The sequence below is a fragment of the Winslowiella sp. 2C04 genome (genome assembly GCF_050037805.1).
Lineage (GTDB): Bacteria > Pseudomonadota > Gammaproteobacteria > Enterobacterales > Enterobacteriaceae > Erwinia > Erwinia toletana_A.
Window position 1 is genome coordinate 57,672 of the sequence record NZ_CP188301.1, and the last position, 53,796, is coordinate 111,467.

Annotated in this window: 63 protein-coding genes, 9 pseudogenes and 1 riboswitch (2 of these 73 running past the window's edge); of the genes and pseudogenes, 18 read left to right on the top strand and 54 right to left on the bottom strand. The window is 55.3% G+C overall.

Going from position 1 to position 53,796, the window contains the following annotated elements; all coding sequences use genetic code 11:
• The 19 genes and pseudogenes from traN to traM all read right to left on the bottom strand — a co-directional run.
• Positions 1-949, bottom strand: the 5' portion of a protein-coding gene (gene traN / locus ACP3TC_RS22780; protein ID WP_426818387.1) for a type-F conjugative transfer system mating-pair stabilization protein TraN. Its footprint begins 896 nt before the window's first position; 949 of the gene's 1,845 nt are visible here — the first part of the coding sequence; it begins with the start codon at positions 947-949; its stop codon lies off the left edge, out of view.
• A complete protein-coding gene (gene trbC / locus ACP3TC_RS22785; protein WP_165723319.1) occupies positions 946-1,575 on the bottom strand; it encodes a type-F conjugative transfer system pilin assembly protein TrbC in 630 nt (209 codons plus the stop codon). Before trbC ends, traN begins: the two co-directional genes overlap by 4 nt.
• Before the next feature lie 16 nt (positions 1,576-1,591).
• Complete coding sequence (gene traU / locus ACP3TC_RS22790) at positions 1,592-2,578, bottom strand: conjugal transfer pilus assembly protein TraU (RefSeq protein WP_426818393.1); 987 nt, start codon at positions 2,576-2,578, stop codon at positions 1,592-1,594.
• Between the two features lie 2 nt (positions 2,579-2,580).
• Complete coding sequence (traW, locus tag ACP3TC_RS22795) at positions 2,581-3,228, bottom strand: type-F conjugative transfer system protein TraW (RefSeq protein WP_008324132.1); 648 nt, start codon at positions 3,226-3,228, stop codon at positions 2,581-2,583.
• A complete protein-coding gene (gene trbI, locus ACP3TC_RS22800; protein ID WP_011201813.1) occupies positions 3,228-3,575 on the bottom strand; it encodes a type-F conjugative transfer system protein TrbI in 348 nt (115 codons plus the stop codon). Before trbI ends, traW begins: the two co-directional genes overlap by 1 nt.
• Entirely contained in the window at positions 3,572-6,202 is a 2,631-nt protein-coding gene (gene traC, locus ACP3TC_RS22805; protein WP_426818388.1) for a type IV secretion system protein TraC, read from the bottom strand. The genes trbI and traC overlap by 4 nt, the downstream gene beginning before the upstream one ends.
• Positions 6,195-6,761, bottom strand: coding sequence for a conjugal transfer pilus-stabilizing protein TraP (gene traP, locus ACP3TC_RS22810; RefSeq protein ID WP_426818318.1), 567 nt, complete (start codon positions 6,759-6,761; stop codon positions 6,195-6,197). The genes traC and traP overlap by 8 nt, the downstream gene beginning before the upstream one ends.
• Positions 6,751-6,921: a Clp protease gene (locus tag ACP3TC_RS22815; protein WP_426818319.1), complete on the bottom strand. Its 171-nt coding sequence runs from the start codon at positions 6,919-6,921 to the stop codon at positions 6,751-6,753. Before ACP3TC_RS22815 ends, traP begins: the two co-directional genes overlap by 11 nt.
• Before the next feature lie 217 nt (positions 6,922-7,138).
• Positions 7,139-7,324 carry a hypothetical protein gene (locus ACP3TC_RS22820; RefSeq protein ID WP_426818320.1) on the bottom strand — a complete coding sequence of 62 codons (186 nt, stop codon included), beginning with the start codon at positions 7,322-7,324 and terminating at the stop codon, positions 7,139-7,141.
• Positions 7,325-7,327: 3 nt separating this feature from the next.
• Complete coding sequence (locus tag ACP3TC_RS22825; protein WP_426818321.1) at positions 7,328-7,552, bottom strand: TraR/DksA C4-type zinc finger protein; 225 nt, start codon at positions 7,550-7,552, stop codon at positions 7,328-7,330.
• Between the two features lie 119 nt (positions 7,553-7,671).
• On the bottom strand, positions 7,672-8,211 hold the full coding sequence (traV, locus tag ACP3TC_RS22830) for a type IV conjugative transfer system lipoprotein TraV (protein WP_011201809.1): 540 nt from the start codon (positions 8,209-8,211) through the stop codon (positions 7,672-7,674).
• A gap of 21 nt (positions 8,212-8,232) precedes the next feature.
• On the bottom strand, positions 8,233-9,627 hold the full coding sequence (gene traB / locus ACP3TC_RS22835; protein WP_426818322.1) for an F-type conjugal transfer pilus assembly protein TraB: 1,395 nt from the start codon (positions 9,625-9,627) through the stop codon (positions 8,233-8,235).
• Positions 9,614-10,357: pseudogene (gene traK, locus ACP3TC_RS22840) on the bottom strand (type-F conjugative transfer system secretin TraK). The gene traB and the pseudogene traK overlap by 14 nt, the downstream one beginning before the upstream one ends.
• Complete coding sequence (gene traE / locus ACP3TC_RS22845; RefSeq protein ID WP_025759824.1) at positions 10,344-10,910, bottom strand: type IV conjugative transfer system protein TraE; 567 nt, start codon at positions 10,908-10,910, stop codon at positions 10,344-10,346. Before traE ends, traK begins: the two are co-directional and overlap by 14 nt.
• A gap of 14 nt (positions 10,911-10,924) precedes the next feature.
• Positions 10,925-11,230 carry a type IV conjugative transfer system protein TraL gene (gene traL, locus ACP3TC_RS22850; RefSeq protein WP_008324160.1) on the bottom strand — a complete coding sequence of 102 codons (306 nt, stop codon included), beginning with the start codon at positions 11,228-11,230 and terminating at the stop codon, positions 10,925-10,927.
• Between the two features lie 150 nt (positions 11,231-11,380).
• A complete protein-coding gene (traA, locus tag ACP3TC_RS22855) occupies positions 11,381-11,731 on the bottom strand; it encodes a type IV conjugative transfer system pilin TraA (protein WP_426818323.1) in 351 nt (116 codons plus the stop codon).
• 57 nt (positions 11,732-11,788) lie between these two features.
• A complete protein-coding gene (locus ACP3TC_RS22860; protein WP_008324165.1) occupies positions 11,789-12,013 on the bottom strand; it encodes a TraY domain-containing protein in 225 nt (74 codons plus the stop codon).
• Positions 12,014-12,089: 76 nt separating this feature from the next.
• Positions 12,090-12,788 (bottom strand): PAS fold family protein, encoded by a 699-nt coding sequence (locus tag ACP3TC_RS22865; protein WP_426818324.1) that lies wholly within the window; start codon positions 12,786-12,788, stop codon positions 12,090-12,092.
• A 192-nt stretch (positions 12,789-12,980) separates the two neighbouring features.
• A complete protein-coding gene (traM, locus tag ACP3TC_RS22870; RefSeq protein ID WP_426818325.1) occupies positions 12,981-13,370 on the bottom strand; it encodes a conjugal transfer relaxosome DNA-binding protein TraM in 390 nt (129 codons plus the stop codon).
• Between the two features lie 431 nt (positions 13,371-13,801).
• Here traM and ACP3TC_RS22875 point away from each other — a divergent pair, with 431 nt between their 5' ends.
• The gene (locus ACP3TC_RS22875; protein WP_426818326.1) at positions 13,802-14,278 is read left to right on the top strand and encodes a transglycosylase SLT domain-containing protein; all 477 of its coding nucleotides are present in this window, start codon (positions 13,802-13,804) and stop codon (positions 14,276-14,278) included.
• 46 nt (positions 14,279-14,324) lie between these two features.
• On the opposite strand, the gene ACP3TC_RS22880 is transcribed toward ACP3TC_RS22875, so the two are convergent.
• From ACP3TC_RS22880 to ACP3TC_RS22905, 6 genes and pseudogenes are all read right to left on the bottom strand, one after another.
• Positions 14,325-14,855, bottom strand: coding sequence for an antirestriction protein (locus tag ACP3TC_RS22880; protein ID WP_426818327.1), 531 nt, complete (start codon positions 14,853-14,855; stop codon positions 14,325-14,327).
• Positions 14,856-15,481: 626 nt separating this feature from the next.
• Positions 15,482-16,312, bottom strand: coding sequence for an N-6 DNA methylase (locus ACP3TC_RS22885; RefSeq protein WP_426818328.1), 831 nt, complete (start codon positions 16,310-16,312; stop codon positions 15,482-15,484).
• 42 nt (positions 16,313-16,354) lie between these two features.
• Positions 16,355-16,618, bottom strand: a complete 264-nt coding sequence (locus tag ACP3TC_RS22890) for a hypothetical protein (RefSeq protein ID WP_008324174.1) — start codon at positions 16,616-16,618, stop codon at positions 16,355-16,357.
• 85 nt (positions 16,619-16,703) lie between these two features.
• On the bottom strand, positions 16,704-17,048 hold the full coding sequence (locus ACP3TC_RS22895; RefSeq protein ID WP_426818329.1) for a hypothetical protein: 345 nt from the start codon (positions 17,046-17,048) through the stop codon (positions 16,704-16,706).
• 46 nt (positions 17,049-17,094) lie between these two features.
• Positions 17,095-17,382 (bottom strand): hypothetical protein, encoded by a 288-nt coding sequence (locus ACP3TC_RS22900; RefSeq protein ID WP_426818330.1) that lies wholly within the window; start codon positions 17,380-17,382, stop codon positions 17,095-17,097.
• Positions 17,383-17,435: 53 nt separating this feature from the next.
• Positions 17,436-17,809: pseudogene (locus ACP3TC_RS22905) on the bottom strand (hypothetical protein).
• Between ACP3TC_RS22905 and ACP3TC_RS22910 the strand changes: the two are divergent.
• Positions 17,705-17,971, top strand: coding sequence for a hypothetical protein (locus tag ACP3TC_RS22910; RefSeq protein WP_426818399.1), 267 nt, complete (start codon positions 17,705-17,707; stop codon positions 17,969-17,971). The pseudogene ACP3TC_RS22905 and the gene ACP3TC_RS22910 sit on opposite strands and share 105 nt — an antisense overlap.
• 260 nt (positions 17,972-18,231) lie before the next feature.
• Here ACP3TC_RS22910 and psiB (ACP3TC_RS22915) read toward each other — a convergent pair whose 3' ends face one another.
• From psiB (ACP3TC_RS22915) to ACP3TC_RS22940, 6 genes are all read right to left on the bottom strand, one after another.
• A complete protein-coding gene (psiB, locus tag ACP3TC_RS22915) occupies positions 18,232-18,714 on the bottom strand; it encodes a conjugation system SOS inhibitor PsiB (RefSeq protein WP_426818331.1) in 483 nt (160 codons plus the stop codon).
• Positions 18,715-18,768: 54 nt separating this feature from the next.
• Positions 18,769-19,092 carry a theronine dehydrogenase gene (locus ACP3TC_RS22920; protein ID WP_072271145.1) on the bottom strand — a complete coding sequence of 108 codons (324 nt, stop codon included), beginning with the start codon at positions 19,090-19,092 and terminating at the stop codon, positions 18,769-18,771.
• Complete coding sequence (locus ACP3TC_RS22925) at positions 19,089-19,817, bottom strand: plasmid SOS inhibition protein A (RefSeq protein WP_426818332.1); 729 nt, start codon at positions 19,815-19,817, stop codon at positions 19,089-19,091. The genes ACP3TC_RS22920 and ACP3TC_RS22925 overlap by 4 nt, the downstream gene beginning before the upstream one ends.
• The gene (gene psiB / locus ACP3TC_RS22930) at positions 19,814-20,245 is read right to left on the bottom strand and encodes a conjugation system SOS inhibitor PsiB (protein ID WP_426818333.1); all 432 of its coding nucleotides are present in this window, start codon (positions 20,243-20,245) and stop codon (positions 19,814-19,816) included. The genes ACP3TC_RS22925 and psiB (ACP3TC_RS22930) overlap by 4 nt, the downstream gene beginning before the upstream one ends.
• A 42-nt stretch (positions 20,246-20,287) precedes the next feature.
• Positions 20,288-22,297: a ParB/RepB/Spo0J family partition protein gene (locus tag ACP3TC_RS22935; RefSeq protein ID WP_426818334.1), complete on the bottom strand. Its 2,010-nt coding sequence runs from the start codon at positions 22,295-22,297 to the stop codon at positions 20,288-20,290.
• A 67-nt stretch (positions 22,298-22,364) separates the two neighbouring features.
• Complete coding sequence (locus ACP3TC_RS22940) at positions 22,365-22,595, bottom strand: DUF905 domain-containing protein (protein ID WP_103142341.1); 231 nt, start codon at positions 22,593-22,595, stop codon at positions 22,365-22,367.
• A 433-nt stretch (positions 22,596-23,028) separates the two neighbouring features.
• Between ACP3TC_RS22940 and ACP3TC_RS22945 the strand changes: the two genes are divergently transcribed.
• Entirely contained in the window at positions 23,029-23,439 is a 411-nt protein-coding gene (locus ACP3TC_RS22945) for a hypothetical protein (protein ID WP_426818335.1), read from the top strand.
• Here the strand turns inward: ACP3TC_RS22945 and ACP3TC_RS22950 are convergent.
• The 5 genes and pseudogenes from ACP3TC_RS22950 to ACP3TC_RS22970 form a co-directional block, all read right to left on the bottom strand.
• Positions 23,429-23,935, bottom strand: a complete 507-nt coding sequence (locus ACP3TC_RS22950) for an antirestriction protein ArdA (RefSeq protein WP_426818336.1) — start codon at positions 23,933-23,935, stop codon at positions 23,429-23,431. The genes ACP3TC_RS22945 and ACP3TC_RS22950 overlap by 11 nt on opposite strands.
• A 405-nt stretch (positions 23,936-24,340) precedes the next feature.
• On the bottom strand, positions 24,341-25,120 hold the full coding sequence (locus ACP3TC_RS22955) for a hypothetical protein (RefSeq protein ID WP_426818337.1): 780 nt from the start codon (positions 25,118-25,120) through the stop codon (positions 24,341-24,343).
• Positions 25,121-25,172: 52 nt separating this feature from the next.
• Positions 25,173-25,592: pseudogene (locus ACP3TC_RS22960) on the bottom strand (DUF1380 family protein).
• Positions 25,593-25,602: 10 nt separating this feature from the next.
• Entirely contained in the window at positions 25,603-25,824 is a 222-nt protein-coding gene (locus ACP3TC_RS22965; protein WP_058610037.1) for a hypothetical protein, read from the bottom strand.
• The gene (locus ACP3TC_RS22970; protein WP_426818338.1) at positions 25,824-26,501 is read right to left on the bottom strand and encodes a DNA methylase; all 678 of its coding nucleotides are present in this window, start codon (positions 26,499-26,501) and stop codon (positions 25,824-25,826) included. Before ACP3TC_RS22970 ends, ACP3TC_RS22965 begins: the two co-directional genes overlap by 1 nt.
• A 359-nt stretch (positions 26,502-26,860) precedes the next feature.
• Between ACP3TC_RS22970 and ACP3TC_RS22975 the strand changes: the two genes are divergently transcribed.
• From ACP3TC_RS22975 to arsC, 10 genes and pseudogenes are all read left to right on the top strand, one after another.
• On the top strand, positions 26,861-27,532 hold the full coding sequence (locus ACP3TC_RS22975; RefSeq protein ID WP_426818339.1) for an SOS response-associated peptidase family protein: 672 nt from the start codon (positions 26,861-26,863) through the stop codon (positions 27,530-27,532).
• Positions 27,533-27,711: 179 nt separating this feature from the next.
• Positions 27,712-28,134, top strand: coding sequence for a translesion error-prone DNA polymerase V autoproteolytic subunit (umuD, locus tag ACP3TC_RS22980; RefSeq protein WP_426818340.1), 423 nt, complete (start codon positions 27,712-27,714; stop codon positions 28,132-28,134).
• Positions 28,134-28,361: pseudogene (locus tag ACP3TC_RS22985) on the top strand (DNA polymerase V subunit UmuC); the annotation flags it as partial. The gene umuD and the pseudogene ACP3TC_RS22985, both read left to right, overlap by 1 nt.
• Before the next feature lie 73 nt (positions 28,362-28,434).
• On the top strand, positions 28,435-29,448 hold the full coding sequence (locus tag ACP3TC_RS22990) for a tyrosine-type recombinase/integrase (protein WP_426818341.1): 1,014 nt from the start codon (positions 28,435-28,437) through the stop codon (positions 29,446-29,448).
• A pseudogene (locus ACP3TC_RS22995) lies at positions 29,423-31,530 on the top strand (tyrosine-type recombinase/integrase). Before ACP3TC_RS22990 ends, ACP3TC_RS22995 begins: the two are co-directional and overlap by 26 nt.
• Positions 31,531-31,785: 255 nt before the next feature.
• Positions 31,786-32,151 carry an ArsR/SmtB family transcription factor gene (locus ACP3TC_RS23000; RefSeq protein WP_426818342.1) on the top strand — a complete coding sequence of 122 codons (366 nt, stop codon included), beginning with the start codon at positions 31,786-31,788 and terminating at the stop codon, positions 32,149-32,151.
• A 46-nt stretch (positions 32,152-32,197) separates the two neighbouring features.
• Positions 32,198-33,178 (top strand): arsenic resistance protein, encoded by a 981-nt coding sequence (locus ACP3TC_RS23005; protein ID WP_426818343.1) that lies wholly within the window; start codon positions 32,198-32,200, stop codon positions 33,176-33,178.
• 253 nt (positions 33,179-33,431) lie between these two features.
• The gene (locus ACP3TC_RS23010) at positions 33,432-33,785 is read left to right on the top strand and encodes a metalloregulator ArsR/SmtB family transcription factor (RefSeq protein ID WP_426818394.1); all 354 of its coding nucleotides are present in this window, start codon (positions 33,432-33,434) and stop codon (positions 33,783-33,785) included.
• 96 nt (positions 33,786-33,881) lie between these two features.
• Positions 33,882-35,165 carry an arsenic transporter gene (locus ACP3TC_RS23015; RefSeq protein WP_426818344.1) on the top strand — a complete coding sequence of 428 codons (1,284 nt, stop codon included), beginning with the start codon at positions 33,882-33,884 and terminating at the stop codon, positions 35,163-35,165.
• Between the two features lie 49 nt (positions 35,166-35,214).
• A complete protein-coding gene (gene arsC / locus ACP3TC_RS23020; RefSeq protein ID WP_426818345.1) occupies positions 35,215-35,643 on the top strand; it encodes a glutaredoxin-dependent arsenate reductase in 429 nt (142 codons plus the stop codon).
• A gap of 60 nt (positions 35,644-35,703) precedes the next feature.
• Here arsC and arsH read toward each other — a convergent pair whose 3' ends face one another.
• Together arsH and ACP3TC_RS23030 are read right to left on the bottom strand one after the other, a co-directional pair.
• Positions 35,704-36,426 (bottom strand): arsenical resistance protein ArsH, encoded by a 723-nt coding sequence (arsH, locus tag ACP3TC_RS23025; protein WP_426818346.1) that lies wholly within the window; start codon positions 36,424-36,426, stop codon positions 35,704-35,706.
• Entirely contained in the window at positions 36,423-36,758 is a 336-nt protein-coding gene (locus tag ACP3TC_RS23030) for an ArsR/SmtB family transcription factor (protein WP_426818347.1), read from the bottom strand. Before ACP3TC_RS23030 ends, arsH begins: the two co-directional genes overlap by 4 nt.
• 385 nt (positions 36,759-37,143) lie before the next feature.
• On the opposite strand from ACP3TC_RS23030, the pseudogene ACP3TC_RS23035 reads away from it, so the two are divergent.
• Positions 37,144-37,341, top strand: a pseudogene (locus ACP3TC_RS23035) (site-specific recombinase); the annotation flags it as partial.
• 125 nt (positions 37,342-37,466) lie between these two features.
• On the top strand, positions 37,467-37,868 hold the full coding sequence (locus ACP3TC_RS23040; RefSeq protein WP_426818348.1) for a VOC family protein: 402 nt from the start codon (positions 37,467-37,469) through the stop codon (positions 37,866-37,868).
• Positions 37,869-38,001: 133 nt separating this feature from the next.
• Here ACP3TC_RS23040 and crcB read toward each other — a convergent pair whose 3' ends face one another.
• The 8 genes from crcB to ACP3TC_RS23080 form a co-directional block, all read right to left on the bottom strand.
• Positions 38,002-38,376 carry a fluoride efflux transporter CrcB gene (crcB, locus tag ACP3TC_RS23045; protein WP_010260804.1) on the bottom strand — a complete coding sequence of 125 codons (375 nt, stop codon included), beginning with the start codon at positions 38,374-38,376 and terminating at the stop codon, positions 38,002-38,004.
• 11 nt (positions 38,377-38,387) lie between these two features.
• Positions 38,388-39,089, bottom strand: a complete 702-nt coding sequence (locus ACP3TC_RS23050; protein WP_426818349.1) for a 2,3-bisphosphoglycerate-dependent phosphoglycerate mutase — start codon at positions 39,087-39,089, stop codon at positions 38,388-38,390.
• Between the two features lie 43 nt (positions 39,090-39,132).
• On the bottom strand, positions 39,133-40,422 hold the full coding sequence (eno, locus tag ACP3TC_RS23055; protein ID WP_426818350.1) for a phosphopyruvate hydratase: 1,290 nt from the start codon (positions 40,420-40,422) through the stop codon (positions 39,133-39,135).
• Between the two features lie 15 nt (positions 40,423-40,437).
• A complete protein-coding gene (locus ACP3TC_RS23060; RefSeq protein ID WP_426818351.1) occupies positions 40,438-40,863 on the bottom strand; it encodes a universal stress protein in 426 nt (141 codons plus the stop codon).
• On the bottom strand, positions 40,860-41,768 hold the full coding sequence (locus ACP3TC_RS23065) for a DHHA2 domain-containing protein (protein ID WP_426818352.1): 909 nt from the start codon (positions 41,766-41,768) through the stop codon (positions 40,860-40,862). The genes ACP3TC_RS23060 and ACP3TC_RS23065 overlap by 4 nt, the downstream gene beginning before the upstream one ends.
• Before the next feature lie 78 nt (positions 41,769-41,846).
• A riboswitch (Fluoride riboswitch) is annotated at positions 41,847-41,916 on the bottom strand.
• Between the two features lie 49 nt (positions 41,917-41,965).
• Complete coding sequence (locus ACP3TC_RS23070) at positions 41,966-42,565, bottom strand: uracil-DNA glycosylase family protein (RefSeq protein WP_143991604.1); 600 nt, start codon at positions 42,563-42,565, stop codon at positions 41,966-41,968.
• The gene (locus tag ACP3TC_RS23075) at positions 42,562-43,722 is read right to left on the bottom strand and encodes a TDT family transporter (RefSeq protein ID WP_426818353.1); all 1,161 of its coding nucleotides are present in this window, start codon (positions 43,720-43,722) and stop codon (positions 42,562-42,564) included. The genes ACP3TC_RS23070 and ACP3TC_RS23075 overlap by 4 nt, the downstream gene beginning before the upstream one ends.
• Positions 43,723-43,872: 150 nt before the next feature.
• Positions 43,873-44,874, bottom strand: a complete 1,002-nt coding sequence (locus tag ACP3TC_RS23080; protein ID WP_426818395.1) for a YncE family protein — start codon at positions 44,872-44,874, stop codon at positions 43,873-43,875.
• A 240-nt stretch (positions 44,875-45,114) separates the two neighbouring features.
• Between ACP3TC_RS23080 and umuC the strand changes: the two are divergent.
• A pseudogene (gene umuC, locus ACP3TC_RS23085) lies at positions 45,115-46,158 on the top strand (translesion error-prone DNA polymerase V subunit UmuC); the annotation flags it as partial.
• A 48-nt stretch (positions 46,159-46,206) separates the two neighbouring features.
• On the opposite strand, the gene ACP3TC_RS23090 reads toward umuC, so the two are convergent.
• The 6 genes from ACP3TC_RS23090 to ACP3TC_RS23115 are packed head-to-tail and all read right to left on the bottom strand — an operon-like array spanning position 46,207 to position 50,283.
• A complete protein-coding gene (locus ACP3TC_RS23090; RefSeq protein ID WP_426818354.1) occupies positions 46,207-46,941 on the bottom strand; it encodes an RES family NAD+ phosphorylase in 735 nt (244 codons plus the stop codon).
• Between the two features lie 14 nt (positions 46,942-46,955).
• On the bottom strand, positions 46,956-47,579 hold the full coding sequence (locus ACP3TC_RS23095) for a hypothetical protein (protein ID WP_426818355.1): 624 nt from the start codon (positions 47,577-47,579) through the stop codon (positions 46,956-46,958).
• A 49-nt stretch (positions 47,580-47,628) separates the two neighbouring features.
• Positions 47,629-47,952, bottom strand: coding sequence for a hypothetical protein (locus ACP3TC_RS23100; protein ID WP_180344367.1), 324 nt, complete (start codon positions 47,950-47,952; stop codon positions 47,629-47,631).
• Positions 47,949-48,386: a hypothetical protein gene (locus ACP3TC_RS23105; RefSeq protein ID WP_426818396.1), complete on the bottom strand. Its 438-nt coding sequence runs from the start codon at positions 48,384-48,386 to the stop codon at positions 47,949-47,951. The genes ACP3TC_RS23100 and ACP3TC_RS23105 overlap by 4 nt, the downstream gene beginning before the upstream one ends.
• Entirely contained in the window at positions 48,386-49,417 is a 1,032-nt protein-coding gene (locus tag ACP3TC_RS23110) for a ParB/RepB/Spo0J family partition protein (RefSeq protein ID WP_426818356.1), read from the bottom strand. The genes ACP3TC_RS23105 and ACP3TC_RS23110 overlap by 1 nt, the downstream gene beginning before the upstream one ends.
• Positions 49,417-50,283 carry a ParA family protein gene (locus ACP3TC_RS23115; RefSeq protein ID WP_040118447.1) on the bottom strand — a complete coding sequence of 289 codons (867 nt, stop codon included), beginning with the start codon at positions 50,281-50,283 and terminating at the stop codon, positions 49,417-49,419. The genes ACP3TC_RS23110 and ACP3TC_RS23115 overlap by 1 nt, the downstream gene beginning before the upstream one ends.
• Positions 50,284-50,967: 684 nt before the next feature.
• Here ACP3TC_RS23115 and ACP3TC_RS23120 point away from each other — a divergent pair.
• On the top strand, positions 50,968-51,897 hold the full coding sequence (locus ACP3TC_RS23120; protein ID WP_426818357.1) for an Rpn family recombination-promoting nuclease/putative transposase: 930 nt from the start codon (positions 50,968-50,970) through the stop codon (positions 51,895-51,897).
• Here the strand turns inward: ACP3TC_RS23120 and ACP3TC_RS23125 are convergent.
• Positions 51,894-52,036: pseudogene (locus tag ACP3TC_RS23125) on the bottom strand (DUF2913 family protein); the annotation flags it as partial. The gene ACP3TC_RS23120 and the pseudogene ACP3TC_RS23125 overlap by 4 nt on opposite strands.
• A gap of 302 nt (positions 52,037-52,338) precedes the next feature.
• Between ACP3TC_RS23125 and ACP3TC_RS23130 the strand changes: the two are divergent.
• Positions 52,339-53,034: pseudogene (locus tag ACP3TC_RS23130) on the top strand (replication initiation protein).
• Between the two features lie 83 nt (positions 53,035-53,117).
• Here the strand turns inward: ACP3TC_RS23130 and ACP3TC_RS23135 are convergent.
• A protein-coding gene (locus ACP3TC_RS23135) for a site-specific integrase (protein WP_426818358.1) crosses the window boundary here: on the bottom strand, positions 53,118-53,796 show its 3' portion. The gene runs 107 nt beyond the window's last position; only the last 679 of its 786 coding nucleotides appear in the window; its start codon lies off the right edge, out of view — the gene reads right to left on this strand; its stop codon occupies positions 53,118-53,120.

Below are 53,796 nucleotides of genomic sequence, written 5' to 3' on the forward strand. Positions count from 1 at the left end.
CTTCGCTTTTGCTAAACGGACAGGATTCACCCCATTCCACTCTGGGTATCCAGACCCGGCTTTTAACCTGCATGATTAGAGTCAGTGTAAAACGCGTTTTTCCGCTGGCCATATCGTTATAAATAATATTGTCGACTGTCCCCGTACAACTGCCGTTTCCGCTGCAGCTACTACCCTGTACGGTTTGACCTTTAGTCAGAGTCAATCCCGTTGCTCCTGTGAGGCCAATAGTGGCATTCCAGCCAAGATTGAATATGGTATTCATAAAATTAGCGCGGGAATTCCAGAGATAATTTTGTGTGGTGACATTCAGGCTGGCACTGTTCACCATACCCGCCTCAGGAGAGGTAAAACTGAAGACGATTTGCTTGCCGGATCGACTAAAATTAAATGAAGTGATGGTGTAGGTTTTAGTCTCAGTGGTTTCCTTCCAGTCACCTGTGATACTGGCTGTCCTGGTACAGGCCTGCTCAACCAGCAGGTCGCGCTCGCAGGTATAGTTGGTGAACTCGCTGCGGCTGATGTTCTGCGCTTCGCACTGCGTCTGCCCCGTTTTGCCGATGATGGTATCGGCGCGGGACTGGACATCCTGGCTGGCCTTAATAAACGGCGCGTCGGATGAAATGGGCTCCTTCGGGTTGTTAACAAACGAGTCGGTGACGGCCTTTGTGGCCTCATTAGTAGTCCAGCCCGTGGTACCGTCCGCTTTCAGCGCACCATCACCGGTCGCCGTCACGCCGCCATAGTACTTCTTCTCACCGGGTGAGGCGGTATAGTTGGGGATAGACGCTGAGGGGTTAAAGTTTTTCAGGCTGCTCTCCCCCTGCCCCTGTACCTGACGGGCAAAATCAGCCCCCGCCCTGTACTGCGCGTCAGCATCGGCAAATGCATTCACGCCCGCCATCGTGGTGGCAATGGCCAGCACCGGCATCAGTATTGCTCTTTTCATCGGGCCTCTCCTTTATTAAGCAGCTCTTGCGCCTCATCCCTGCACTCGCCCTTCTCCACCACCTTTTCCAGCGCTTGCTTCAGATGAAGATTGCCGCGAATCACATCGTGGCCCGCCTCGCAGTACACCACCAGGGACGGCACGCTGGTGATCCCGTACTCACGAAAGCGGGTCGGGTCGATGGCGACGCCGCTGGCTGAGCCGTCCTGAACAAGCGCCATCACGGCGGTTGCCGTTGTTTTCATGTCGTTGTTGACCATGCCCCGCAGGGTGGCGGGAATGTCGTAGCGGCGCGCCTCGGTCAGCATGCGCTTAAGCCCCGCCTGCGGGATGGCAAAGGAGACGAAATACAGGGCGCCGTGCGTCGGTTTATCCTGATGGTCCTCGCGCTGGCGCTGTTTCAGCTCCCCGATAAAATGGGCGTCGTCTGCTGAAAGAGGGTTCTGGCGCACCTGCTGCTCCAGCATCTGGCGCAACGGCGCGTTATCCTGCCCCCTCAGCTGCTGGCTGAAAGACTCCTGCTGACGAATAAACTCGCGGTTCGCCTCATCAGCTCCTGACGCCAGCGCAGTGCAACAGTATGCTGACAGCAGCAGCGCCGCCGTCAGACCGGACAGAGTTTTCATGGAAGTTTCCTTTTTCTCAGAGGAAGACGCAGTTGCGCTTGCGCCAGAGCAGATAGCCGTAGTTTTTCTTCGTGTTCGGCGGGTTACGCCCCGTTTCCCAACGCATGACGGTGCGGCCGAAAGGATGGCACTGCGCCGCATCCGGGAACATGTTCACCATCTGATAGCGCCAGCGCTCTTTCGGGATAATGGGAGACGGGTATTCGAAGCAGACCGCGCGGTCCACCCCCACGCTCTCCAGTATCTGACCCTGTCGGTGCAGCTTGAACGCCATACGCTCGCTGACCAGAACGGAAGACTGCAGGGGGCTGGACTCATTGCTCACCCAGCCGTTGAAAGGGTACATCGAGCCCTGCGAGCCAGCGCACCAGAACAGCGGGTCGAGAGGCTTATTTACCGCACTGGCTATCGCGTCGGCCGCACATGCGCCCTGCGCGATGGGGTTGGCAAAAATGACCGCCTCCGGATTCAGAATTGAGGTCAGGGCGCTGTCCCCCCATGTTGGGTCAATTTCAGACAGGTATCCGATATCCAGATCGCCGCCCTGCAAACACCCGAGAGAGGTGATGATGTTGAGCCAGTACGTCAGCGGATATTTGTACCAGTGCACGTGGTAGAACGCGCCATTGACCTGTTTGTCATCTTTTTTGGCAGTGCCCATCCCCATTTTCCCGAGATTAACAGTGAATCCGCCGAGGTTCACCATGCAGCCCGGAGAACGTGCCACATCGGTCATGGCCATCGGCTCCCAGTACCCTATTGCCAGGCCAACGCGCTGAAATACCGGCGGTGGCATTGGACAAAACTGTATCGGGCTACCGGGATTGGACGTGTCCGGTAAATCCCCGCCCGTGACTTTTGTGCTGCCGAGCGACAGGGGGAACATGCAGCGCCAGCAGATATCGGTGATCGGATTGACGAAGCGCCCTTCGCAGGCGGCGTCCGCCGCTGCCATGTGGCTGTTACCCCACAGAAGCAGCCCGAACAGAGAGACGGTCAGCATTTTCACCGGACACCTCCTGCATCATGCTGCGCCATATCGGGCGGAATGATTTCCACCTGCAGGCGCTTTCCGCTGGGTGCCGCCGTTACCCGCGCCGGCACCTGGCTTATGCCGAACCGGGCGGTCAGCACCCCGTTCTGGTCGAAGAAAATGCGGCTGTCGAGCTTCTCCGACGTCTGCGGAATGTTGCCCTGAACCAGAATGATGCGGGTGATCAGGGTGTCAGGCTTCTGTCGCTGTACCCACGCGAGCTGCTCCGCATCGTCGCCGTTGATAAACAGCAGGGTCTCGTTAAACGGCACCACATCAAGCGGATTAAAGACCTGCCCCGCCTGAGCAAACACGTTGCCCCTGTCGTCGGCAAGCGCCTTGTCCACCCGCACGCTCGGATCAAACCAGCGCCGCTCGTAGCGCACCGCGCGGGTTATTCCCTCAACGGCAGGCGGGCGCTGGCTGTTGCGCACCACGCGCGCCTTAAACTCCGCCATCTTTTTGTCCATCTCGCCGGACTGCGCCAGCGTCTGCAGCCGGCTTTCGATAACGGTCAGCATATCCGGCTCCGCCACCGGCCAGAGATCGCCCCACGTCCCGAGGTCAGCGGCCGTCACGCTGCCGGTCAGCAGCGTCAGGCCCAGGGCAAGGGCGCGCATCACGCCCCCTCCTTCATCCGGCGGGCCACGTCAGTCTGGATTTCACGCGTGATATCAGGCGCCCCCTGCACCACGGCAGGTGCGACAAGGATGAGGGCACGATGGCGGATCTGCCAGTCCCGGAGGCTGGCCTCCAGTGACGCGTTAAAGCGGTCTGAGAGTGCTTTTGTCTGCGCCTCGTCCAGCGAACGGCGACCGGCGCTGTCAAAGAAGGCATCCACCGTGGATTTCATGTTGAAGGCCACAACCACAGGACGGTTAAGCTGGCAGACCAGCCAGCTGACGCCTGCGCTCGCTGCCAGCGTGCCGGCAATCAGCGCGGCGTTAATGAGTACGTGTTTTTTCATGGGATGGTCTTCCCTTCATGCTCGTGAAGCCAGCGCTCCAGCGCGGCCATTTCCGGCCCGGATTTTTTCCACGCCAGCTCCCAGACGGCTTCGTGAATACTCAGCCCCTCCCGGCGTCGCTGCTGCAGAAACTCAAAGTCCGGACCGTCCGAGGAGTACATTGCCCGGCTGAGCGGATCGACGAACAGGCGATGCCAGGACGTCAGGTGCTCAACCGACAGCATAAAGCTGCTGAACCAGTTGTCCTTCGCGCTGCCAAAACCCTTAATCATGTCGCGCTGCAGCTGCGAATACTGGTCCGGGTACAGCTGGTTGTACCTGGCGAACTCTTTGGCGGACTGCTTGAGGATAATTTTGTAGGACGAGTTACCCCATGCCGCGCGGGCGGCGCTGGAAGCCGTTTCCGAGTCAAAGTCGACGATGTTCTGCGTAATGGTGATGTACGAACCGGTATGGCGACGGGCGGTACGGTAGCCCTTCTCGATAAACGCCCCGACCTTGTTATTTTTGAAGTCCAGCAGGCGCCAGCCTTCGTCTATCACGTTGAGCTTCTTCAGGCTGCGCGGCGTGCGGTACATGCGGTTCTCAATGTAGAGAATGAGCGAGAACATCACCGCCACCAGGAGGGACGGCCTGTCCTCCAGTCCGCCAAGCTCAAGGACCACCATCCGGGCTTCGTCCTTCAGGGACGGTTCGTCGGAGTTGAAGTAGCTGCCGTACACCCCGTCGCGGGTGTACTGGGTCAGCAACACCACCATCTCATCGAGGCGGCTGCGGATGGTCGGGGAGCCTGCATACTCCTCGCTGTCGCGGGCCATCATCAGGTAGTCCACCACGTCATCAATGCGCGCCTGATTTTTCTTCGTAAGCCAGGTGGCCTTCACCGCCTTGAGCAGCAGACCTTCGTGCACCTCGTCCAGGTTGCCGTTGGGGCTGGCCATCACGGACAGCTGGTCCCGCAGGCGCTCGGCCATCTCATCGATGGTATCGTCGGTGACGTTAGCGAACGGGTTAAACTTCAGCGTCTCGCCGTCGAGGTAGACACCGCCCATGTTCTCGCACAGGGACTTGTAGCCGTCGCCCATGTCGAACACCACGGCGAAGCCGCCAGAGTCGATGACGCTGCGTATCAGGGGCTGGATAAGCCCGGTTTTCCCCGCGCCGGAGGTGCCACACACCGCCATATTGAAGTTGGTGTTGCCCATGCCGCGGCTGAACAGGTCGATAAACGCCAGCTGGTTGCGGTAGGTCGGCGCAAGCAGGCCGGAAGTGGCCAGCGGGCTGTCCGCCACCACCGGCATCAGATTGGCGACGTTAAAGCTCTCGGCGCGCTGCAGCACGCCGGACTCGCGCAGCTGCTTAAAGAGGCCGCCGCCCGCCATAAACGGCAGATTCACGAGAAAATTGCGCATATGGTTAAAGCGCGGAGAAATCAGCTCGAAGCCATTTTTACGGAAGCTGTTCAGCACGTCCTGCTCGACCTTCAGCGCGGTTTCCTGGTCATCGCGGCAGAAGAGAGTCACGTTCAGAAAATAGCTCACCAGCGAGGACTGCCCGGACGACAGGCGCTGGCGCAGATCGCCCCACTCTTTCGCCTCCTGCGCCACGCCCGGGAAAAACTTGGCGTAGCTGGTCTTGGACTTCTTCTCAAGATCCATGAACTTCAGGTTGGCCTCGTTCTGCGCCTTTACCTGGTCTTCCACGCTGAGAACCAGCGTCAGGATAAACGGGCACGAAACGGACAGTTCCGGGTTGAGAAGGTTGCTGTAGTTGTCGGCCATATTCCAAAGGAAGGCCAGCTCCGGATTTTTGGTCAGCTGGAAGTTCATGATGCGCGCGGTGCTGTTGCGACCGTTACCGCGCAGCCCCAGCGTCATGTAGTCGGCCTTCACCTTCAGGTCAAAGGTATCGTCCACGCACTGATAATTCAGATCCTTGAGCGGGTCCAATTCCCTTTCGGTGGGATACAGCGCATCCGGGTTGTGGTTAATCATTTCGCCCGCAATGCGGATAAAGGCATCCGCGTCCACGCTGCGGGTGGCTATCTGTGCCCCCTGCAGCGAGGCACGGATGATTTTGACCTGGTTTTCCATCTCCATCACGCTGGCCTTACTTCCGCGCTTGCGGGGGACGCAGCAGGAGATGTACACACGGTAGTTACGCAGGGTCAGCGGCAGGTTGAGGTGATCGGGCAGCGGGAACCCTTCTTCTGCGGCCCTGAGATAGTAGGCGCGGGTGATGGCGTTGAACGTATCGGCCTTTTCCCCCGTCCATGAGAGCTCGCGCAGGCCATACTCGATATCCTGACCCACCAGATGGCTGGACACCAGGTGAACGGCCACCGGCACCTCGCGGGGCAGCTTGGTGCGCATCAGGTTTTCCAGCGACGACACGATAGTTTCGTTGGCGCCGTTGATGGGCTGCGCCTCCAGCATAAAGCCCATCGTCTTCTCGTTCATGAAGAGGCCGGTTTCCGCATCGTAGTCGCGGTACGGCAGCACACGGCTGAACTGCGGGAAGCGCATCTGCCCGAGGACATCGTTCGCCTCAGAGGACGCATCGGGCATCTTCAGCGCCGTCAGCAGCGAGTTAACCGTGCGGGTGACGGTATCCAGTGGATTACTCACGGTTATCCCCCTTTTTATTGTCGGCCGTTTTTGCCGTTTCCGTCGCAGGGGCCGGGCGGCTGGCAGGGATACCGTAGCGAAAACGCGCTGAGCGCATCTGACCGTACAGGCAGAAATACGGACGGCATCCCATAAGCAGCGCCGCCCCTGAAAACACAATGGCCATCACAATCCACAGCAACTTAAACGCACTCAGCGCTCCGTCAACATGACCGGCATATCCTTTAGCATCGGTGACGACGCTGCCCCGGTTATGGCAGACAGCTGAGGGAGCATCATGCAGCGTGAGGCCGGAGGACTTGCCCTGCGGGGCTGAAGGTATAAAGGGGTCTAAAGGTTCATCGCGGCAGGCCGCAATACGAAACTCGCCACTGCTGACGTTATGCGTGACGGCTATAATTTCCTGCGCCATCGCCTCTCCGGGCGTGGTGTTCTCCATCCACAAAAGCATGGCAACCAGCAGCATCAGCGTGGCGGCAGGCCAGATAATCAGATAGTGAAAAGCCCAGGCAAGCCATCTAAGGCAATACAGCAGGACGGACAGAAGCTTAAGCATCATTCCCGTTACCTCCGGGATTCAGCGGAAACCAGACGCTGCAGTTGTGTCTGATAGCCTCCGCCAGCCTCTCCCCGACCTCTCCGCTGTACAGCGCTTTAATCCGGCTGACGTCAGACTTCGCCAGGAAAACCCGGGTCATCTGCTGTTTTGTTACGCTCATACCTGAGCCTGCTTTACCCAGGAACAGACAGTGCCCACGCTGGCGTTGCATTATGTGTTGAGAAATCCCAGCCTTCCCGTCTAGGGCGGGAGCGCTCTGCTGAGACGCTGAAAGCCAGAAGTCGCGCTCTGCGGCATTAACAAAGATGACACGCATCCCCTGCGCCTCGCAGCAGGCCGTAATATCGTTAAGGTGACGGGTTTTCCCCGGACCAGCGTTATCCCTGGTTGTCATGATGTTCGTCTCCTGGTTTTTTGCCATCGTTCTGAATGTCTTTGCGCAATTCACGCCAGTCGCGGAGTTGTCGTTCTGATAAAAAGGTCTGCATAACATCAACGCTGATGGCTGTCTTACCGCTACCGGTTTTCCCCACGACCATCACATTGGTTTTTCTTCTTCCCATCGGTCACCTCAGATACTGTTTTTGTCGTATTTCCAGAACCCGCTGGCATTCCGTACAGGTACGTACGCCCGGGATGGCCTGCTGCCGCCTGAGGGGGATGCGATTGCCACAGCATTCGCACCGTTTACGGCTTTTGCCCTCCAGGCAGGACCGCTGCCTCGCGGCCTGTATATGAAGCTGGTTCAGCAATTCGTCCTGCACCTGCAGGAGATCGAGTTCGTCTGCCATCAACGCTCCCTGCTCACACTGTCCGGACACGCTACCGCCCATCCCTTTTCACGTTTCAGGGCACGCGTGATAACGACGGATTGTTAAAATGGGCGCCACACGCGGTGGCGGTTCAGGTTTCAGTTAACGCGCGGGGTTCCCCACGCTGAGGGTTTCACAACAAAAAACACCCGCGTCGGCTGGTGATAAACGTCCTGCGTATCGATATAGGGCGCGATCCACAGCCCGGCCGTCTTTTCACCGACGCGAAGCGGCCTCGGGTCCACGATGGACTCGCGCCCTGGCGGCGGCGCAATAACCGGCGTGACCGTGGAGAGCGGCGCCCGTGAGGCTGAGTGCGGCTGCGGGCGGGGGAGAGTTGGCGCGCCCGTCAGCGGTGTATTTCTGGATGCGATGGCATGCACCGGTTCAGCCGCCAGCGTGAGGGGCTGCACGGACCGGGTCCGGAAATTACCCTCAGCCAGGCGTGGCAGCGATGTCGCACCCGGCTTTACCGTGCTGGCCTCCTCCAGTCGTTTGGCTTTCTCATTGGCCTGCTCGATGGTCATGCAGGTGTCGGATGTCGTCGCGTTACACTCAAAATCGCTCGTTGTACCGGCACATCCCGACAGCGTCAGGAGACTGGCCAGCGTGAGCGCAACAGGCACTGTCTTGTTCATTTGCGGTTCCTTTACGTGGGGTTATTGTGAGTCGGCCTTCGGCATAAACTGGCTCTGGTTAAGCCTGCCCAGCTGGTTGAGCATCTGGTCGGTACTGAACCCGTTCATGCCGCCCTGCGGGACTGACGGCGGCGGAACCGGACTGCGGTCGCTGCCCTCCGCTTTGCTTCTGTCATTCTCGTGCGCCAGCTCTTCAATGGTTTTCAGCTGAAAACCGTCCTGAAAGACAACGGTCACTTCGTTACCCGCCCCAATAGGAATGACGGGGTGGTACTGCTCTGCGCGTTTGATGTAGTAGTCGCTGAGGGTCTGGGCGGCTTTGGAGGCGCCTCCGCCAATCCCCATCTTCATCACGTCACCCGCGCCGAGGGATGCCGTGGCGCCGAGTCCGACCGAAGGCTGGGACGCGGTCTGCACCCCCTGACCGATGCCGTCAACAAAACCCGCACCCCATGCCCAGCCGAGGATTTTGCCGTTTCGCATCACCACTTCGCCCTTGATGCCGTTTTTACCCCGGAAGCTCACGTGTCCGGCAATGGGCTGGTCGATGGTGACGCCGTGCTTCAGGCAGCTGATGTTGCGGGTGCGTACGATGGCGCGTTCGCTGGACACGTCGCCCCAGGCCTCAAGCCCAATGAAGCAGCCGGTCAGGTCGTAGCTTTTGCTGTTGGGCATTTCCACCCTGCCCGTAATGCGCAGCTGCATCGGCACCGTGGACTCGTTACCGGTTACGGAGGCGTTGGCATCAGCCCCCTCAATCAGCATCGATTTGGCGAAGCTGCCCGACGGGATGTACGGCAGGGACGGACCTTTGCTCTCGTCGCTGCGGGCAAAAGACTGCCGGCGCAGCTGGTTGGGTACGGGAATGGGCTGGTACTGTACCTGCGCCGGCGGCGTGACGCCGTTACCCGGATAGAACGCGGTCGGCGGCGGGACGGCCCCCGTCTGCGGCGGGAAACCGGTCGGCTGCGGCTCACCTTCAGGCCCCGGCGCAGGCACTGGCGGCTGCGGGGCAGGCTCGCCCGATGAGGTGACGGGTTTCGCCCCCAGCGCGCTGACCTGAGCGGAAAGCGCCGCATTATCCTGACTGAGTTTGTCAATCTGGTTCTGATAGCCTGCCTGCCCCTTGCTGAGCAGCTCAAGCTCGCGGCGCATTTCGGCATACTGCTTCTGCATCTCGGAGGCCGTAGCCTGCATCTCGGTCGTGGCATGCTGCTGCACCTTCTGGTCAAAGGTGCTGTCCACCACGCCGGTCATATCGGGCGCAGGCTCGCCGGCGGCTGCCGCATCGCTGCTGCCCTCGTAGCGTGCATCCGCCAGATACCAGCCGCCGCCGCCCACCACGCCCATGGTCGCCAGCACGATACCCAGCCAGATAAACTGCTTGCGCTTCACCACTGAATTAATGCTGGCCATCAGCCGCACCTCCGCTGCTGATAATGAAGACCTGCAGGGCGCCGCCCGCCATCAGCTGACGCGAGGCTTCACCAAACAGCACGCCGCGAATGCCGCTCTGCCAGAAGTCGCTTTCCGCGATGTTGCGGGCCATCCCGGTATTGTTGGTGACGCGATAGCGCACCACCTTAAGGTGATTACCCACCCAGACGCGCTCGGGGACTGCAGAAAGTCCGGCGGGAGCGTTGAGGGCTTCATGCGTAACGGGGATAGCCTGCCAGCCGGACGGAAGCTGCCCGCCCAGCAGATGCTGGCTCAGGGAAACCAGCGTGGCCTCGTAGGGGGAAGACTCTTCCCAGGTGCGCGCCGCTTCGCCCGTGCCGGACAGCTCGCTGACCAGCTGGATGGTTCGCCCCGCGCCCGCTCGCGGCACGGCCTGTACCGAGAAGTTGAGGCCGCGTTCGGTTTCCAGAATGAACGTGAAGGGCTTTTAGTTGAGGGTGCTGACAATCACACCGCCGCTTGCCGTCTGCTCCTGCCGCGTCAGCTCACCATCGAGGCTGGTCAGGGCCGTCACGCGGTCACCTGCGACCGTAAAAAGGTTCGGGTCGGTGTTGCTGACCGCGATACTGGCCTGTCCGCCGTTCGTCAGCGGAACAATCGTGGCAGAAAGCGCAGCGGGTGCGGCGACCGTCTGACCGGACGCGAGCATCAGCAACGCCAGCAGTGCACGGCGACTATTTTTGTTCATCGGTGATTTCTCCGAAGTGACTGAGCCAGCTGATGCCGTCCTCGCGCTCGAACTTGAGAACGTACTGTTTCAGCTCGGGATACGGTTTCGAGTCGCCTATCCAAGTCTTCAGCTGGCCCCGCACGTCCACGCGGCTGCTTGCCGGGTAAACCTTCACGCTGGTCATATAAAAAGACGAGTTAACGTTGTTGTCCTTAATGCGCTTCGCATCCTCAGCAAGCCGGATTTTCAGCTCGTTCTGCGCCGCAGGTTTGACATAGGCCAGCAGCTGCTCATGAGAGGCATCAACGGTCTCCGGGGTGACATTCAGGCGAAGGGCAATAAGCGACAGGGCCATCTGCTGCAGGTAGGAGGCATCCGCCTGGTTCTGCGACACGGCAAACGGCGCGTTGAAAAGCATTGGCGTGACGATAGACTTCTGCTCATTCTGAAGGCGGTAGTTGTTGACGGCCTGAATAACATTGGTGGTGATACTTCCCAGAATAACCACCCCCATAGCAATAAAGCCGATGGCAATAACCCGTTGTGTACTTAATCGTGCTCCGTGTTCCATCTGATTATTCCTGTCTATTTAATCCACTGGCGGTAGCATGAGTCGGGTACATCATGAAAAATCCCCCTCAGCAGTGAGGTCGGCATATACCAGTAGACCAGGTCCCGCAGCCATGAACTGCCCCGCCCTTTCTTGAGCTTTTTAATTCCGAGGTAGGCCAGTACGGCAGCGATAATTCCGGGAATATAATGCTGGGTCCAGAATCCCCACCCCAGGCAGACAATGGCCGGAATAAGTTCATCCACAGGAAGGCCAAACCAGCGGCTCTGATTCGTCAGGGTTTCGGGAAAGCGATATTTTTTGAGAGATTCATCTGCCATATATGTTCCGTCTCCGGTACAACTGGCAGTATGGAAATACCTGCCAGCCGGATTACAGGCAAAGCCCTCCCGTGAATGCTCGTGAAGGGCATTCAGAATTAAACCGGAATTTAATAGTCGGAAGTGGCTCTGAACGGCTGTCGCTGGATATCAGTATCCTGCGACAGACATACCTACAGTGACGAATACGGACAGGATCGCAAAGCCCGCCAGGAACTTGAGGTTCTTGGTCGTCATATACATCACGGCCCCTACCAGGACTTCGGCAAGAATAACCCACTTAACCACGCTGGAATCTTTACCAAATGTACCTTTAACGGTTGCATCGCCGCTGGACATCAGATCTTTACCCGCAGTCGAGGCCAGAACCGTTTCAGGGAAAAACACAGCAAGGGCTGCGACAGGCAGGGCAAACTTCAGCGCTTTGAGTAACGCGACTTTGCTGAATTTTTTCTTTGCAGGGGTCGCGGGTACAGCGTGAATAACAGACACATCAGTCATATTCATTAATCCTTTAATTACACCGGATAGATTTGTTGAAATAAAAATCCTAAAAAACTAGTTTTGTGACTTGGGTTCAAGATTGTTTGGGATCACCTCCGCCATTTCAGAGTTATAGAAATCAGGGAATTTTTCCAGGTGGTCACGTAACCGAATCAGCGCTTCAGCTGATTTAGAACGACCACTTCTGTCCTTCGCCTTCAAAATAAGAAGATCGGTTTGTGGGTCAAGGTAGATCGACATAGTTACCGTTGGGCCACGAAGCCTGTGACGTCTAATCATGTTTCCCTCTCAACATATTCCTGCGTCAGGATAGTGACACGTGAAATACAATTTATTCAATACCGAGTTTTCTACACTATTTTATTAACAAAGATTTAACATTAAGCACCTTGAGTACTACTGACGTCATTCTTATATAAACACCATTCTTCAGACAAAAGAATCTAAAGTCATCATAATCAGGGAAATGCTTTCTAATTTCTTTTTTAACACTAGCAAGCCTATTAGTAATCGCAGATTCAGAAACTCCAAGGCACCTCGACATAGTATGAAGCTGAAATCCGAGAACAGAAAAACATAAAGTAATCATTTTTTTCGTTGTCATTTCAGAAAGAAAAATGTCTACATCAAAACTGTCATTCAGTACCTTAGTGTTTACCTTGAATAATGCCTGGTAATCTGGAAAATAATTTATAAGCCATATAGCATAAAGATCCCTATCAATTAAACGTATTTCGACTCTCAATTGATAAAACTCACCGTTAAAGTTAAAGGTACGACATAGTGCTGTTTCAGGTCCCATAACAAATGCCTCTAACTCAATAGATGATAGTTCGAGTTCAACCTCGTCAGAATCGAAGCTTATACCTGAAAATGATTTCGAAAGTGGATGAAAGAGGTCGGAAAAAGCATCATTTTTATAAATTACTTTTCTGGATTGATCGCGAATACAAAAAGGTAGTGATGAGGAATTATAAAGGCCATTAAAATGACTTAGAACATCATCTAATGATTGACTTGATTGGGAGAGATCTCTAGGATCGCGCGGGTGCATTGAAGCCTCCTTGAAAGGTTTCTGTGTATAGTCGGCACACCCGGGGGTCTAGCCCGGTGTACCGGCGACCCACCAAATTGAATGGCGGGCATCAAATTTTACTTATGTCTGCATAAAATATATCAATTACTGACGCCAAAGTCACTCAAAAACAGCAGTTCCAACCCCTATTTATCAAACATTTTCAGCTAATTATCTTGAGATATCTTCCTCCTGCGGGAAGAATTTTTCAACAATCTGTTGCACATCTTCACGTATACACGTAACCATATCCCTGAAATCAAATTTTTCATTTCCTGCGAGATGTGGACTCAGCGACTCCATCGCCAGCAGCTTGCTGACAATAAATTGAGTTTTCATTACATTTTCAAGGATAGTTTTATTATAGAGCGCCTGATTAAAGGAAGACTCTTTTCTTTCCATCTGCGCTTCATAGACCCGAAGACCAAGTTCGACCAGCATTGATGCAATGCTCGAAAAACTTACATCTTTATCTCTCGCTCCTTCAGCGCGACGTTTTTCAGCGATTACTCTTATTTTATCTGACACTTCATCGCTTACATAGACCTGAACTCTGGCCATAATTTTCTCCTTATTTATATTTCCAAAACTTCTGTACATCAGAATATTTTGAAAAACTAAAAATGCACGACTCGGCACAGACTCTCTGCCAGAAAACAGACGACTTGCATGCCGACACACACTGTAAAAATTCACGACTCGAATATAGACTCGCCGTAGTCATAACTCAATGGATTTATTAAAAATAGTCACAAATGACTCTGAGTAGAGTTTTTACCGAGTCGAATAGAACTCACTACCGAGTCGTTTAAACACATTAAATTAAATTATTTCACATTAATTTTTATCTAACTGCATGATTTAAAGAGCCAATCAGCAAAATTTTAATTTTGCGTGGGGTGTGGTGCTTTTGGTTGTGAGGAGTGCATATTAGTTGAGTCTGGGCATGGGATGGGTTAACGTATTTCCGGCATGGTGCCCGGAGGGAAGAAATGAAAAGGATTGCTCTTACGTTTTTAACGTTTGCTTTTTCTGGAATGTTGAACGCTGCTGATTGTTTTGATCTGGCAGGAAGGGATTATCATATAGATCCGGATCTGCTTCGGGCAATCTCCTGGAATGAATCCAACTTCCGCACAGACGTTAAAGGCTACAATCCTGTTTCGGGCTTTGGCTCCGGACTTATGCAGGTGGACTCCCAGCACTTTAACGAACTGGCTCGTTATGGAATAAAACCGGAGCACCTTATTTCCGATCCGTGTATGAATATCTACACCGGGGCTTACTATCTTGCAATTGCATTCAAAAAGTGGGGAGTCAGCTGGCAGGCCGTGGGCGCTTATAATGCAGGTTTCAGGAAAACAGAAGAACAGGCGCAGAGAAGATATGTCTATGCCAGAAAAATTGAGGCAACATATCGGGCGATAAAGAATAATAAAAATGCAGCGCAGACTTTTGCAAAACAGTAAAAAGACCTCAACAGGAGGTCTTTTTATTCATCCAGTATTTATGTCGTCAATCAATAGCCCGATAAATTAAATCTGCTTCAGGGTGTTTTATGATACTGATGTAGTCTTTCAGTGCATCCTGACGAGCGACGAGGTGTTTACAGACTTTCGAATATTCAGGCTCCATATCTGCAACCTGCCAGGACAACCAGTTCATGATCATCAGGGTCGCAATAATTCCGGCAGCATCGGCACTGACCTCTGCTTCAAAGTAATTACCGGGAATAACCATGTTATAGCGCTTTTCACCTTCCGGTGCGATATATCCGGTTTGCGTCGTGGTGAATCTGACACAGTTCGGAGCCACGTTTCCTCCGGTGCCCTGCGGAGTAATCCAGTAATTCCAGAAACCGCCATCATAATCTGAATGCTGACGTAACCAGCTGGCAATCATGTTATCAGCAGAAGGCGTAAAAAAGAGCGCAGGAATAAAATCTAGACGTTCATCACCATCTGTAACAGAGTAGCGCTGGCGTTCATCGATCTTAAATTGTTCGGCTGATTCACGAGTGGCGGTTTTGACGTTTAATGTGTGCATTCTGGTTTTCTCCTCATTGGGTTATTAAATCGTTCGACTTCATCACTGAGCGGCGAAGGACAATGAGCAGCTGACAGTAAGGAAATAAAGGGGCGCGCAGCGTTTATACACCCCTTTATTTCCTTACTGGCTGATGCTAAAAGCAGCCCTCCGCGAACTGATGAAATCGGGCGATAGTCACACCAGGAGAATGCACACATCCCGTAACGGAAAATCGGCGTAAGACGAATTACCGTTACGGGCTTCAGAGTGGAGGTAATTTATTACCGCCACGGTGAAAGCGGCGCATCCATTCTGGATGCAGCATGCGTGAATTTGAATTTGCGTCAGGATGTACGCCCGAAGGGCGGAGACGGTTTACCGGCTCCGTTCACGACAGCCGTGTCCCTTCAGGGACGACGCCCGGAAAAGAAAGGATAATATCCATATCCGCGGCAGAATAATAAAGACCATCGCCAGCAGGAGAATGAGGAATATTAACCACCTGACCAAAAGACAGGAACTTCAGACTACCACGCGCCGGAATAATGCAGGCAGCGCGTCAGCGCAGCCTGCTTATTCTGCGCCGCAGGCGCGCGGCCTTTGATGCCACGAAAGGCAGGACACTCCCCTGCCCTTCTGGATAGCTATGCAGCGTCATTTATACAGCGCAAAAATTCGCGCATGGCACTGATACGGCGCTGATCGTCCAGCCGCTTACCAAAGTTGTTGATGTAGTACACAGGCGTATACCGCACCCTGTTTAACTTCATCGTCAGCGTATTGCCCGTGACCACCTCGGCAGGAATACCCAGCAGGGAAAGCTGAATAAACGCCATATCGGCCGCAACAAGATCAATATCGATGCAGCTTCCGAACATATGTTCAGACGGATTATAGCCCGCCTCCAGCAGATATTCCGCATACGCCACAATCATTCCCGCCGCACCGCTTGCCGGATCGCTGACGGTAATGAATCCCTCACGGCGTATCGTTTCGTCGACGTCCGGCATCAGCAGCCTCGCCAGCAGTGACTGGACGTGATACGGCGTGAAATACTGCCCGTTCCGGTCGTCGCCCAGCTCAAGCTCCATGAAGATCGCGCCGAGAAAGTCGTGAAATTTTGCCTCCAGCGCGCAGACCATCAGGCAGAAAAGCGTATGCAGATTGCTGATATCGCTCTCGCCGTACTTCGCGCAGATTTCACGGCTCTGCTCAATATTCTCCGACGTTCTTATCCGCGCCATATCCAGCTCGCTGGCGGCCAGCGTGATAAAGTCGCTGAACACCTCCCAGCGGCGCAGGCTGCGGGCGGTATCCCTGAACACGCTGATAAACTGGCGGCGGGCCTGGTCGATTGTCATCATCCGGTGCAGTATCGGCTGCGCATTCACGGTGGGCAATACGGGTTTAGCGGGTGTTAAGGGTGCGGCTTCTCTCGCCTGATCAAAGAAGCTGGCAAAACTGAGTTGAGACATCGTTCCTCCTTAAATGCCGCCCCGTAAGGAGCGGCTCAGTTATCAGTTAAATGCCCGCTTCAGTTCGAGTGTGCGTAACACCTGCCCCCACTCACTCCCGCGCATGGCAGGAATACGAACGGCGCGCCCCTTCTTCCGGCAGTGCGCGATGTGACGGCCCAGCGCCCGCATTTCGGCGCTGATGTCGTCACGGTCGATATCACTGCGTTTAATACGCACCTGTTTTTTTACGGGTGCGTTTTCCGCCTCAAGCATCTGGACATACAGGGCGGTCGGTGTAACAATCGAAACTTCACTGAATTGCATTGGTTTGTTCCTTTTGGTGAAGGCCGAATTTATCGTTGAAGGCGAATAAATCCGGCGGGATATGGCAGACGAAAGTCTGCCTTTTTCATTTCTGGCGCTGCATTTTCCCCTTAACGCGTGCCAGAATCTCCGCGTGGTCAAGGTTGCTGTAGTCGCGCATCCGGTAATAACGGATACCGATCCGCGCGTAGATTTCGGTCACATTGCCGCAGATCATCTCCTGAAGCATGAAGGTTTCACACTCGCCGTTCTGACTGCTGCGCCAGTTCATCGGGTACATCAGCCACAGCGCATCATGGAAGGCGTGTACGTCGATTTCGACGGGCGCGGTCAGATATGACTTTTCGCGGCTCAGCCAGTACGCGCGTTCGGCCTCACTGGTCGCATAAATACCCGCTTCAGCGCAGGATTCGGTCAGATTTAAGTGCATGGTTTATCTCCTTCTGGTTAATGGCGTTGATATTTCGCCGTGGTGGTTATTCGTCGAACGTGATGCCGGAAAAATGCGCCATCAGGTGCAGCATGTCGGCAATCTCGTCGACTTTCTGCTGAATGGCTGGCGTGGCTTTCAGGATGCGCGTGACAGCGGTTCTGAGTTCGCCCATATAGCGGTTTGCAGACTCGCCCAGCGCCGTTTTGTCCGTATTGCTCTGGTACTTCATCAGGGCTTTACTGACGTGGTTTTGCAGGGTATCAAGCTCGCTGAGCGCGCTTTTCTCCCATGCGTCGAAGCTGAACGTATTGTTCGTGTTGCTGTTGCTCATAATGTTTCTCCGGTGTGACTGGCGGCATCCCCTGCCGCCAGCCGGTTAAGTAATCAGTAATCCGCCGCCAGCTCGATCATCAGGTCAGCACATTCACCATCGGCACGTTCTTCTTCCGCAGTCGTCAGCATGTAACCCCGTTTCGCTGCCGCCCCCATAAACACAGGACGGTCTTTCAGTGGCAGTTCTGCCAGGTAGTGCATAGCCATACCCAGCAGACGGGACTCATAAATCTCGTAGTGCAGGCCACACCCCCGGTTGCCTGTATTTCCATACGGGCCAGCACCACGTTCGCGCGAATAACATCGAACGGGTTACGAGAATGGATATTGCGCACAAAGCCATCAGTACGCAGGGACGAGGTTTTCACCCATCTTTCGGTAGATTCTTTGGTGGCGGTTTTGACGTTGACGTTTTGTGTGTTCATCCTGCTTTTCCTTCTGTCTGGTGGTTAATCCATCTCTCGGTGAGTTCCCTGGCGGCAAAGGGCAAAGGAGCAACGGCGGGGCGGCAGGAGAAGGGCGGAGACAAAAGTTTTTGCGATCCTTCGCAAAAAGTTTTGGCGGAGTGCATTTCACCCTTCGGATGACGACACGGCGGTGCTACGACAAGCCCTCCGCCCGAGGACTTAACGGGAGAGGGCTCGCCAGAGGTACGGGGAGAGGATGAACACACCCGACACGGCGGAACGGCGGGGCGTCAGAGGACTGTCGGCAGTTTTACCGCCGACAGGGTGAAGCGGCGCGTCCGTTTACGGACGCAGCAAGCGCAGGGGTTGACGTTGCGTCAGGATGGATGCCCGGAGGGCGGAGACGGTTTACCGGCTCCGTTCACGACAGCCGTGTCCCGTCAGGGACGACGCCCGGATATTGCCGTAACGGTGATGCCAGCCAGTTCATTAGCCAGCCCCGCCAGCGTGTACCGTTTTTTATCCAGCACATCAGCCCGCAGCAGCAGGCTGTTTATCAGAAAGGTATCCAGTACCGGCATTCTGAGCAGACATTTAATCCGCTGTCCGCTGGCTGACTGAAGCAACAGCATCCAGTGGTCACAGACTTCGCCGGGGCTGGTCAGCATGAACCAGTGTCTGCCATGCGGTGGAACATACCGCAGGCTAACGGGCCATACGCCACCGTATTCAGTGTGATTTTCGGGTGCAACCACCCAGCCCTCCGGCAAAAGCAACTCCCGCAGCACGGCCTGCGTCAGCACCTTACGAGAAGACCAGCCATCAGAGCGAAACTGCTCATAATCCTCCGGCGTCATGGCAACCAGCGCCGATAATGTCAGTCCTTTATTCAGAATCAGCCTCCTTTTATGGCTGCAGACCACGACTGCTCTCCGGCTCCTGCAGCCCTGAAGATTTCCAGGGGATAATAACAAAACTCAACGGTGAGACTTCCCTCGATAATAGTCCGGTCGCGCCGCAAGTTCCCGCCCGATGAGTTCATCAGCAAACAGCGGCGCAATTCTGTTAACACGACGCGCCAGATTCCGTCGGCGGGTGGCAGCCTTACGCTCGTCGGTCCAGCGTCTGATCTGTCTGTCACACAGAAAATCAACGCAGACAGCATATCCGGCTCCGGCCACCCACAGTGACATCACGGACTCAGGGGCGGGCTTCCCTGCCTCCACCACTTCTGACGCCAGTTCAGGTTCACCGGGACAGGGACCGGGACGCTTCCAGCGCAGCGAGTAACGCCACTTCATACCTGACTCCGCGCGGTCAGCTTGTTGGGGACCATCCAGCGCTCCAGCTGCCTGACAGACTCAGTGCTTTCCCGCGCCAGCGCATCCGTTTCAGCCATCACCGTCCAGAAAGGCTGGCTCTCCGTCATCCAGCGCTCCACTGGCGCCAGTGACGGGAAACGCTCGCTCCAGCGCCAGAACATCTCCTCCAGGTCGTACTGGCGCAGTTCAGTCCCCGACCAGCGAGCGCTCCAGCTGCTGACCGTTTCCGGCGTATGGAATGCCAGCTCAATCTCCGCCTGCCCCGCCAGCGCCTGGTACGCCCGCTCACGCTGACACTGTTCCTTACGGCGCTGGCGGGTGTATTTTTCATCCCGCAGGGCGTCCTGACAGCGAACCCGCTCGGTCTGCTGAAAGGCCACCTCCGGAAAGAGGCGCTGACCCGCACCGACAGGAAGCGGCAGCCAGCAACGCGTCCCGCGACTTTCAATCAGCGCATCGATGGCAATGAGCCAGCTGTCCCTGCTGCCCCGCAGCTCCCGCGCCGTCAGCACCGGCGCAAAATGATGGATTTCCCTGAGTGAGATGCGCGTGCTGCCCGTGAGCCGCCGGAAAAAGGCGCTGGCATACGGATACATCGTGGACACCGCGCCGCGCGACCGCCGGCGTTCAACCTCAGCGATGGCTTCCATCGCGGCGCGTCGCTCTGGGCTGAAGGGAACCAGAGAGAGATGTGAAGGGATCATACCGCGCCCTCCGCTGCCAGAATGCTGATGATGCTGGCCTGACTGTATCCGTCCGCATCGAGACGCGCGGTCAGGCTGACGGTGTGGCTGACAAGCTCAGGCTGGTAGCCGCTCAGGGTACGAATAACGGAGAACGGGCGACCGCTGGCGGGAACGAACACCACCATCCACGCCGGACTGATGGCACCCGGACTGCACACGGCAATATGGTAGTTGCCGTGCGGGGGCGTAAAGCGCACCTGCACGGGGAAGAAGCCGCCGAACTCGCTGCGGTACTCGCCGTTCACATCCCAGTTTTCAGGGCAGGACAGGTCACGCATGACGGCGTGGGTCAGTTCGCGGCGGAAGTCTTCGCCGCTGTCACGCCAGTCCTCAAACTCATCACAGGACATCGTTTTCAGTACATCGGGGGTCAGAACAGTGCGCATGGGTATCTCCTTATCGCCGCCCCGCAGGGCGGCGCTCCGTTATCAGGCGGCGTGTGCCGTGTTGGTGGTGTCGTTGTCAGTGCTGTCGGTATCTGAAACAGCGTCGTCAGCACCGGATTCAGCCGCAGGCTCCGGTCCTTTCAGCCATGCCGGAACCCAGCGGGTGTGCTGCATGAAGTGCTCCGCATGCGCTGCTGCGTCGCCCTTCTTCATCTTCTCCGCGTCACCCGCCGCGCCCGTCAGCCCCGCCTCCTTCAGGGAGGCGACAATCTGCGGATGTTTCAGGCTACCGAAGTAGTTGCCCTTCGTCGGCTGCCACCAGTCGCGCAGATGGAACCCGATTGCCGCCTCGACCGTATCGAGGGTACTGCGGGAGGTGTGCCCCATGTCGCGGGTCTGTACCCCGTCAACGGAACAGGCCGTGCAGAAGGCCATCAGCGACATCAACACCCCGCCGTCAAGGGCAAAGAAGGTGGTGAAGTCCTTCTCCCACCCTTCCGGCAGCAGGGCTTTCAGCCTTGCCTGTTCGGTCATGAGCATCTCAAACGCTGCGCCATCCTTACCGGACGGGGCGTTCTCCGTCAGGCTGCCGTGAGACACGGTGAGGCTGATACGGAACGGGTGCGCCGTGGTCAGACAGCCCGAGAAGACGCAGGTACACATGCGCCAGACCATCAGCGCCACCGCCTTTTCGGGCTGCTGCATCAGCGCCGCCTGGACTGCCAGCGTACGCTCGGAGGTCATTTTCGTGAGCAGCGGAACGCTGATCCCCTCTGTGGCGTCGGGCTGGCGTGAGGTGAACGGCACCGTTACGCTGCTGGTTTCGGTTTCTTCCGGCATATCTGCTTTCAGGCGAACTCCGCGCTGCACGTACACCTGTCCTTCGTACAGGCTGACCATCACCCCCGCGCCTGACTTCATGTCGTCAGTCCACGCGCTGACTTCTGCCGCCGCCTGAATGGCGAGGATGTCCGCTTCGATCGCATCCGACTCGTCGCAAACGCTGTCATATGTGTCGTACTGCTCCCGCAGCGCATCAAGACGCTGCTGTTGTTCATGGGTATACACCGGATCGGGTTCAACAGGCTGCACGAACTCCTTACCGTCTTCGCCGTGGTACCAGATGCGGGCTGCGCGTCCGCGACTCCATGCCCAGCCTTCACGCTGCTGAATGTCCAGAGCGATACGCTCCAGCTTCTCCTGCACCAGACGCTCAACCAGCACGCTGTCTGCCGTGCCGTCGCCGTCGTCCTGGCTGAACAGATCTTCACGAACGTAACCCCCTGCCGCCTCATACGCTTCGCGCCCGATAAACCGGAATTTGGTGTTGTCGGTGCGCATCTCGGTTTCAGTAATGGCGCGTTTAATCAGGTGTGCGGGCGCGTTTGACCAGCTGGCCTTCACGTTTTCGAATACCTCGACCTGACGGGCAGGATCGTCCTCGAGACAGAGCGCCTGACACTGCTCAACAGTCAGTTCGTCCTGTGCAAGCTTCACCATCAGGGAGGGGGCGAGGTTTGCCAGCTTCAGCATGCGCTGCACGTGGCGGGAGCCGAAGCCGAGCGCATCGCCAATCTGTGCGGGGCTTTTACCCTGCTCTGCTAAGGTGCGGAAACCCGCAATCTGCTCTGCCGGATGCATGGCAGCACGCTGCTCGTTCTCAGCAATGGAGGCAAGGGCAGCAATGTCGTCTGAGACGCGTTTCACCATGACGGTATGATCGGCCGCAAGACGGTCTTCCTGCGCCAGCAGATTCAGGGCAGTAAGTCGGCGGCCACCTGCGGCCACGCCGGATTGTCCGTCCGCGAGGGTGTGAACAATCAGGTTCTGCAGCAGTCCGAGCGCCTCGATGGAGTCAGCCAGACCGCGAACGCTGTCCACGGAATACGGGATAGTGCGCACGTTCAGCGGGGATTTAGCGAGACTGGGCAGCGGAACATACTCGATGACAGCGGCCTCAAGGGCGGCTTTCAGGGCTTCTTCCTGCGCCTTCGTGATTTTTTTGCTGCTCGCTTTTTTGGGTGCTTTTGCTTTAACATCGGTTACTGACATAGTTAATACCTCACTGATTGATGATTGTCCGGCCCTGCGGAGTTGCCCACTCCGGCAGGGCACCTTCTTACTGCGGCTTGCGGATACCGTAGTCCGCGATATAACGGTTGAGCCAGTACGTGCCGCCCGGCTCAAAGTTCCACGTGCGCCAGACCATTTCACCGTCCTTACGGACAACCAGGCGAAAATGCGCCCCCTGATCGTCCTCTATCGCCACGTTGGTGTACTGCGCCGCAACGGCCTCAGCCTGTTCGCGGGTAAAGGTGTCGTCGGGTAAAACCGCCAGCGCCTCGCTCATGTAGCTCCTCCTTCTGAATCTGTTTTGCTTTTTAAAAAACCATCACCCGTTGAGTTGCCGGGGCCGCGGTTTTGACGTTTTGCGGGGACCTGCTGAACGCCCCCGCTGGTTGTTACCTTCACCCGTTTGAGAGCCGTTCGCCGCAGGGGCGTAAACCAGCGCGGGCGATGGCGGATGTCCGGGGCGCGGTTTACCGCGTGCCATTTACCCTGGACAGCTGACAGCGGCTGTGCTTGTCTCAGCCCCGGCGAAAGGACTCAAAAGGGTGAAAAAACCAGGCAGGGAATGAGCAGGAACCCGCCGCAACGACGGAACGCGCGGGCGCGAAACGGCGTTGCCCCGAAGAGGCCCGGCAGCATTACCGCCGGGCTGGTGAGAGCGGCGCATCCGTTAACGGATGCCGCAAGCGTGATGTTGAACCTGCGACAGTACGATGGAAGCCCGGCAGGGCGGAGACGGTTTACTGGCTCCGTTTACGACAGCGCCGGTTCCCGCCAGGGAAGTCGCCCACAGGCAGACACAACAGGAAGAAAAACCGACAGAACAGCTATATCAGCCAGTACGCCACCGGTATGGCCACTATTGGCAACAGCAACAGCAACAGCAACAGCAACAGCAACAGCAACAGCAACAGCAACGCAGGCATTATCGCCAGAACAGAAATATCGCCGACCCGCTGCAGCACACCAATATTCATACCCTGGCACCACAGGAGCATCAGGCACTGGCGGAGATGCGCGCCGCCGCAGGCGCGGCGAACTTCGCCAGCAGGCAGAGCCTGCCAGGGTTTAGCGCGCGGGCTGACAGTCGGCTAAACCGCCTGCCGGGGAAAATCAGTTGCTGAAGACGTGGCCGTCATGGAATACATAACCGCTGCTAAACAGGTCACGCGCCCAGGCTTCAAAATCGAAATAGCTGCGCAACGGCTCCGGCACCTCATTTAACAGGCCGTTGTCCTCCACCATCTCCCGCGCATAGTCTTCCTCGCTTTCCGCCTCGCCGCGGTACGCATCATCAAACGCGTCATAGTCACATTCGCCGGTATATTCCGCCCAGGCGATAAAAGCGGCTTCCCTGCCCTCTTCTTCGGCGCGTTTGTAAGCGGCGATAAAATCCCAGTCAATGGAGCATTCAGAGACGAACTGCGACGGAATGCCTTCCCAGTCCTGGAACATAAACTCGGCATCCCATTCATCGGCATGCAGTGCCTGACAGGCCTCGTAAAAATCCTCCCTGCCGTCAAACTCCGTCAGGTCAAACCATTTGCCGAAAATGCTGCCGCAGTTGTATTTGTGATACGTACCCACGTAAACAGCCGGTGTGGTGGTCGTAGTGCTCATAAAAAATCCTCCATAGTCGATGTCGTCTGAGTTCCGGCTTACGCCGTGCCGACACGACAGCCGGGCGAAAAGCGGAGGATGCAAGGGCGTCACCGAAGCCGCAGCGCAATAAAAAAAGCAGGAGCAGGCTGGACGGTTTGACGGCGAAATTTGAGCCGGAAGACAACGGGAAGACGGCGGATAACGTATGAAATAAACTGCGACCGGGTGAAGGTGACGGCGTTTACGCTTCCCTTGCATCAGCCGCGGCCCGGCTATAGTAGAGGCACGGCGTAAGCCGCAGGCCGCACGGGACGTTACTCACAGCGAAGCCGGAACAACGTGGAGGAAGAGCCGTAAAAGCGGAGCCGGCGACATCCTTATCCTTCGATGTTGATTCAGGGGGCCGCCGCCCCCTGCTGTTCGCTACACTGGCCGGATTGCTGACAGGGCATTGCGGACAAGACTGATTTCTGCACGCGCTTCTGCCATGACCTCATGTAACAGGGTTAAATCCATCCACCGGCGCGGAGGCTCGCCCGGAATACGCAGCACATCGCACATCTGGCCACATGCCAGGATTTGATCAACTTTGTCGCTGATAACAAAGAACTCGACGCTGCTGTAGCGTGCCCCTTTGTTCAGGATGGCATCGAGCACCACCGGCAAATTGTCATCATCGTCCAGCCAGCAGGGCACATCATTTTCCTTCACAACCAGACGGAAATTTCGGGTCTGGCGATAAAACAGCGTTTCCCCGCGCGTGGTCAGCGCCGCCTTTATCCGGCGCGCATCCTCCCATACCTGCCGTGAGACATCCCGCACGGCGCGGGACAGGCAATCCGTTACAGCCTGAATCTCCGGCTCCGTCAGCCATTCCCCGGCCCAGGGGAACGCTATCTGTGTTCCGTCCTCCGGAAGCTGCGGCGCGTCGGCATAGCGGCTGCCGGATAAGATAATCTGCGCTGGCGTCCCGGCTATTTTTGTCATGGCACTTTGCAGCTCTGCGGGCACGTCACCGCTATAAAGCAAAGGCAGCAGATGAACAATATTTGCCGCATCCAGACGGACATAAATGCTTATCCAGCCCGGTTTATTGACCGGATCACGTTGATCAACATCGGTATGGTCAGGCCATCCATAATCAGCAATCAAATCGCGCGCACGGCGCATCACAAGGGCGTTTAACGTGGTGGTTTCCTGCATAATGGGTCCTCTGAACGGGGTCAGTACACGCCGCCCGGGCGGCGTGTTGATTTCATTTTTTCAGTAATGCGCGAACTTTCGCCGCATCAGCCAGGCGGCGGGTAACGCTTTCCGGGACCGGATGATTGCTGTCACGGGCGGTCCATTCCCTGTGCCATAACGCCTGTTCGGCAGTGGTCAGCAGGGTTTCAAGCAGATCCGCCGGCACCATCACCGCCGTAACTGCCTCTTTCACCTGTTCAATCAGATCCATCACCGCACCGGCAGACACGCCCGACTCAAGCCGTTGTTCCTCCGGAATGGCGTCCATACGCGCCAGTACCGCCCTTGTGTCCTGCTCCGAAACGGCATATTCCATTCCGTCGGCCAGCGCTTCGATATCCGCCGGGGACTAGACAATGAGGTTCAGCGGGATTTCTGCGGGATACTGCTCACGCAACAACCGGCAGAGGGTTTCACAGGTTCCGTACATATTTTTCTCCTCAGTCCTTAAAGCAGGCATCCAGCTCAAGAATTTCGTTGTATGCCGCCATAAACAGGGCATTGATGCGAAAAAGGGTCTGACGGGTCAGGCGTTCGGCCAGCACATCGGAGTCAAAGCGATAGCGGTGCTCCATCCCGTTCAGCGTCGCCCGCAGGTCACACATGCTGTTGGCGATTTCCGCCACTTCTGCGCGGAGTTTTTCGTGTCCTGCATAGTTCATTACGCGGCCTCCGGGAGCTCGTCGTTAGCGGCCGGGTACTGCATGGCGCGCCGGACGGCGGCCAGACGCTGCTGTCCGGCCCGGTGATACTGCTCAAGCAATTCAATACCGATGTAACGACGGCCAGCCTGGAGGGCGGCCACGCAGGTGGAGCCACTGCCGGCAAAGGGGTCGAGCACAATCGCGCCGGGATGTGTGAAGGACTCAATCAGCGGTTGCAGGCTGGTTACGGGTTTTTCGGTAGGGTGATGCCGGTTGCCTGAATATTTCCACGCAATCACGTCATTCAACGGGTTTTGCGGCAGGGGCGGACGGCCTTTTGCAAGGATGTAGGCGCATTCGTGGCGGTAGCCCACATATGCGGCCTTCGATGTGTAGGTTTTAGGGAAAACCAGATGACCAACAACACTGAACCCGGCCTGTTTCCACGCAGCCATAAAGCGATCGACGCGGTTCCATCCGTAAAAACTGACCATCAGCGCGTCTTTTTTAAGCACGCGGTACATTTCATTACTGGCTGGCTGGAGCCATTCGTCGGTGACGTCTCCTGCAATTGAGCGCCCGGAACGATCGCGAAACCCGACGAGATATGGCGGGTCGGTCAGAATGAAATCTACAGCATTATCCGGAAAGCCGGACATGATATGAACGCAATTACCCTGGATAAATCTGGACATGGTAGTTCTCCTTTCTCAAATGCGGCGCCAGTTACGCCGTGCCGATACGACAGCCGGGCGAAAAACGGAGAATGCAGGGGCGGTGCCGCAAGCCGCAGCGCAGTAAAAAAGCAGACGCTGGCTGGACGGTTTGACGGCGAAAATTGAGACGGAAAACGACGGAAAGACAGCGGGTAAAGCCTTTGAAATAAACTGCGACCGGGTGAGGACACCGGCAGAGCGAACCCTTGCATTCGAAGCGGCCCGGCTACAGTAGCGGCACGGCGGCCACACGATGGCAGGAACCTGAAAAACGGCCTATGTTCTGAACTGATGAAAACACAGATTTCGCATGCGAAATCTACACCGGAGAAACGATAATGTGCGGTCGGTTTACGCAGTACAACTCCCGCGAGGGGTACCTGGCCTTTCTCGGAGAAGAAGCAGAGCGGGACATCCCGTATGATCCGGAGCCCGTCGGCCGCTACAACGTTGCGCCCGGAACCCGTGTATTACTGCTGAGTGAACGCCGCTCGCAGCTGCATCTTGATCCTGTTCACTGGGGTTATGCACCGGAGTGGTGGAACAAGCCCGCTCTCATCAACGCCAGAAGTGAAACTGCGGCCGGCAGCCGGATGTTCAGGCCACTCTGGGAGCACGGACGGGCCATTGTTTTTGCTGACGGCTGGTTTGAGTGGAAACAGCAAAACGGCGTGAAACAGCCGTTTTTCATTTACCGTAAGGACGGAAATCCACTCCTGCTCGCTGCCATCAGGAAACCTCCTTTTGAGGATGGCAATGACCAGGAAGGATTCCTGATCGTCACGGCAGCTGCGGATGAAGGACTGCTGGATATTCACGATCGGCGACCGCTCGTGTATTCACCGGATGCCGCACGTAAATGGCTCAGTGAAAACACAACCGGTAAAGAGGCGGAAGACATTGCCCGTGAGGGCAGTCTTACCGCCGAAGATTTCACATGGCACCCCGTCAGCCGGGCTGTTGGCAATCCCGGGAACCAGGGCCGGGAACTCATAGAGCCACTGGCTTAGCAGACGGTGAGATACCCGGCATCCACTCACAGGGTTATGCACCGTTTCTGTGGATAACCCAGAGCCTGTTTTATTCGGCAGAACAATAACCTGGCAGGAGCAGGTAAAATTCTCCTTGCAGGACGGGAAATATCTTAAATAATACTGTATATAAAAACAGGTATTTTAAGAGGTATACCATGATCCTTTTTGTCACTCCCGCATTTGAACCAGCACTGTCCACCGCACCACTTTTCACAGAGCGCTGTCCGGCAGGTTTTCCGTCACCGGCCGCGGACTATACCGAAGATGAACTGGATCTGAATGCCTACTGTATCCGTCGCCCCAGCGCGACCTACTTTGTCCGGGCCATTGGCGACTCGATGAAAGATATGGGCCTGCACTCCGGCGATTTAATGGTTGTCGACAAAGCTGAAAAACCCATGCAGGGGGATATTGTCATCGCGGAAACAGATGGCGAGTTCACCGTTAAACGCCTGCAGCTTAAACCCCGTATCGCCCTGCTGCCGATGAATCCTGCCTACCCCACCCTCTACCCAGAGGAACTGCAGATATTCGGCGTGGTGATGGCATTCATACATAAGACGCGGGGTACGAATTGATGTTCGCTTTGGCTGACGTCAACAGCTTCTACGCCAGCTGTGAGAAAGTATTTCGTCCGGACCTGCGTAACAGGCCCGTTGTGGTGCTCAGTAACAATGATGGTTGCGTCATCGCGCGCAGTGCCGAAGCGAAACGGCTGGGTATTAAAATGGGCGTTCCCTGGTTCCAGCTGAAGACGGCACAATTCCCGGAGCCGGTCATCACGTTCTCGAGCAATTACGAGCTCTAGTAAGTTAAGTGGAATGCAACATCTTCGGTATAAACTTTAATCAGTTGTTATGAACTGAAAGAGGAAGGCCATGAACACCACCATGCATTCCACATCTGCACTTCTCCTGATTGAGCAATGGCTTAAAATTCTTTCGAATTTAGGAAGAGCCAGCGCAACTATCAAAGCCTATCGAAGTGCCCTGACGCATTTTTGGGCCTTCTGTGAAACACACGCTATTGCTCCTGAAAGGGCTTCCTTTGAGGACTTGGCAGCATATATCCGCCCTCAGCTCCCTGATATGCCGTCTTCCGTTGCCAGCGCCACACTCCAGCTGCGCATTTCAGCTCTTCGCCTCTGGTATGACTTTCTGATTTTCCAGGATATATGCAGTCTCAATCCGTTACCCCGTTCAGGTTTGCCTGGTGCCAGTTACACCGGGCGTGGCCTGGTCCCTCGTATCACCCGCCTCCCCGTTATTCCTGATGACGGGCAGTGGCTCAGGTTTCTGAAGCACGTTTCTGCCGCGTCTCTGCGTGACCGGCTGATGCTTGCTCTGGCTTATTATGGCGCGCTCCGGCGCACGGAATTGACGGCTCTTAAGCTTGAGGACATTGATCTGGCACACCGCCTGGTCCGCATCCGCGCAGAGACGACAAAAAACAGAAGGGAAAGAATAGTCTGCTACAGCGCCGATGTTACGCCGGTACTGGCAAACCATTTTCGGCAGCTACGGCTGGCAGGCTGGTCAGGTGGTGCTTTGTTCCGTTCCGCCTCCGACCGTAATTACGGCGCTCCTCTCTCGTTCTGGAGCTGGAGTAAAACCGTGCGGAAATGGGCGACAGAGGCTGATCAGCCAGACATCACCACGCACAGTTTTCGTCACCTCCGGCTGACACACCTGGCGCGGGCCGGATGGAAACTGCATGAACTGGCTACGTATGCAGGGCATAGGGATCCACGCACCACACAAATTTATATTCATCTGTCGGGAACGGATATGGCGGCCCGCATGGCTGCTGCCGTCGCTGAAACCGACCGGAAGATCGCAGGGCTTATCTTTCAGACGGGGCAGTGTGATGAAAGCAGAAACAGACATTCATAATTATGTCCCTTTCAGTCGTTCAGATTATCAGCTGAAAGATATATTAAGCACTGAAGAGCGCGAGGCGTTAAGTACCGGGCACAAACGCTCCTCTGCTCTGAACCAGCAGGGTCCGCTGTCATCTTTACTGCGGCCTCTTCAGGATATTGCAGACCGCAGCGGCACCAGTGACAGACTGGTCAGGATTATCCTTTCTGCCGTTCTGGCGGAGATACACCGGACAGGGCAACCCTGCTGGCTGTGGGAATCGCAAATGTGGCTGGCTTTGTGCCAGCAGCACCGTTCCGGCAGGCCCCTTATTGCGGCTTTTGCCTTTCATCTGGGTCCGTTTTGCTCGCCGTTCAGCCTGCCGCACCATGGTGCGCCGTCGCTGTACGCCTGTGCTATTTATGGCCAGGTTTTTTTTATTCAGGAACTCAACCGGCTGACAGACACTCTGGTTTCACTGGGATACAAACGTAAGAACCAGAAAAATCAGCTGTCAGCCCTGCTGGGCATACTGATGATGATGAACAGTAACCCTCAGCTCGAAAGCTTTACGACTGATCTCCTGTGGCGCGCGCAGAAATACCACGATCGCGGGAACGCAAGGACAGTGGGCAGAGTTTCGCATGCGCTTGCCGCACTGGGCATCATTAAAAGCCCCGTTCGTATGCGCAATTACCAGGAATGGCACGAAAAACCGACGGACAACATCGCACAGCCCTGGGTAGCATGGTGCCGGCGGTGGAGGGAAACCTCAGTGCTTCGTCCCCGCTCCAGAGAGAGTCAGTACAGCTTTATCCTCCGCTGCGGCCTGTGGCTCGCCCGGGAGCACCCGGAAATACGCGAGCCGTCAGACTGGACGATGGAGATTTGCGCCAGCTTCATTGCTGCGGTCGGAAGAGTGAAGGTTGATGAACTTTCGCTGGGCACGACACGAGGAGCCCGCCGATCTGTACGCTCCGGAGAGCCTATGCTGCCAAACTCCCGTGCCGGTTTTGTGTATGCCGTTCGCCGCTTTATGATTGACTACGAGAACTGGGGATGGAGACGGCTTAAATTCAGTCCGGCCCGCCATCTCTCGACGCCTGATACGCCGCTGTTTCGTCAGGGCGTCAATCCCCGGGTTATTGATGATCCGGTCTGGCTGAAACTGGTATGGGCCAGTCTGAACCTGCGTCAGGAAGATTTGCTGAGTGAAATCCATTATCCCCTGTCTATGCTCCAGGCTATGGCGATCATCTGGACGCATGCAGGGCTGCGTCAGAATGAGCTAATGCGTCTGGCTGCAGGCTGCATCATTCCACAGTCGGAAGATATTAACCGGGACGACGGCAGTATTATTCCTGCCGGGACGCTTTGCTACCTGAATGTGCCAGCTGGCAAGACCTCTAAAGCCTTTGTTAAACCGGTTTCTGCTGCAGTGAAAAAGTATGTCGATATCTGGCTGGCAGAGCGACCAGAAGAGCAGGCAGCGCTGACGGATGAGCGCACCGGTGAAAAGGTCCGTTTTTTATTTCAGTACCGGGGCAAACTGGTGGGAAGAGACATAATAAACCGCACTGTTATTCCTGTTCTCTGTGCCAGATCGGGAATGCCGCAGGAAGACAGCCGGGGTCCCATTACCAGTCACCGGGGGCGAGCATCGGCCGTGACTGCACTGGCCAGCGTTCCTCAGGGGATGTCATTATACGAGCTGATGCAGTGGTCAGGTCACTCTTCGCCGCAGTCCACCATGCATTATATTCGCATACGCCCGACACAGCTTGCGGCCTCTTTTGTTAAAGCTGACCGGGTTGCGCACATGATAAGCGTGCTGATTGATCATGACCTCGAAGCAGTCAGCCTCACAGGGCCGGCAACGTATTATGAGCTTGGTGACTCTTACTGCACCAATCCTTTTGGAGTAGCTGCCCTCACCGGATGGCCTGCATTGGCTGTGACTTTAACCTTCCCAAAAAAAGCGCTAGAGGACTGTTACTGGAGAGCAAAGCGTCCATAAAGCAGTATCTTGAAGAGGTCCCGCTGACGCCGGATGAAAAAGCGATAGTTGAGGCAGATACAGAAAAACTGGAGGCAGCTCTCCGAAAAACGGAGTGAGTGGCGGTAAGTCAGTCTTAAACCTCCCGCAGGGTGTTTTCAGGCGCGATGCTGTTGAGCTGTCATGACTTCATTTACTCTCCCGTGCCCCCTCCTTTGCACATCTGCTTTCTGCGGGACGAAAATACTTTCCTCATATCTCTGTCCCGATGATAAATCTGCCTCTGCTGGCCAGCCCCGATGGAGTAAATGTTAGTGGCCAGAGCTGAACTGGCATACAATTCAATTCACCAATACATGAAATGATGAAACGAAATGGAACAATCCAGGGCGCTTGCCGGATTTTCGGCACTGGCGCATGAATCACGGCTTAAAATTGTCAGAATGCTTGTTGTGGCGGGCGCAGGCGGTATGTCCGCAGGTGACATTGCTGCTGCTCTCGACGCCTCATCACCCTCCAGAGTGTCCTTTCACCTGAAAGAGCTTGAGCACGCCGGCCTTATCTCCGGACGCCGCGAAGGCAAATCGGTTATCTACAGCGCCTGCTGGACAGACCTGGCCGATTTAGTGGCTTTCCTGATGCACGACTGCTGCCAGGGGCATTGCCGTTGTTGCGATCAGGCCATCGAATTATTTTCTAAATGTACCGGTATGCCAACAGGGCCTGAAAACAATGTCTGAACATCGCTTTTACATTCACATTAACCAACACAAAAGGATTTAGCCTGTGCAAACAGTAAATAAAGCAGGACAGATCAGTGACTGGCTGGAGCATAGTCAGATTGCCATTTACTTCGTTGCAGTGGCTGCCGGATGTTTTTCAGCAATGCTTTTGCCGGGAACAGCCCGCCTGGAAAGTGTCATCAACCCCGCCCTGGCTCTGATGCTCTATGTCACCTTTCTGCAGGTGCCCGTGGCCGAACTTGGCGGTGCATTCACGAGGGTGCGTTTTATTCTGCCTCTCCTGCTGACTAATTTCCTTTTAGTGCCGCTTCTGGTGGCAGTACTGGTCAACTTTCTTCCGCAAAACCCGATGCTTATCCTCGGCGTGCTTCTGGTCCTGCTTACTCCCTGCATAGATTACGTGGTCACATTTTCGCAACTTGGTCGTGCTGATGCCCGTCTTTTGCTGGCCTCCACACCTGTCTTACTTATCGTGCAGATTCTGTTGCTTCCGGTATACCTGCATTTATTTCTTGGTGAAAATGCCTCTGAGCTGGTGCAGCCCGCACCCTTTATTCACGCATTCATCTGGCTTATCGCTGCTCCTCTGATCCTTGCTGCTCTGACCCAGTTTATGGCCCGCAAAAGTCATTTTGCGCAAAAGGCTTCCGAATGTCTTGGTCTGCTGCCCGTACCGGCAACTGCGTCAGTTCTTTTCATCGTTGTGGCCGCCATGCTGCCGCAGCTGGGTGAAGCCTGGTCTGTTGCTGTTCAGGCCGTGCCTGTCTATGTGGCTTTTGCTGCGTTAGCACCTTTGTGCGGATGGGGCATGGCTAAGGTTTTTCGTCTGGAGCCTGCTGCAGGAAGAGCCATTGCCTTCAGTGCTGCTACCCGAAACTCTCTGGTCATTTTACCGCTGGCGCTGGCAGTTCCAGGCGCGGTGCCCGTCCTGCCGGCTGTAATCGTGGCTCAGACCATGGTTGAGCTGATCAGCGAGCTGGTTTACGTGCGCCTCATCCCCAAGCTGGGGCGAAATAACGTCTGACCGCAGGTAATAATGCCGCCCGCTATGGCGGCATTATTATGTTAGAGGTTCACGTCCGGTAGGCTGCCTTCTTCATGGCGGTTCAGCACCTGCATCAGGCATGTCTGAACTCTTCTGTTAACTGCTATGCCCTCATCCAGCTGTACAGAAAAGCCTGCCATCGCCCCTTAACACATATGAATTTATAAATATAAAATTGACCTTTCGTCTGCAGAAGACGAAACTTGTTGCTGTCCGCCACGAAGGAGAAATTATGTCGTCACTTCTGCCCCTGCAACTTTTTAAGAATCTTTCTGACGAAACCCGGCTCAGCCTGGTGCTTTTGTTGCGCGAAAAAGGGGAGCTCTGCGTCTGCGAGCTTGTATCTATCCTGAAAGAAACACAGCCAAAAATATCGCGGCACCTGGCCCTGCTCAGAGAGAGTGGGCTGCTTATCGACAGGCGCGACGGCAAGTGGATCTATTACCGGTTATCGCCACACATGCCTGCATGGGCAGCAGCGGTCATTGAGCAGGCATATCTGTGCCAGCGGGATGAAATTCTTCATCTCAGTCAGCAGGCTGAGCGTGATAACGCAACCACTAACGGCAAAGCTGTCTGCATGTAAAAATTTTATCGAAACACATTCGATTAAACGCATATATTTACAGGGTGCACTTAGCAGCCCGCTTTAACGGGCAGGTATAATTAAGAAGGAGAGAGTATGTTTCTGGCGGGTGCGATTTTTATCCTGACCCTGATACTGGTGATCTGGCAGCCGAAAGGGCTCAGCATTGGCTGGAGTGCCGTTATCGGCGCCGCGCTGGCGCTCCTGACCGGCGTGGTACACATCGGGGATATTCCGGTGGTCTGGCAGATTGTCTGGAACGCCACGGCCACGTTTATTGCGGTCATCATTATCAGCCTGCTGCTCGATGAGTCCGGCTTTTTTGAGTGGGCCGCGCTGCACGTCTCCCGCTGGGGAGGTGGTAAAGGCAGGCTGCTATTTACCTATATTGTGCTGCTGGGCGCGTCGGTGGCGGCGCTGTTTGCCAATGACGGGGCAGCGCTTATTCTGACGCCAATCGTTATCGCTATGTTGCTGGCGCTGGGCTTCAGCCCCGGGGCCACGCTGGCGTTTGTGATGGCGGCAGGCTTCATCGCTGATACTTCCAGCCTGCCGCTCATCGTGTCGAACCTGGTGAACATCGTCACGGCGGACTTCTTTAAGCTGGGCTTCAGCGAATATGCCTCGGTGATGGTGCCTGTTAATCTCGCCTCAGTTGCAGCCACGCTGGTGATGCTGCACCTGTTTTTCCGCAGGGACATCCCGGTCACCTACGACCTGACGAAACTGAAGGCGCCGCGTGAGGCCATTCGCGATGCGCGCACCTTCAGAACCGGCTGGATTGTTCTCATCCTTCTACTGGTCGGCTTCTTTGCTCTCGAACCACTCGGCGTGCCGGTAAGCCTGGTGGCAGCGGTGGCGGCGTGTATTCTCTGGCTGGTTGCCCGCAAAGGACACGTGATTGATGCCGGCAAGGTACTGAAAGGTGCGCCCTGGCAGATTGTTATCTTCTCGCTGGGCATGTATCTGGTGGTGTACGGTCTTCGTAACGCTGGCCTGACTGATTACCTTTCTGCCGCCCTGAACCGGTTTGCAGAGCACGGCGTCTGGGGCGCAACGCTCGGCACCGGCTTTCTGACAGCGGCGCTTTCCTCGGTGATGAACAACATGCCTACCGTGCTCGTTGGCGCGCTTTCGATTGACGGCAGCACTGCTGAGGGCGTGGTGAAGGAGGCGATGATTTACGCCAACATCATCGGCTGCGACCTTGGCCCGAAAATCACTCCTATCGGCAGCCTCGCCACCCTGCTGTGGCTGCACGTCCTGGCGCAGAAAAACATTACCGTCAGCTGGGGCTACTACTTCCGCGTGGGCATCGTGATGACCCTGCCGGTACTGTTTGTGACGCTGGCCGCACTGGCCCTGCGCCTGTCTGTTTAACCCTAACCCCGGCGCTGCGCCTGTGCAGCGCCTTTATGGAGTACCGCTTATGACTGACATTACCATTTACCACAATCCGGCCTGCGGGACGTCCCGCAATACCCTGGCGCTTATCCGCAACAGCGGCACCGAACCCACGGTTATTCTGTATCTGGAAACACCGCCGTCGCGCGATGAGCTGAAAAAGCTGATTGCGGACATGGGCATCAGCGTGCGTACCCTGCTGCGCAAAAATACCGAACCGTACGAGCAGCTCGGCCTGGCAGAAGATCGCTTCAGCGATGACGAGCTGCTCGATGCCATGCTGGCTCATCCGATCCTCATTAATCGTCCGGTGGTGGTGACGCCGCTCGGTACGAAGCTCTGCCGCCCCTCCGAAGCAGTTCTGGACATACTGCCGGACCCGCAGCAGGGCGCGTTTACCAAAGAGGACGGCGAAGCCGTCATTGATGAGCACGGTAACCGCGTCAGCCACTGATTTTTCACCAGGTGGCATATATATAACGAGTGTAAAAAAAGCCGGCAGATGCCGGCTTTTTTATATGCTGCGCTGGTTGACCCGCTCTGAGAGCTGCGCAGCACTCTCTTTCCTTTCGCTGTAGCGGTCGGTCAGATAATCGCTTCGCCCGCGCGTCAGCAGGGTGAACTTCATCAGTTCCTCCATGACGTCCACGATGCGGTCGTAATACGGAGAAGGCTTCATGCGGTCGTCCTCATCAAACTCGGCCCAGGCTTTCGCCACGGATGACTGGTTTGGGATAGTGATCATGCGCATCCAGCGCCCGAGAATGCGCATCTGATTTACGGCGTTGAAGGACTGTGAGCCGCCGCTGACCTGCATCACCGCAAGGGTTTTTCCCTGTGATGGCCGGACCGCACCGGACGTCAGCGGTATCCAGTCAATCTGCGTCTTCATGATGCCGGTCATGGCACCATGACGCTCAGGAGAGCACCAGACCATCCCTTCTGACCAGAGCACCAGTTCGCGCAGCTCTGTAACCTTCGGGTGCGTCTCAGGTGCATCATCCGGCAGCGGCAGGCCGGACGGATTGAATATCTTCACTTCTGCTCCCATGGCCGTCAGCAACCGGGCGCCCTCCTCAGTAGTGAGACGGCTGTAAGAGCGCTCCCGCAGCGAGCCGTAGAGCATCAGAATACGGGGCGGGTGCGTCACCTCTTCGGCCTTTAATTGTTCTTCCGTAAGGGGCGCATCCAGGAGCGCCGGATCGATATTGTTCAGGGCATCATTGAAGTTATTCACAATAGAGTCTCTTTATGAGTAATCGTGGTGGGCAGGCTGCGGCCGCTGCCACCGGCGCAACACTCTTCAGTCAGAAAAGCCATCAGCTGCTCAAGCTGCGCATAGCAGGGCCTGCAGAACAGGGTGCGGCTCTGCCGTTCCTGGCTTATGAGGCCAGCGGACATCAGCGCAGAAAGATGATGGCTGAGCGTGGAGGCCGGAATAGCCAGTCTTTTCTGAATGTCACCCACGGGCAGTCCTTCAGGCCCGGCTTTCACCAGTTCACGGTAAATTCCCAGTCGCGTCACGTGTCCCAGTTCCCTGAGAGCAGCCGCCGCATTTTGTATGTCCACGCCATCACCAAATCTATATTTCCAGAATAATGGAAATATAATTTAAAGCGGACTGAATGGTCAAGCCTCTTCCCGCCATAAAAGTGCTGCGCTCAAAAAGAAAGCCTTTTATACCCTGTTGATCCGGCTGCAGTGGCAGAGCATATAAAAAGGCCATAGCTCAGCATTTCAGTAAAATTCCAGCGCTCTGACAACAGCTTTAGTCATAACCGTTTCGCTTCCTCTTGCCAGAAATTCCAGGCTCAATAATACTGTTCATATAACCAGTATAATTTAAAGGAGGATTTTTATGCGCTTTACATTTTTTTTCCTAATCCGTACACAGCAGCACGTCCGGGACGCCGCGTTATGAAAGCGGTCAGTTACGCTCAGGGCCTGACGCTGTTGCCCGCACCGGATGGCCTGCATCGGCTGCGATTTTAACCTGCTGAAGGATAGCGCGCGCGGGCTGATACTGGAGAGTAAAGCATCCATCCGGCGTTACCTCGAAGAGGTCCCGCTCACTCCCGATGAGAGAGTCATACTGGAGCAGGATGCTGAAAAGGTTGAGCAGGCTCTTACAAGATTGGGCCCACAATCCTGACTGCTCAGATGCTTACAATGTCAGGTCTGAGGCTATCAGTGCAGAATCAGTACAGATAACTGAACGCCGTATTTGATATAAAGCTGATTATAACGGGCGTGATGCCGTAACTGATGGAACAGCAGATGAGAAAACAAAAGCGATGTATGGGATACGTGGCGGTCGGGGTCGATGACTACGATCGTGCAATTGAGTACTACACCGATAAGCTGGGCTTTACCCTCATTGAGGACACGCCGCAGCCGGGTAAGCGCTGGGTCGTGGTGACGCCGGCGCCTGACAGCGACTGTGCTATTCTTCTTGCCCGCGCGTCGAACGACCGGCAGGAAGGCTTTATCGGCAATCAGTGCGGCGGACGGGTTTTTCTGTTCCTGCAGACCGACGACTTCTGGCGCGACTACAATGCTATGAAGGCAAAAGGCGTCCACTTCTTTCAGGAGCCACGGGAGGAAGAATACGGAATGGTTGTCGTATTTGAGGACATCTACGGCAATCGCTGGGACCTTTACCAGAACAGGCAGGCCTGAAATTCTTTCACGGCAGCGCCTCAGGTGTACGGGAAGCATTACAAGCGTAAACCCTGTCAGGTCTGGCCTGCAGAGAGCGCTTCTGAACAATATACCTCAGTGCAGCGGTCACTGCACTGAGGTCTCCCTCGGGCTAACCACACAGCGTCATGATATAAAATCCGGCCGCCGTCATGGCCAGCGAACCCAGCACGTGTATCAGCACCGAGGCGGCTGCCCAGGCATAGCTGCCGGACTGCAGCAGGGCAAAAACCTCAGCCGAGAACGTGGAGAAGGTCGTCATTCCGCCACACAGCCCGGTGGTAATGAGCAGCCGCCAGGCCGGATCGAGGCCGGGATGGCGCAGAAAATACGCCAGCGCCGCTCCGATGATAAACCCTCCCAGCAGGTTGACCAGCAGCGTCCCCGGCGGCAGGTCCGGAAAAAGCGCATTCAGGCGCGCGCCCAGCTGCCAGCGGATAACACACCCTAAAGCACCGCCGGTGATGACAGCAAAAAGCTGATTCACGTTCACTCCTTTTATTTTTTTATATTCAGAACATAACGGGACACGACCTGTGCGGCCGCATCCATCTGGTATACGGCTGGCACGCCGGTCGGGATATGCAACTGTGCCAGGCTGTCGTGTGGCATGCCGTCCAGGAAGGCGGTCAGGGCGCGCAGCGTGTTGCCGTGCGCCACGACCAGAACGGTACCTCCGCAGAGTATCTGCGGCATCACGGCGTGCTGCCAGTAGGGCATGACGCGACGCAGCGTCATTTCCAGGCTTTCCGTCGCAGGCAGGTCGGCCAGCGCAACGCGGCTGTAGCGCGGGTCCCGACGCAGCTGCGCCGGAGCCCCTGCGTCCGCGGGGGGAATGCCGCTGAAGCTTTTGCGCCAGAGCCGGACGGTCTCTGCACCCATCATCCGGGCAGCCGCTTCCTTGTTCAGCCCCTGCAGCGCACCGTAGTGCCGCTCGTTCAGCCGCCAGTGTTTGTCCACGGGCGTCCAGCTGCGGTCAAGACGGTCCAGCACCCGCCAGACCGTGTGAACACAGCGCGTCATCACCGAGGTGAAGACCCGATCGGGCAGCAGGCCCGCGTCCCGCAGCACGTCACCGGCCCGGTCAGCCTCCTGCCGCCCCCGGTCCGTCAGCGGCACGTCTGTCCATCCGGTAAAACGGTTTTCCCGGTTCCACTGGCTTTCGCCATGGCGCAGGAGAATCAGCGTTGAAGGTGCCAAAGACTGTGCTCCTGTGCCGGCCGCTGGCCGTCCGGTGGATCTGTTACGTGCGGCGCACAAACGCATGAAGCCCCGCATAGTGCGCGTCCTCACCCAGCGCCTGCTCGATGCGCATCAGCTGGTTGTACTTTTCCACGCGTTCGCCGCGGCACGGCGCACCGGTTTTCAGGTGTCCCGCGCGCAGGGCTACCGTGAGGTCGGCAAGAAATGTGTCCGTCGTTTCCCCACTGCGGTGGGACATGAACGCGCCCCACCCGTGCCGCTGGCAGAGCGCCACGGCGTCCAGCGTTTCGCTAAGCGAGCCTATCTGATTGAGTTTAATCAATGCGGCGCTGGCGAGGTTTTCGTCAATGCCGCGCTGGATGTACTTCACATTGGTGACAAACAGGTCGTCACCAACCAGCTCGGCCCTGCCCGCAAGCTTCTGGTGCAGATGCTTCCAGCCCGCCCAGTCATCTTCTGCCAGGCCGTCTTCCAGCAGAATGACGGGAAACTGGTCCATCAGCTCGCCGTAGTACGCCGTCATTTCCGCCGCGCTCAGCGCACTGCCCTCCGTGCGCAGATGATATTTTCCGTCTGCGAAAAACTCACTTGAGGCGGGGTCCATGCAGATGCTGATGTCTTCTCCGGGCCTGTACCCCGCCTTCTCAATGGCCTGCACGATAAACGCCAGCGGGTCGCGGTTCGACGATACGGCGGGCGCAAAACCGCCTTCGTCGCCGACTGCCGCGGACAGGTTCTTGTCCAGCAGGATCTGGCGCAGCGCCTGGTAGACCTCGCTGCCCTGACGCACGGCCTCGCGCAGCGTGGGTGCCCCGTGTGGCGCTATCATGAACTCCTGAAAGTCCGCGCCCTGACCGCGGGCGTGCACGCCGCCGTTGATAATGTTCATGCACGGTACGGGCAGCAGGTTCGCCTGCAGGCCCCCCAGGTAGCGCCAGAGCGGCTCTTGCGAGGCCTGTGCCGCCAGCCGGGCAACCGCCAGCGACACGCCCAGAATGGCATTGGCACCCAGCCGACTCTTGCTCTGCGTACCGTCCAGCGCCAGCATGATGTTATCCAGCTGACGCTGCTCGCGCACGTCCCTGCCGCGCAAGGCTTCGCAGATTTCCGTATTAACCGTCCTGACAGCATCCAGTACGCCTTTACCGCCAAAACGGTGTACGTCGCCGTCGCGGCGCTCAGCGGCCTCGCGCGAGCCGGTGCTGGCCCCGGAAGGCACCGAGGCCCGCGCCATCATTCCGTCCACGGTCCGGGCTTCGACTTCAACGGTGGGGTTGCCGCGAGAGTCAAGAATTTCACGGGCGGTCACGTTATCCAGTGTAAAGCGCATAGAGTTTCTCCCGGTTCAGTCATTCAGGTGAGTGATAAGCACATCCACCGTGAGGTGGTTAATGTATTCCGCCGAGCGGGACGTCAGCATTCCCATAAAGCGGTTTCGGTGCCCGGCAAGCACGAGGTCCACGCCCAGCTCAGCGATGCACTTCTCCACGTCCTCAAAGCGGCGCATGGTCACCAGCTCCCGCATGTCTACCGTCTCAGGCACGGAGGCCGCCAGCTCGCTCATAAACGCTTTGGATTTCAGCACCTCTTCCGACACGACGTCGTCCATCAGGCTGTCGGACACGTAGTTCATTTCCCGGTAGTCGTCGCCGATGTGGGCCAGGGTGGTTTTCATGCCGAGCGGCTGCGCCAGCGCGACCGCCCGCTTCAGCAGGAGGGTGCCGTCGTCTTTATCGTTCACAAGTATCAATGCATGGGTGTAGCCGGTCATAATGAACTCCCGTTCTGGTTGAGGCGGGACTCAAGCCACGGCAGAAGCTGTTTTTTGCGGCTGAGCATACCCGGTACGGAGCAGGAGGCCGCGTTAACGCTCTCCCGCCCGGCGAAATAAAGCGTTGAAAACCCGGCCCGGATGTCGGTCAGCATCAGCACCGCCAAACCAGCACCCGACTGGTCTGCCAGATACGCCAGGGCAGCGAGCAGGTCGTCCATCACGGTGGCAACCTGTGACGGGGAGCTGACCTCAATCTGGGCGATGCGCACGTCAGTGCCGGCAATGACGAAGGCCTTGAGGTCCCTGTCCAGCAGCAGCTGTGCGCTGAGGCCGCTGACGTCAGTTTTTGCCGTAAGGAGGTCACGGGCGAAGGCTCTGCGGTTTACGCCGGACAGTACGCCCAGCTCGGTAGCCGAACGGATATCGTCTTCGGTCGTGGTGGGCGAGCGAAGATTTACGGTGTCGCTCAGGAGTGCACCCAGCAGAAGAATGGCAAGCGCCGGGGGTAGCGTGCGTCGCGCTTCAGCGTTCATAAGCAGCCACAGCAGCGTGGCGCTGCTGCCAAGCGGGCGTATGTGCACCTCGGGCGGCAGTTGCGTTATCAGTCCGCCCAGCCGGTGGTGGTCAGTGATCCCCACGATGTTGCTCCGGAGCAGGTCGTCAGGTCCCTGCGCCGGTTCGGTGAAATCGACCAGCCAGACCCGTTCATCCTGTAGCGGAATATCAAGCCGTGGCGGCAGCGTGAGTCCGGCGGCGTCAAAGATAAAATGGGTTTCGCGGTTAGCTTCGCCGAGACGCCATGCGCGGGCGTCCATGCCGCGCCCGGTCAGCCAGTGCGCGGTGACGAAGGCCGTGCAGATGGCGTCGCTGTCAGGATTAATGTGGCCAAAAACGTGTATCACAGGTCTCTCCCCGAAGAGGGAAGTACGCAGGCCAGGAAGAAAGTAAGGACGGCCTGACGCACCTCGTGAAAATCAAGAGTCGCATCAGGCGTCATCAGCTCCGGAACGGAGCGGTTGGGAAAGGTGGAACGCCATCACCTTGTCATATGAGTATAGAGCCGGTTGCAAAACCTGTCAGTATTATTCTGCTGGCGCCCTCAGCCTGCCAGCGCAGCCCGTGCCTCGCAGAGTACCCGGCGAATGTTTTCCGTCACCGCCGGACTCGTGCAGAGCGAAAGCGGACTGGGGTGCGGCATCGTCAACACGGGGACGCCGGGGTACAGATGATTGACCGTCCCGCGGGCCTGAGCCGCTACGGCACCGGCCAGCACCACCACGCGCAGCGCGGGCAGATACGCCAGCACGTCCTCAAGCAAGGCGCAGCCTCTGCGGATGTCCGCCGCTGACGGCCGTTTCTGCAGCCCGTGACTGACCCAGGGCACCGTATTCCACAGCACGCTGTCCTGACGCGAAATACCGGCTTCCGCCAGAAACCGCCCAAGGTTCTGCTGGGCCGGCCCCGGGTTATCACGCGACACAAACCGCGGTGACGGGCTGCTGCGCGCCGGCGACTGCAGCAGAACGAGCAGTCCGGCCCTAACCCCGCCGTCAGCCGGATCAAACCACGGCAGTTCTGCACCGGCCTGACGCTGCCCGCTGACCCAGCGATTCAGCGCGGCCACGTGCGGCGCGGTGACTGCCGCGAGGCGTTCCTCGCGTAAAAACGAGTCCTGCATCGATGTGCTGGTTTCACTCACGGCTTCCGATCCAGGCCTGCCAGACAGGGAGAAACAAACAGTTTACCGCTCCATGCCTCACGCACTGTTTTCACCGCGACAAGCAGCCACATGGCCGCCAGTATGACGACAAGAAGCGCACCGAAGCCTTTAAAGAATGCGAGGTCAATCAGGGTAGACAGCTTGAGCGTGGCCACGGTGTACACGCCCAGCGGGAAGGTAAAGCCCCACCATCCAAGGTTGAATGGGATGCCTTCACGGAAGTAACGCACGGTTATCAGCGTGGCCAGCAGCATCCACCACAGGCCGCAGCCCCAGAAGAGAATGCCGGCAACGAACCCCACGCCCTGCGCGATGTGACCGATTTCCGGCATGCCCGCCGCGGCAAACACCCCGGGCGCATCTCCGCCGATGACCAGCATGCCGAGCGAGCCGGTGCCAATCGGCCCCAGCGCCAGCCAGCTTGAGGCCGCCATGCTTTCGTGCGGTAGCTTGTGCAGCGCCATACGCAGCAGCAGAATGACGAGGATGCTCAGCGCCACCGGCACGGAGTACGCCCACAGCACGTAGCTGGTAATAATGATGCCGAGCTGCGCGTGTGGGGCAGCAATGTGCGGCGCCAGCAGGCCGCCGCTGACCGCCGCGACCTCGGCTGCCACGACCGGCAGTAACCAGACGGCAGTCATCTGGTCAATACTGTGCTGCTGCCGGGTAAACATCATGTAGGGAATGCACACGCCGCACAGCAGCGACATCGCCACGTCCAGCCACCACAGGGCGTGTGCCACCTGAATAACGTCTGCGCCCCAGCGCGGAAGACCGAACGCCAGCAGGCCATTGATGATGGTCGCCATGCCCATCGGGATGGTGCCGAAGAACATGGACACGGTTGAATGGCCGAAGATGCGCTTTGCCTCTCCGAAGTACATCACCCAGCGGGCCAGATACATCACGGCAAAGACGCTGAACAGGAGGATGTTAAACATCCAGAGCCCCTCGGCGACAAGGCGCAATCCCGGAACCTGCCAGGGGAACTGCGCCAGAGACAGCGACAGGATGCCGGTCCCCATGGTCGCGGCGAACCAGTTAGGCGTGAACTGTCGTATGCCCTCTTTCGGGCTGCTCAGCGCACTCAGCGGACGCGCACCGTTATGCAGGGTGAATATTTTATCGTTCATGCCGGAATCTCTTGGGTAGACAGAAAGATTATAGGCATGTCAGAGCAAATCTTTAAAACAGGTTATTCAGCTAAAATAAATCTATAAAAGTGATTAACCACCCCACTTTGCGAAGGATCGTCACTGCGCTGGAGTGAGGGAGGTTTCGCGTCAGGTCTGCGGCGGGCTTTTAATCGTGTCAATGACACGGTTCTTTTTCAGGTCAACCACCGCAATGCTGAGGTCTTTATTCAGCACCCACGCGCGGGTACCGTCCTTGTTGAAGACAATCGCCTGACGGGGCGCATCCAGTCCGGTGACGGTGGACACCACCTTACCGGCGGCGGTATCAATAACGGAGAGGCTGTTGTCGCCAAGGTTGCCGCTGTAAACATAGCGGTTATCCGGCGTCAGCGCGGCACCGTAAGGGTCCTGACCCACGGGAATGGTTGCCGTAATGACGTGCTTTTGCGTGTCAACCACGGCGATTGTGTTGCTGCCGCTGTTAGCCGCGTACAGTGTGCGGCCGTCTGCGCTGACAGAAATGGCGCGCAGCTTGCTGAAGCCGGTTATCTCGCCGCGAATGTCGCCCGTCACGGCATCAACCAGGGTAATTTTATCGCCCTTAAAGTTGGTGACGTAGACGGTTTTGCCGTCCGGGCTGATTTTAATGCCCTGACGGGGCTGGGCAAAACCCGTCACAACTGCAATGGGCCGGTCATGTGTAAGGTCATACACCGAGAGCGTGCTGGCGGCCTCGTTATTCACATACAGTCGCTGACCGTCACGACTTATGGCCGTGCCGAATGCCCCGGGCCCCAGCGGCAGCGTGGCCGCCACGTCAAGCGTCCCGGTACTGATTTTTTTGACTACGCCGAGACTGCTGTCAGAAAGAAATATGGCCTTACCGTCCGGAGAGAAAAGTGCATTACGGGGGGTGACGTAGCCCTTCATCACCTTTCTGACTTTCCCGGCAGCCAGATCATAGACCACCACGTCTGAGCGCTCACTGTAGGACGCCACCGCCGTTTTTTCATCGGGACTGACAGCAAGGGAATTGTTGTGGATATCGCCGTCAAACGTCCAGCGCGCTTCTGCAGCACCTGCGATGGTACTTATGAGGAGAAATGCCACCGCGGTCAGTCCCGGAATTCTGTAATTTTTTATCATTATTTCTTCCTGCATAAAGTGAAAGATAAAAGCGCATTGCCCGATTGAGGGCTTCAGAATAAGCGTGGCAGATTAAATCCCGGCGGGGAAATCGATTTTCCGGCTATGTCTTACCACCCGTCAACTTTCCTCCCTGCCAGTAAGCATACCGAAGTGGTTCAAGGCTGAATAATTCCTGTTCAGAAAATAAACTTCAGAGGAATGGTAACTGATTTTTTTGTTTAAATTGCATTCCACATAAATGCGTCTATGTCGAACCGGGTTATGTCTCATCTCGAGGAACTGGCGCCGCGCGTGGAGCAGTACAGCATCGACGAGATGTTTCTGGACATTCGCGGTATAGACCGCTGCATTAATTTTGAGGACTTCGGCCGGCAGCTGCGCGAGCACGTGCGCTCCGGTACCGGGCTGACAGTCGGCGTCGGGATGGGGCCGACCAAAACGCTGGCTAAAAGCGCGCAATGGGCATCGAAAGAGTGGCCACAGTTCGGTGGAGTGCTTGCCCTGACGTCACATAATCCGAAGCGAACGGAGAAACTGCTCTCACTGCAGCCGGTGGAAGAAATCTGGGGAGTAGGTCGCAGGATCTCAAAAACGCTTAATACGATGGGCATCACTACGGCACTACAGCTGGCGCGCGCGAACCCTGTATTTATCAGGAAAAATTTCAGTGTTGTACTGGAGAGAACCGTCCGGGAACTGAACGGTGAAAGCTGTATTTCGCTTGAAGAAGCACCGCCACCCAAACAGCAAATTGTCTGCAGCCGGTCCTTTGGGGAGCGTGTCACGACGTATGAAGCCATGCGCTAGGCAGTTTGTCAGTATGCTGAGCGTGCAGCTGAAAAGCTGCGCGGCGAGCGACAGTTCTGCAGGCATATTGATGTATTTGTGAAGACGTCACCGTTCGCGGTGAACGAACCGTATTACGGGAATGTGGCCAGTGAGAAGCTGATGACTCCCACGCAGGATACCAGGGACATCATAGCCGCAGCGGTGAAAGCACTGGATCGGATCTGGGTGAATGGGCATCGATATGCAAAAGCAGGTTGCATGCTCAATGATTTCACTTCTGACGGGGTTTCACAGCTGAATCTGTTCGATGATACTCAGCCCCGAAGCAACAGCAATCAGCTGATGAAAGTCGTGGACGGTATTAACCATTCAGGACTGGGTAAAGTGTGGTTTGCGGGACGAGGCATTGCTCCTGAGTGGCAAATGAAACGAGAAATGCTTTCCCCTGCGTACACAACGCGCTGGAATGATCTCCCGGTGGCAATGATAAGATGATCTGCCACCGAAAGATTTCGCATGCGAAATCTGGGTTATATCTATCCGTCAGAATTCGTCATCCGAATAGCCAGATTTCGCATGCGAAATCACTTCTTTTGTGCGGCCTTCCGTTAAATAGTGCGTGACTGTTTTTTCTGATGTGGAGTAATCAACACCTTCTATTTTATGAATTTCTATGCCATCGAGTCTTAACTCAAGTATATCTTCCCTATTTTTCTTACTTGAGAGCACCTTATATTCACGACGGAAATCTTCGGGAGTTGTCGTTATCTCTGGGGCAAAGTATGAGATGTCATCATCTTGCTGATACATATCTACGCTAGCTTCCCGGCACCTTCGGTCTGCATTCAGTACCCCAGATGATTTATGAAACAGGATAATATTCCTGACAGATGGGTCGATGTTTTCCTTTGGCTTTTGTGCAGAACTGAATAGTATCCCATCGAGATCGTAGCGTTCAGAAGTTGAAAGATAATCTGCGATAGCTTGTGTCAGCAGGTAATTTGCTTCTTCAAGTTCAGGAACAACCGGCATAACAAGCTTTCTGGAGAGATTCTTAATAAAACTACTGCGTTCATATCGAAGAAGATACTCAGGGTCAAAACGGCTAAACCCGTTAACAGCCAGCCCTCTGAGACTGGACAGGTCGAGTAATCGGACTGTCCGCAGCAAAGCGAACTCTGCAACTGCTACATAACTCCCTACAGGTGGTCGCACTTCGGATATGGCATTTTTTCTGGACGTAGCGCCATAGAAGACTGAGATACCTCTTGCATTCATTCTACCAGATGGAGTCAGTTCGGGGGAGGAGGACCAAAACTCGACTCGGGCATTCTTAATGCAGCTTCAAGTGCCTCTTCTGATTGAAAAATTCGGCCACGGAAAATTGATGTATTTTGCTCAAAATCAATAAATGCTGAGGGATGATTTTCATGAAGATAGCCAAAAACCTCTTCAAAAGTTGCCATCGCATCCATATTAAAGAATCGATTACTCTCCCGAAGTTTCCTTTCCATTGAATTCCATTTCCTGGACAGGTTTCCTGAGATGGTTACAGCTTCAACAAAATGCGGCTCATCACCATATGTTCTTTCATGTGAGCTCCAGTCAAACCATAACTCGTCGAGCAGTTCCGATAAATCATTGATGATATTATCATTGACTGTGACCTCTTGCTCCAGAACAGAGAAGAGAGGTTCACCTTCATACTTTTCCAGATAATGGTTATATTCTCCGCCCCGATAATAATTTTCAATCAACCAGTCGACCTTTTCAGCCAGTGTTTCCATCGACATCGTCATCTCTTCGGAGTCACAATAATCGCATGATTCTGAGGCATCAGGATCGCTTGCGATGATGTTGATCAGATAACGGTCATCGTTCAGACACTGCCTGCAAATTCTCTTTGAACCCGGCACTCTGTTTATTCCTTAGGTTAGCCAGATTTCGCATGCGAAATCTTTTGATTTAATCACGTCGATGCAGCTGTATAAGAGCCTCAGAAGGACGATAGTGCTGCTTTGCCCACCGCCCGTAATTATTAATGGACTCATACTGACGTTCTGCAGCACCATCACGGTAATACAGTATATGGATAATTCCATGTAGCTGCAGGTAACTGGCTACCGTGGTTACATTATTACGAACGAAGCGCGTATGGCTCTGGAAGGTATCAAGATCTACTCCGTCCTGTCCGTCATCAAGCGCATCAAGAATAAAAGCGATTAATGCAGAAGCGATAGAACGTCTGCCAGAGCCTGCGATACAAGCATCAAGCTCTTGAAAGGTCATGTGGATTTCCTGTTGTAACGGTAGCTGGCATCCTCTTCAATTGCTGCCACGAACCATCCGGTAGCAGTTTGCCTGTCTATGCTATCAGGCAAGGAAGCGACTAACTGCTCAAGTGGATGTGTACGATTAGCTCTGAATATCAGCGCCGACATACCACACCAGTCCTGGTTACTTTCTGGCTTCCAGCCGATGCTGAGCATCAATGTTAACGCCGTCTGAGCTGCCCACAACGGAGTTTCAGCCGGGTTAGAGGCCCATGAAAGTAGCGCCGCGCCGGGTACGGGTCTGCTTCTTGTAACGTATCCTAGATTGATAGCAGCTTCTGTTAATGCGGCAGCAGCTTCGGACTGGGTTCCGGGATATCGAAGCGCCCAGAGGCGGACAATTTGGCCACGGAATGCCGTGGCCATTTCGGTGAACGGGGTTGTTTTCATCACAGAGATCGCATCCCTTTGACGCGTAGTTCAGAAGCCTCAACTGAAATCTCACCAATTTCCAGTTTCACCCACACATACCCCGCTTCGTCTGGCGCGCGGTCAGTCATTATTACCCCTCGCTGACCGTCTATCTCGACAACAACCTGCCAGGTTTTTACATCTGAATTGCTGCCCAAAGGCTTGGTTGTTTTTTTGTTCAGAGCCTTAGATTTCGCATGCGAAATCTCACCTTTGCTTTTGTTCTTAACTGCATCAAGAACAGCTTTAACCTGCGAACGTGAAATACCAGACTCTCGCGCAGCTGCGACAAGCTTCTCGGCCTCTTTGGGAGACTTTTCATTTACCTGTATCAGTGTGTATGCCAGATCGATATCGGATGTGACTTTATCCCGGAGAAGGGCGGTAACATTTTCTGGTGCATCAAGGAGGCGAAGGTGTTTACTGACAAATGAGGTAGGCTTACCCATTGTTTTTGCGATTTGCTCACCCGTCATATTGAACTCATGCTTGAGCTCATAGAACGATTTTGCAGTCGCTAATGGTTTCAAACCAGACTGTTGCAGGTTTTCAATGAGCTGGCCGATGATGCGTTCTTTTCTTTCCCGTGGTGGTTTGCCAACATAAATATCAATATGGGTATCACCACGTTTGCGAGCAGTCCGAACACGCGTTTCGCCTAACCATATCTGGTAGCCACGTCTGTCGCGAGGATAACAACGAGGCGGGGTAAGCATCCCTAACGTTTCGAAGGTATCAGACATACCATCGATGATATCTTCCTCGAAGTCTTCTTCAGGTCGCACTTGTTCTTCAGCATAAACCAGATTTATATCTACGCGGATTATCTGTCCATCAGGTTCGATATCCGGGCGGGCAATATCCGCCATAATCTTGTGCGCAGCTATATCATGGCTCTCCTCATCTGGCTGTTTATTTGCAATGACCTGTTCAATATCAGAAACAACAGCAGCATTTTTTTTCATTTCCTGCTGCGCCTGGAGTCGCTTCATAAAAGGTTTCTTGGCCATTACTTACCTCCTGCGAGCATAATAATTTTCTGGGTAAGTTCTTTATACTGAATTGCAGGAAGACACTTAGGGTCATATTCATCAAAGGAGAGACCAAGTTCGATCGCTTCTTTTGCAGCAGCAGGTACAAATGATATATAGGCGAGAATGTATTCTTCGGAATAGCCTTTTCCTTGAAGAATCTCGATGAGGAGATTTAGATTCAGTGTATCAATAGGCCCAAGATATCCTTCTTTAAGGGGTTTTTTATAATTCTTTACCTGCGTCTGAGTCACATAAGTCCCCATGAATTGCAGCGAAGGATTATAGTTCCGCTTAATTTTCTGCATATAAGTAAGCTGTTTACCAACTGCATTACGGGCCTGCTTCTCCAGCAGGGTAGGGATAAGAAGGTAATCAGCTGACATATGCGCTGCGATCATAACATTTGAATATGATGGTGCTGAATCAGCAATAATAAAATCAAACTGTTTCTTCAGTTCTTCAATACGGTCCCTGAAGTCGAACATGCAGTCGCTGTTGCGGTAGTTAATTTCATTAAGTTCACTGGTTGCACCTATAAAGAAACGCCCGCCTGGAAGTTCAATCGGTCGAACCTCTGTTTCCGGAAAGAAAAGCTGATATGTATTCGCCTCGCCGGGTGTAAAACTGTTACTTAAAGGTTCGCGCTCTATCTCATAAGGTAAGTCATCGGGGAAAGCTCTCTCCGTCAGACCAGTTGTCCAGTCCATATCAATTTCAAGCACGCGGAAACCAGCTTTACGAAGATCATGTGCAATTTCACTGGATGACTGCGATTTAACGATTCCGCCCTTCTGACTACATACAACAATCAGTTTTCCGATAGGTCCAATTTTCAGTGTCATGTAACAGTCCTTAAGATTTCGCATGCGAAATGTTTGAGTAGGGGCGGCACGGCTTGAAAGAGTATTTCAATAATGAAATGAATTCATTGCGGGATTTCATACACACTCCTGTGAGTCAGGCGTTTCGCCAGGTGCAGAAGCAGCTATCTGCTACTGCGTTTGTTGTCGTGCTTTCATGACGACATAAACAGTATACAGAGAAACATTAGAGTATCAATAATGATATGCAATAAATTTCGCATGCGAAATCACATTTTGATTATTTCAGGTGATCGTAATTGAATTTGTTGACCCACTGCGCAAACCGTGAGTCTGTTCAGAGCTTGCATCTGAGCAGGCGAGGGGTTGGACAAGCCCGGCGGGCGCGTCAGCATGTCACATTGGGGTATGCTCCAGCAGTACCGACTTCCGTCTACTCTTCCCACTAGTTGTGACCAGATAAGAGATACCTTCAAATGCATAACCACTTAAATGTCACCAGAACATCTCGTCATTTCGTTATAGCTGAAGTACCAGTGTCTTGGCGCAGATATATCAGGGCCATCAAACTGAAGATTAAAAAGAAAGGAGGGGACAGAACCACCCCGGAACTGCCCCTGAAGGAATTACAATTCCATTCTCCACCAATGTTAGCATTTTTTGCCTGTGATACTATGACCGGGTCATTTTTCAGAGCATGGACTGATGAAAAAGAAAAATACTACGCCAACTCCCCACGATGCGACATTCCGCCAGTTTCTGTCACAACCAGACATTGCCAGGGATTTTATGGAACTGCATCTGCCGACAGAGCTGCGTGCCATCTGCGATCTGAGCACGCTGAAACTGGAATCAGGCTCGTTCGTTGAGGATGATCTCCGGCAGTATTTCAGCGACGTTCTCTACAGCCTGAAAACCACAGCAGGTGACGGATACATACATGTCCTCGTGGAGCACCAGTCAACGCCGGACAAACATATGGCTTTCCGCCTGATACGCTATGCGGTGGCCGCCATGCAGCGCCACCTGGAGGCAGGGCATAAAAAGTTGCCACTGGTGATACCGGTGCTGTTCTATACGGGTAAGCGCAGCCCGTATCCATACTCTACCCGCTGGCTGGATGAATTTGACGATCCGGCGCTGGCAGGAAAACTTTACAGCAGCGCTTTACCGCTGGTAGATGTTACGGTCATTCCGGATGATGAAATCGCTGGCCATCGCAGTATGGCCGCACTAACTTTACTGCAAAAGCATATTCACCAGCGGGACCTGGCAGAACTGGTTGACCGGCTGGCGCCCATCTTGCTGGCCGGATATCTGTCTTCATCACAGGTAATATCGCTGGTACACTATATAGTGCAGGCAGGCGAAACATCGGACGCCGAAGCCTTTGTACGCGAACTGGCACAGCGTGTGCCGCAACACGGAGACGCACTTATGACCATCGCACAACAGCTTGAACAAAAAGGCATCGAGAAGGGGATTCAGCTCGGTGAACAACGCGGCATTGAAAAAGGCGAGCGCGAAGCCACCCTTAAAATTGCCCGTACCATGCTGCAGAACGGCATTGACCGCAATACCGTCATGAAAATGACCGGTCTGACTGAAAACGATCTGGCCCAGATCCGTCACTAATCCCCCTCTCCTGACACTCCCTGTCCGGCCATCAGCGAATACTGGTGGGGCAGGGAGGCACCAGACTCAGGCTCTGCCAGCCAGCCAGCCAGCCACAGCGATGAAACAGCTTCATTACCTCCGCTACGTTCCCCGTCAGACTTATCCATTTTATCCCTTTTAGAAACCCGCCAGACCCCGCCAACCGCACTTCTCAAGGCACCAGTATGGGAAACGCCTAAGATTCTTCTGGAAAACACCTCAGGTTAATGTGGGGAACACCACAAGTAGCTATGGGGAACACCTCAACAAAGTATGGGAAACACCACGGGTTACTATGGGAAATACCCCTGGTTCATCTACAGTTCATATACCTGTTGATAACTTACTAATTCTTCTTGTGGCTTTCGGTGCCTCATGCCAGTATGTGGGGGATTCAAAAACACCCACACGGTGAAGGCAATGACCACGGAAACTCTTAAAAAGACTGTCAATATCAGTCAGTACAATGAGCTGACTGAGGCCGCTACTATTTGCCTCTGCAGGCAAAACGTGTGCTGTGGCTTTGCCTGATGCAGTGCTACCCGATGAAGGATGATCCCGATTCTGTCTCTCCGATATTCACCGTTACTGTGGCGGATTATCAGAAGTTTTTTAAGGTCAGCGTGGATACTGCCTCTACTGACGTTAAAAAAGGTGTGACCGCACTGGCGGACAGCAGCGTGGTTTTTTACCCTAAAGAAGGGGAGTTTGAAGAGGTGAAACGCCCCTGGCTGGCTGAAGCGGGCCTGAAAAAAAGGGCGGGGGAAATGGCAAATAGAGTTCAACTACAAGGTAATGCCGTACCTGATGGGACTGACTAGCCAGTTCACAACATACTCCTTGTACGACTGTGGAAAAATTAATAGTGTACGGGTTATCCGCCTCTATGAAAGCCTTTGCCAGTATCGTTCAAGCGGCGTTTGGATCACTACTCAGGATTGGCTGTCTGAACGTTTCATGCTCCCGGAATCACAACGCAGTAACTTTGCTGAGATGAAACGCACCTTCATCAATCCAGCCCTGAAGAAAATCAACGCCAATACGCCTCTTAAAGCCGCGATGACACAGAATGACGACGGCCGACTGGTATTCACTATCCTGGATTCAAAAAGCTAACTTGGGGTATTTTCCATATCAGCCCTGCCGACTGCTAAACTCCAGGTCATTCCCATAAACTGAACCTGGGATATTTTCCATAATCATCCTCGGTTCAGTTGTTTCATCAACGCAACCGCATCTGATTCCGGCATAGCAAACTGCACCCGATGACGTGCTGCGACATCGAGCGCAAAAACCTTCGTGTAGACCTCCGTTGAGCTCACTGACTTGTGGCCCATCAGGCTCTGCAATACTTTCAGGGGAATACCGGCATATAACATGTGCATGGCATAGCTGTGCCGGAACGTGTGCGGTGTTACCGGCACCGAGAACGTCACCCCGTCGGCTGCTGCCGTATCAACCGCTTCACTAAGCCAGGTGCGAACCGTGCGGTCGGTGATCTCCCAGATGCGTGCCTTATCCGTTCTGCCGGTTCGCTTATTGCGTCGCTCCAGCGGAATTTTCAGCGTGGCCACCATCATCTGCAGCTGGCTGACGTACTGCGTATCTGACAAAGGAACCAGGCGGTGAACCTGACTGCCTGCCGGATTTCGTCCGGCCGTTCTTGCGGCTCTTTCTGCACGCTGCTTGAGCGTGGCCAGCTGCACAAAGGGATAGGGCGGGGCCAGCGAAAAATCCCCACGCGTAAGGGCCAGCGCTTCATTAATCCTTGCGCCAGTATTCCACAGGGTCGCAAATAGCATCTTGCGGTGCAGATCCGGTACGTAATGGAGCAGGGCGCTCACTTCCGGCGCCAACAGGTATTTCGGCAGTTCATCC

What these genes read in the sequence shown, in the direction of transcription:
- ACP3TC_RS22820 (WP_426818320.1), bottom strand. Translation starts at nt 7,324, where the DNA reads ATGGGAAGAAGAAAAACCAATGTGATGGTCGTGGGGAAAACCGGTAGC.
- ACP3TC_RS22945 (WP_426818335.1), top strand. Translation starts at nt 23,029, where the DNA reads ATGGAAGCCCGGCAGGGCGGAGACGGTTTACTGGCTCCGTTTACGACA.
- ACP3TC_RS22920 (WP_072271145.1), bottom strand. Translation starts at nt 19,092, where the DNA reads ATGAAGTGGCGTTACTCGCTGCGCTGGAAGCGTCCCGGTCCCTGTCCC.
- trbC (WP_165723319.1), bottom strand. Translation starts at nt 1,575, where the DNA reads ATGAAAACTCTGTCCGGTCTGACGGCGGCGCTGCTGCTGTCAGCATAC.
- ACP3TC_RS22970 (WP_426818338.1), bottom strand. Translation starts at nt 26,501, where the DNA reads ATGTCCAGATTTATCCAGGGTAATTGCGTTCATATCATGTCCGGCTTT.
- ACP3TC_RS22955 (WP_426818337.1), bottom strand. Translation starts at nt 25,120, where the DNA reads ATGCAGGAAACCACCACGTTAAACGCCCTTGTGATGCGCCGTGCGCGC.
- ACP3TC_RS23105 (WP_426818396.1), bottom strand. Translation starts at nt 48,386, where the DNA reads ATGAAAACAACCCCGTTCACCGAAATGGCCACGGCATTCCGTGGCCAA.
- ACP3TC_RS22940 (WP_103142341.1), bottom strand. Translation starts at nt 22,595, where the DNA reads ATGAGCGAGGCGCTGGCGGTTTTACCCGACGACACCTTTACCCGCGAA.
- traP (WP_426818318.1), bottom strand. Translation starts at nt 6,761, where the DNA reads ATGATGCTTAAGCTTCTGTCCGTCCTGCTGTATTGCCTTAGATGGCTT.
- traU (WP_426818393.1), bottom strand. Translation starts at nt 2,578, where the DNA reads ATGCTGACCGTCTCTCTGTTCGGGCTGCTTCTGTGGGGTAACAGCCAC.
- umuD (WP_426818340.1), top strand. Translation starts at nt 27,712, where the DNA reads ATGATCCTTTTTGTCACTCCCGCATTTGAACCAGCACTGTCCACCGCA.
- ACP3TC_RS22925 (WP_426818332.1), bottom strand. Translation starts at nt 19,817, where the DNA reads ATGATCCCTTCACATCTCTCTCTGGTTCCCTTCAGCCCAGAGCGACGC.
- ACP3TC_RS23000 (WP_426818342.1), top strand. Translation starts at nt 31,786, where the DNA reads ATGGAACAATCCAGGGCGCTTGCCGGATTTTCGGCACTGGCGCATGAA.
- ACP3TC_RS23110 (WP_426818356.1), bottom strand. Translation starts at nt 49,417, where the DNA reads ATGGCCAAGAAACCTTTTATGAAGCGACTCCAGGCGCAGCAGGAAATG.
- eno (WP_426818350.1), bottom strand. Translation starts at nt 40,422, where the DNA reads ATGCGCTTTACACTGGATAACGTGACCGCCCGTGAAATTCTTGACTCT.
- traE (WP_025759824.1), bottom strand. Translation starts at nt 10,910, where the DNA reads ATGGAACACGGAGCACGATTAAGTACACAACGGGTTATTGCCATCGGC.
- traA (WP_426818323.1), bottom strand. Translation starts at nt 11,731, where the DNA reads ATGACTGATGTGTCTGTTATTCACGCTGTACCCGCGACCCCTGCAAAG.
- ACP3TC_RS22935 (WP_426818334.1), bottom strand. Translation starts at nt 22,297, where the DNA reads ATGTCAGTAACCGATGTTAAAGCAAAAGCACCCAAAAAAGCGAGCAGC.
- traB (WP_426818322.1), bottom strand. Translation starts at nt 9,627, where the DNA reads ATGGCCAGCATTAATTCAGTGGTGAAGCGCAAGCAGTTTATCTGGCTG.
- traW (WP_008324132.1), bottom strand. Translation starts at nt 3,228, where the DNA reads ATGCGCGCCCTTGCCCTGGGCCTGACGCTGCTGACCGGCAGCGTGACG.
- ACP3TC_RS22990 (WP_426818341.1), top strand. Translation starts at nt 28,435, where the DNA reads ATGAACACCACCATGCATTCCACATCTGCACTTCTCCTGATTGAGCAA.
- ACP3TC_RS23090 (WP_426818354.1), bottom strand. Translation starts at nt 46,941, where the DNA reads ATGAATGCAAGAGGTATCTCAGTCTTCTATGGCGCTACGTCCAGAAAA.
- traL (WP_008324160.1), bottom strand. Translation starts at nt 11,230, where the DNA reads ATGGCAGATGAATCTCTCAAAAAATATCGCTTTCCCGAAACCCTGACG.
- ACP3TC_RS23040 (WP_426818348.1), top strand. Translation starts at nt 37,467, where the DNA reads ATGAGAAAACAAAAGCGATGTATGGGATACGTGGCGGTCGGGGTCGAT.
- ACP3TC_RS22860 (WP_008324165.1), bottom strand. Translation starts at nt 12,013, where the DNA reads ATGATTAGACGTCACAGGCTTCGTGGCCCAACGGTAACTATGTCGATC.
- ACP3TC_RS22965 (WP_058610037.1), bottom strand. Translation starts at nt 25,824, where the DNA reads ATGAACTATGCAGGACACGAAAAACTCCGCGCAGAAGTGGCGGAAATC.
- ACP3TC_RS22875 (WP_426818326.1), top strand. Translation starts at nt 13,802, where the DNA reads ATGAAAAGGATTGCTCTTACGTTTTTAACGTTTGCTTTTTCTGGAATG.
- arsC (WP_426818345.1), top strand. Translation starts at nt 35,215, where the DNA reads ATGACTGACATTACCATTTACCACAATCCGGCCTGCGGGACGTCCCGC.
- ACP3TC_RS22825 (WP_426818321.1), bottom strand. Translation starts at nt 7,552, where the DNA reads ATGGCAGACGAACTCGATCTCCTGCAGGTGCAGGACGAATTGCTGAAC.
- ACP3TC_RS23075 (WP_426818353.1), bottom strand. Translation starts at nt 43,722, where the DNA reads ATGAACGATAAAATATTCACCCTGCATAACGGTGCGCGTCCGCTGAGT.
- ACP3TC_RS23115 (WP_040118447.1), bottom strand. Translation starts at nt 50,283, where the DNA reads ATGACACTGAAAATTGGACCTATCGGAAAACTGATTGTTGTATGTAGT.
- ACP3TC_RS23015 (WP_426818344.1), top strand. Translation starts at nt 33,882, where the DNA reads ATGTTTCTGGCGGGTGCGATTTTTATCCTGACCCTGATACTGGTGATC.
- ACP3TC_RS22910 (WP_426818399.1), top strand. Translation starts at nt 17,705, where the DNA reads ATGGATATTGCGCACAAAGCCATCAGTACGCAGGGACGAGGTTTTCAC.
- ACP3TC_RS22895 (WP_426818329.1), bottom strand. Translation starts at nt 17,048, where the DNA reads ATGCACTTAAATCTGACCGAATCCTGCGCTGAAGCGGGTATTTATGCG.
- ACP3TC_RS22885 (WP_426818328.1), bottom strand. Translation starts at nt 16,312, where the DNA reads ATGTCTCAACTCAGTTTTGCCAGCTTCTTTGATCAGGCGAGAGAAGCC.
- ACP3TC_RS23120 (WP_426818357.1), top strand. Translation starts at nt 50,968, where the DNA reads ATGAAAAAGAAAAATACTACGCCAACTCCCCACGATGCGACATTCCGC.
- ACP3TC_RS22975 (WP_426818339.1), top strand. Translation starts at nt 26,861, where the DNA reads ATGTGCGGTCGGTTTACGCAGTACAACTCCCGCGAGGGGTACCTGGCC.
- ACP3TC_RS23060 (WP_426818351.1), bottom strand. Translation starts at nt 40,863, where the DNA reads ATGACCGGCTACACCCATGCATTGATACTTGTGAACGATAAAGACGAC.
- ACP3TC_RS22890 (WP_008324174.1), bottom strand. Translation starts at nt 16,618, where the DNA reads ATGCAATTCAGTGAAGTTTCGATTGTTACACCGACCGCCCTGTATGTC.
- ACP3TC_RS22950 (WP_426818336.1), bottom strand. Translation starts at nt 23,935, where the DNA reads ATGAGCACTACGACCACCACACCGGCTGTTTACGTGGGTACGTATCAC.
- ACP3TC_RS22815 (WP_426818319.1), bottom strand. Translation starts at nt 6,921, where the DNA reads ATGAGCGTAACAAAACAGCAGATGACCCGGGTTTTCCTGGCGAAGTCT.
- psiB (WP_426818333.1), bottom strand. Translation starts at nt 20,245, where the DNA reads ATGCGCACTGTTCTGACCCCCGATGTACTGAAAACGATGTCCTGTGAT.
- traV (WP_011201809.1), bottom strand. Translation starts at nt 8,211, where the DNA reads ATGAACAAGACAGTGCCTGTTGCGCTCACGCTGGCCAGTCTCCTGACG.
- ACP3TC_RS22900 (WP_426818330.1), bottom strand. Translation starts at nt 17,382, where the DNA reads ATGAGCAACAGCAACACGAACAATACGTTCAGCTTCGACGCATGGGAG.
- ACP3TC_RS23010 (WP_426818394.1), top strand. Translation starts at nt 33,432, where the DNA reads ATGTCGTCACTTCTGCCCCTGCAACTTTTTAAGAATCTTTCTGACGAA.
- traM (WP_426818325.1), bottom strand. Translation starts at nt 13,370, where the DNA reads ATGGCCAGAGTTCAGGTCTATGTAAGCGATGAAGTGTCAGATAAAATA.
- ACP3TC_RS22865 (WP_426818324.1), bottom strand. Translation starts at nt 12,788, where the DNA reads ATGCACCCGCGCGATCCTAGAGATCTCTCCCAATCAAGTCAATCATTA.
- trbI (WP_011201813.1), bottom strand. Translation starts at nt 3,575, where the DNA reads ATGAAAAAACACGTACTCATTAACGCCGCGCTGATTGCCGGCACGCTG.
- ACP3TC_RS23100 (WP_180344367.1), bottom strand. Translation starts at nt 47,952, where the DNA reads ATGACCTTTCAAGAGCTTGATGCTTGTATCGCAGGCTCTGGCAGACGT.
- ACP3TC_RS22880 (WP_426818327.1), bottom strand. Translation starts at nt 14,855, where the DNA reads ATGCACACATTAAACGTCAAAACCGCCACTCGTGAATCAGCCGAACAA.